The organism is Zhongshania marina, from assembly GCF_002915595.1.
GTDB lineage: Bacteria > Pseudomonadota > Gammaproteobacteria > Pseudomonadales > Spongiibacteraceae > Spongiibacter > Spongiibacter marinus_B.
Genome location: NZ_PQGG01000026.1, coordinates 57,672 through 115,342, shown reverse-complemented (window position 1 = coordinate 115,342; position 57,671 = coordinate 57,672). Strand labels below are relative to the sequence as shown.

46 protein-coding genes and 1 tRNA gene (2 of these 47 cut by a window edge) are annotated in these 57,671 nt (G+C 49.9%); 32 read left to right on the top strand and 15 right to left on the bottom strand.

Going from position 1 to position 57,671, the window contains the following annotated elements:
* Nucleotides 1-5,223, top strand: partial view of an Hpt domain-containing protein gene (locus tag C0068_RS10900; RefSeq protein ID WP_103684526.1) — the 3' portion only. Its footprint begins 51 nt before the window's first position; 5,223 of the gene's 5,274 nt are visible here — the last part of the coding sequence; its start codon lies off the left edge, out of view; its stop codon occupies nt 5,221-5,223.
* Nucleotides 5,220-5,681, top strand: a complete 462-nt coding sequence (locus tag C0068_RS10895) for a chemotaxis protein CheW (protein WP_103684525.1) — start codon at nt 5,220-5,222, stop codon at nt 5,679-5,681. The genes C0068_RS10900 and C0068_RS10895 overlap by 4 nt, the downstream gene beginning before the upstream one ends.
* Nucleotides 5,682-5,689: 8 nt before the next feature.
* Here C0068_RS10895 and C0068_RS10890 read toward each other — a convergent pair whose 3' ends face one another.
* Nucleotides 5,690-6,427: a 16S rRNA (uracil(1498)-N(3))-methyltransferase gene (locus tag C0068_RS10890; RefSeq protein ID WP_103684524.1), complete on the bottom strand. Its 738-nt coding sequence runs from the start codon at nt 6,425-6,427 to the stop codon at nt 5,690-5,692.
* Between the two features lies 1 nt (nt 6,428).
* On the bottom strand, nt 6,429-7,739 hold the full coding sequence (gene argA, locus C0068_RS10885) for an amino-acid N-acetyltransferase (protein WP_103684523.1): 1,311 nt from the start codon (nt 7,737-7,739) through the stop codon (nt 6,429-6,431).
* Nucleotides 7,740-7,855: 116 nt separating this feature from the next.
* On the opposite strand from argA, the gene C0068_RS10880 reads away from it, so the two are divergent.
* Both C0068_RS10880 and C0068_RS10875 read left to right on the top strand, forming a co-directional pair.
* The gene (locus tag C0068_RS10880) at nt 7,856-8,728 is read left to right on the top strand and encodes a hypothetical protein (RefSeq protein ID WP_146047877.1); all 873 of its coding nucleotides are present in this window, start codon (nt 7,856-7,858) and stop codon (nt 8,726-8,728) included.
* 81 nt (nt 8,729-8,809) lie between these two features.
* Nucleotides 8,810-9,466, top strand: coding sequence for a 2OG-Fe(II) oxygenase (locus C0068_RS10875; RefSeq protein WP_199176157.1), 657 nt, complete (start codon nt 8,810-8,812; stop codon nt 9,464-9,466).
* 99 nt (nt 9,467-9,565) lie between these two features.
* On the opposite strand, the gene C0068_RS10870 is transcribed toward C0068_RS10875, so the two are convergent.
* The gene (locus tag C0068_RS10870) at nt 9,566-10,183 is read right to left on the bottom strand and encodes a class I SAM-dependent methyltransferase (protein ID WP_103684520.1); all 618 of its coding nucleotides are present in this window, start codon (nt 10,181-10,183) and stop codon (nt 9,566-9,568) included.
* 337 nt (nt 10,184-10,520) lie between these two features.
* Between C0068_RS10870 and C0068_RS10865 the strand changes: the two genes are divergently transcribed.
* Nucleotides 10,521-11,180 (top strand): glutathione S-transferase family protein, encoded by a 660-nt coding sequence (locus C0068_RS10865; RefSeq protein WP_103684519.1) that lies wholly within the window; start codon nt 10,521-10,523, stop codon nt 11,178-11,180.
* 45 nt (nt 11,181-11,225) lie between these two features.
* On the opposite strand, the gene C0068_RS10860 is transcribed toward C0068_RS10865, so the two are convergent.
* Nucleotides 11,226-13,115, bottom strand: coding sequence for an ATP-binding cassette domain-containing protein (locus C0068_RS10860; RefSeq protein WP_103684518.1), 1,890 nt, complete (start codon nt 13,113-13,115; stop codon nt 11,226-11,228).
* 33 nt (nt 13,116-13,148) lie between these two features.
* Here C0068_RS10860 and C0068_RS10855 point away from each other — a divergent pair, with 33 nt between their 5' ends.
* The gene (locus C0068_RS10855; protein WP_103684517.1) at nt 13,149-13,646 is read left to right on the top strand and encodes a TIGR02444 family protein; all 498 of its coding nucleotides are present in this window, start codon (nt 13,149-13,151) and stop codon (nt 13,644-13,646) included.
* Here C0068_RS10855 and C0068_RS10850 read toward each other — a convergent pair.
* Complete coding sequence (locus C0068_RS10850; RefSeq protein ID WP_103684516.1) at nt 13,643-14,398, bottom strand: hypothetical protein; 756 nt, start codon at nt 14,396-14,398, stop codon at nt 13,643-13,645. The two genes, C0068_RS10855 and C0068_RS10850, sit on opposite strands and share 4 nt — an antisense overlap.
* Before the next feature lie 195 nt (nt 14,399-14,593).
* Between C0068_RS10850 and bamJ the strand changes: the two genes are divergently transcribed.
* Nucleotides 14,594-15,316, top strand: a complete 723-nt coding sequence (bamJ, locus tag C0068_RS10845; protein ID WP_103684515.1) for a BamJ family beta-barrel-assembly machinery protein — start codon at nt 14,594-14,596, stop codon at nt 15,314-15,316.
* Nucleotides 15,317-15,554: 238 nt separating this feature from the next.
* On the opposite strand, the gene C0068_RS10840 is transcribed toward bamJ, so the two are convergent.
* A complete protein-coding gene (locus C0068_RS10840; protein ID WP_103684514.1) occupies nt 15,555-16,949 on the bottom strand; it encodes an SDR family NAD(P)-dependent oxidoreductase in 1,395 nt (464 codons plus the stop codon).
* Nucleotides 16,950-17,549: 600 nt separating this feature from the next.
* On the opposite strand from C0068_RS10840, the gene C0068_RS10835 reads away from it, so the two are divergent.
* The 4 genes from C0068_RS10835 to C0068_RS10820 all read left to right on the top strand — a co-directional run bounded on the left by C0068_RS10835 (nt 17,550) and on the right by C0068_RS10820 (nt 22,624).
* Nucleotides 17,550-18,185 carry a TetR/AcrR family transcriptional regulator gene (locus tag C0068_RS10835; protein WP_233208798.1) on the top strand — a complete coding sequence of 212 codons (636 nt, stop codon included), beginning with the start codon at nt 17,550-17,552 and terminating at the stop codon, nt 18,183-18,185.
* A gap of 474 nt (nt 18,186-18,659) precedes the next feature.
* Nucleotides 18,660-20,126: an HAD-IB family hydrolase gene (locus C0068_RS10830; RefSeq protein ID WP_103684513.1), complete on the top strand. Its 1,467-nt coding sequence runs from the start codon at nt 18,660-18,662 to the stop codon at nt 20,124-20,126.
* A 78-nt stretch (nt 20,127-20,204) separates the two neighbouring features.
* Nucleotides 20,205-21,779 carry a wax ester/triacylglycerol synthase domain-containing protein gene (locus C0068_RS10825; RefSeq protein ID WP_103684512.1) on the top strand — a complete coding sequence of 525 codons (1,575 nt, stop codon included), beginning with the start codon at nt 20,205-20,207 and terminating at the stop codon, nt 21,777-21,779.
* Between the two features lie 8 nt (nt 21,780-21,787).
* A complete protein-coding gene (locus C0068_RS10820) occupies nt 21,788-22,624 on the top strand; it encodes an alpha/beta hydrolase (RefSeq protein ID WP_103684511.1) in 837 nt (278 codons plus the stop codon).
* Nucleotides 22,625-22,672: 48 nt separating this feature from the next.
* Here the strand turns inward: C0068_RS10820 and C0068_RS10815 are convergent, their stop codons facing one another.
* The 3 genes from C0068_RS10815 to C0068_RS10805 form a co-directional block, all read right to left on the bottom strand.
* Entirely contained in the window at nt 22,673-23,833 is a 1,161-nt protein-coding gene (locus tag C0068_RS10815; protein WP_103684510.1) for an epoxide hydrolase family protein, read from the bottom strand.
* A gap of 31 nt (nt 23,834-23,864) precedes the next feature.
* On the bottom strand, nt 23,865-25,316 hold the full coding sequence (locus tag C0068_RS10810) for a coniferyl aldehyde dehydrogenase (protein WP_103684509.1): 1,452 nt from the start codon (nt 25,314-25,316) through the stop codon (nt 23,865-23,867).
* Between the two features lie 247 nt (nt 25,317-25,563).
* Entirely contained in the window at nt 25,564-26,556 is a 993-nt protein-coding gene (locus tag C0068_RS10805) for an AraC family transcriptional regulator (RefSeq protein ID WP_158249976.1), read from the bottom strand.
* 191 nt (nt 26,557-26,747) lie between these two features.
* Here C0068_RS10805 and C0068_RS10800 point away from each other — a divergent pair, with 191 nt between their 5' ends.
* The 3 genes from C0068_RS10800 to C0068_RS10790 all read left to right on the top strand — a co-directional run bounded on the left by C0068_RS10800 (nt 26,748) and on the right by C0068_RS10790 (nt 31,890).
* Nucleotides 26,748-27,953 carry an acetyl-CoA C-acetyltransferase gene (locus tag C0068_RS10800; RefSeq protein ID WP_103684507.1) on the top strand — a complete coding sequence of 402 codons (1,206 nt, stop codon included), beginning with the start codon at nt 26,748-26,750 and terminating at the stop codon, nt 27,951-27,953.
* Between the two features lie 91 nt (nt 27,954-28,044).
* Nucleotides 28,045-30,192: a 3-hydroxyacyl-CoA dehydrogenase NAD-binding domain-containing protein gene (locus C0068_RS10795; RefSeq protein ID WP_103684506.1), complete on the top strand. Its 2,148-nt coding sequence runs from the start codon at nt 28,045-28,047 to the stop codon at nt 30,190-30,192.
* Nucleotides 30,193-30,258: 66 nt separating this feature from the next.
* Complete coding sequence (locus C0068_RS10790) at nt 30,259-31,890, top strand: AMP-binding protein (RefSeq protein WP_103684505.1); 1,632 nt, start codon at nt 30,259-30,261, stop codon at nt 31,888-31,890.
* A 78-nt stretch (nt 31,891-31,968) separates the two neighbouring features.
* On the opposite strand, the gene C0068_RS10785 is transcribed toward C0068_RS10790, so the two are convergent.
* From C0068_RS10785 to C0068_RS10770, 4 genes are read right to left on the bottom strand one after another with little or no spacing between them, the layout of a single operon-like run.
* Nucleotides 31,969-32,385 (bottom strand): GFA family protein, encoded by a 417-nt coding sequence (locus C0068_RS10785; RefSeq protein WP_103684504.1) that lies wholly within the window; start codon nt 32,383-32,385, stop codon nt 31,969-31,971.
* A 21-nt stretch (nt 32,386-32,406) separates the two neighbouring features.
* A complete protein-coding gene (locus tag C0068_RS10780; protein WP_103684503.1) occupies nt 32,407-33,090 on the bottom strand; it encodes a TetR/AcrR family transcriptional regulator in 684 nt (227 codons plus the stop codon).
* Between the two features lie 37 nt (nt 33,091-33,127).
* A complete protein-coding gene (locus C0068_RS10775) occupies nt 33,128-33,919 on the bottom strand; it encodes an enoyl-CoA hydratase/isomerase family protein (RefSeq protein WP_103684502.1) in 792 nt (263 codons plus the stop codon).
* Between the two features lie 10 nt (nt 33,920-33,929).
* Nucleotides 33,930-34,736 (bottom strand): SDR family oxidoreductase, encoded by an 807-nt coding sequence (locus tag C0068_RS10770; RefSeq protein WP_103684501.1) that lies wholly within the window; start codon nt 34,734-34,736, stop codon nt 33,930-33,932.
* 671 nt (nt 34,737-35,407) lie between these two features.
* Here C0068_RS10770 and C0068_RS10765 point away from each other — a divergent pair.
* From C0068_RS10765 to C0068_RS10745, 5 genes are read left to right on the top strand one after another with little or no spacing between them, the layout of a single operon-like run.
* The gene (locus tag C0068_RS10765) at nt 35,408-36,895 is read left to right on the top strand and encodes an acetyl-CoA carboxylase biotin carboxylase subunit (RefSeq protein ID WP_103684500.1); all 1,488 of its coding nucleotides are present in this window, start codon (nt 35,408-35,410) and stop codon (nt 36,893-36,895) included.
* 1 nt (nt 36,896) lies between these two features.
* A complete protein-coding gene (locus tag C0068_RS10760) occupies nt 36,897-37,388 on the top strand; it encodes an acyl-CoA carboxylase biotin carboxyl carrier protein subunit (protein ID WP_103684499.1) in 492 nt (163 codons plus the stop codon).
* A gap of 41 nt (nt 37,389-37,429) precedes the next feature.
* Nucleotides 37,430-39,037: an acyl-CoA carboxylase subunit beta gene (locus tag C0068_RS10755; protein WP_103684498.1), complete on the top strand. Its 1,608-nt coding sequence runs from the start codon at nt 37,430-37,432 to the stop codon at nt 39,035-39,037.
* Nucleotides 39,038-39,066: 29 nt separating this feature from the next.
* Nucleotides 39,067-40,236: an acyl-CoA dehydrogenase family protein gene (locus C0068_RS10750; protein ID WP_103684497.1), complete on the top strand. Its 1,170-nt coding sequence runs from the start codon at nt 39,067-39,069 to the stop codon at nt 40,234-40,236.
* Nucleotides 40,237-40,264: 28 nt separating this feature from the next.
* The gene (locus tag C0068_RS10745; protein ID WP_103684496.1) at nt 40,265-41,113 is read left to right on the top strand and encodes an SDR family oxidoreductase; all 849 of its coding nucleotides are present in this window, start codon (nt 40,265-40,267) and stop codon (nt 41,111-41,113) included.
* Nucleotides 41,114-41,183: 70 nt separating this feature from the next.
* Here the strand turns inward: C0068_RS10745 and C0068_RS10740 are convergent, their stop codons facing one another.
* On the bottom strand, nt 41,184-43,574 hold the full coding sequence (locus tag C0068_RS10740) for a TonB-dependent receptor (RefSeq protein ID WP_103684495.1): 2,391 nt from the start codon (nt 43,572-43,574) through the stop codon (nt 41,184-41,186).
* A gap of 303 nt (nt 43,575-43,877) precedes the next feature.
* On the opposite strand from C0068_RS10740, the gene C0068_RS10735 reads away from it, so the two are divergent.
* The 3 genes from C0068_RS10735 to C0068_RS10725 all read left to right on the top strand — a co-directional run bounded on the left by C0068_RS10735 (nt 43,878) and on the right by C0068_RS10725 (nt 47,480).
* A tRNA-Arg gene (locus tag C0068_RS10735) sits at nt 43,878-43,954 on the top strand.
* A gap of 717 nt (nt 43,955-44,671) precedes the next feature.
* A complete protein-coding gene (locus C0068_RS10730; protein ID WP_103684494.1) occupies nt 44,672-46,045 on the top strand; it encodes a hypothetical protein in 1,374 nt (457 codons plus the stop codon).
* A gap of 469 nt (nt 46,046-46,514) precedes the next feature.
* A complete protein-coding gene (locus C0068_RS10725) occupies nt 46,515-47,480 on the top strand; it encodes a ribonuclease Z (protein ID WP_103684493.1) in 966 nt (321 codons plus the stop codon).
* Nucleotides 47,481-47,532: 52 nt separating this feature from the next.
* Here the strand turns inward: C0068_RS10725 and ettA are convergent, their stop codons facing one another.
* Entirely contained in the window at nt 47,533-49,194 is a 1,662-nt protein-coding gene (gene ettA, locus C0068_RS10720; RefSeq protein WP_103684492.1) for an energy-dependent translational throttle protein EttA, read from the bottom strand.
* A 327-nt stretch (nt 49,195-49,521) separates the two neighbouring features.
* Between ettA and glyA the strand changes: the two genes are divergently transcribed.
* The 10 genes from glyA to purT all read left to right on the top strand — a co-directional run.
* Complete coding sequence (gene glyA, locus C0068_RS10715) at nt 49,522-50,784, top strand: serine hydroxymethyltransferase (protein WP_103684537.1); 1,263 nt, start codon at nt 49,522-49,524, stop codon at nt 50,782-50,784.
* A 136-nt stretch (nt 50,785-50,920) separates the two neighbouring features.
* The gene (nrdR, locus tag C0068_RS10710) at nt 50,921-51,394 is read left to right on the top strand and encodes a transcriptional regulator NrdR (protein WP_103684491.1); all 474 of its coding nucleotides are present in this window, start codon (nt 50,921-50,923) and stop codon (nt 51,392-51,394) included.
* 2 nt (nt 51,395-51,396) lie between these two features.
* On the top strand, nt 51,397-52,554 hold the full coding sequence (ribD, locus tag C0068_RS10705; protein ID WP_103684490.1) for a bifunctional diaminohydroxyphosphoribosylaminopyrimidine deaminase/5-amino-6-(5-phosphoribosylamino)uracil reductase RibD: 1,158 nt from the start codon (nt 51,397-51,399) through the stop codon (nt 52,552-52,554).
* On the top strand, nt 52,555-53,214 hold the full coding sequence (locus tag C0068_RS10700; protein WP_103684489.1) for a riboflavin synthase: 660 nt from the start codon (nt 52,555-52,557) through the stop codon (nt 53,212-53,214).
* A 22-nt stretch (nt 53,215-53,236) separates the two neighbouring features.
* The gene (ribBA, locus tag C0068_RS10695) at nt 53,237-54,373 is read left to right on the top strand and encodes a bifunctional 3,4-dihydroxy-2-butanone-4-phosphate synthase/GTP cyclohydrolase II (protein ID WP_103684488.1); all 1,137 of its coding nucleotides are present in this window, start codon (nt 53,237-53,239) and stop codon (nt 54,371-54,373) included.
* A gap of 49 nt (nt 54,374-54,422) precedes the next feature.
* Nucleotides 54,423-54,884 carry a 6,7-dimethyl-8-ribityllumazine synthase gene (ribH, locus tag C0068_RS10690; RefSeq protein WP_103684487.1) on the top strand — a complete coding sequence of 154 codons (462 nt, stop codon included), beginning with the start codon at nt 54,423-54,425 and terminating at the stop codon, nt 54,882-54,884.
* A 106-nt stretch (nt 54,885-54,990) separates the two neighbouring features.
* Nucleotides 54,991-55,497 carry a transcription antitermination factor NusB gene (nusB, locus tag C0068_RS10685; RefSeq protein ID WP_103684486.1) on the top strand — a complete coding sequence of 169 codons (507 nt, stop codon included), beginning with the start codon at nt 54,991-54,993 and terminating at the stop codon, nt 55,495-55,497.
* Between the two features lie 15 nt (nt 55,498-55,512).
* Nucleotides 55,513-56,481 carry a thiamine-phosphate kinase gene (gene thiL, locus C0068_RS10680; protein WP_103684485.1) on the top strand — a complete coding sequence of 323 codons (969 nt, stop codon included), beginning with the start codon at nt 55,513-55,515 and terminating at the stop codon, nt 56,479-56,481.
* An 18-nt stretch (nt 56,482-56,499) separates the two neighbouring features.
* Nucleotides 56,500-56,976 carry a phosphatidylglycerophosphatase A family protein gene (locus C0068_RS10675; RefSeq protein WP_103684484.1) on the top strand — a complete coding sequence of 159 codons (477 nt, stop codon included), beginning with the start codon at nt 56,500-56,502 and terminating at the stop codon, nt 56,974-56,976.
* Nucleotides 56,977-57,020: 44 nt separating this feature from the next.
* Nucleotides 57,021-57,671: the 5' portion of a formate-dependent phosphoribosylglycinamide formyltransferase gene (purT, locus tag C0068_RS10670; RefSeq protein WP_103684483.1), read on the top strand. Its footprint extends 546 nt past the window's final position; 651 of the gene's 1,197 nt are visible here — the first part of the coding sequence; the start codon lies at nt 57,021-57,023; its stop codon lies off the right edge, out of view.

Sequence of the window (57,671 nt, the reverse complement as noted above, 5' to 3'; positions counted from 1 at the left end):
TCCGACGCGCTAGGTCAGTGTGTGCCGCTCATTGATGATTTTCTGCAAAATGGCCACGACACGTCATTAAATCAAGTGACGACGTTGCTGCACCAAGTGCAGGGCAGCTTGCGGATGATTGAGTTTAGCGGCGCTGCGCTGCTGGTCGAAGAAATGGAACGCAGCGTACTGGCGGTTAGCGCAGCTTCCTATGCTGCGGATCGTCAGCGCGATGTGTTGAGTGCGGTGCAGAACAGCGCGGATGAGTTACCGGCGTATTTGCAAAGGCTTGGCGCTAGTAAGAGTGAACTGCCGGCCTCATTGATTATGATTTTTAATGACCTGCGCGCGGCAAATCGTCAGGCATTGCTATCCTCGTCAGTATTATTTAATCCCCCATTAAATTTAGAACCCGCAGCGCTAGCTGAGGCCTCAAATGTTTCGCCACAGTCATTCAATGACTTGGCCGGCAAGCTGCTGAAGATGTATCAAATAGCCTTGCAGGGCTATTTGCGTGGCGACGACGATAAGCAGAATTTGGTGTACCTAGGCAAAGTAGCTGGGCGTGCGGCCAAGCTCTGCAGTGAGCAGGCGCAGCAGGTCTTGTGGTCATCAGCGCTGGCGTTAATAGAAGGTTTATTAAACGAATCCATTGCTCATCATTTTGCCATTCGGGATTTGCTCAGCCGTTTGGGAATTGAGCTGCAAAAGCTGCTTAAGGGCGGCCAGCCCGCCGCACAGAATGCGGTGTCCCTACCTCTGTTAAAAGATATTTTATTTTATATTGCCAGCAGTTCGGCATCGTCGCGCTACATAAAAGAAGAGCGTGACAAACACGGCTTAGCGGCTTTATTTGATACAGCTGTTGCCAATAGCGGGGCCGGCCAAGATTTTGCTGAGTTGGCGCGGCCAGCGGTGATTGCAGAATTGCAATTGGCGGCGAGTGCGGTTGGCGACAATGATTTGCTTCTGCAGCGTTGCGAAGGGATTGCCGATGCTTTAGCGGTGTTAGCGTGGGTTGAATCGCTGTACTCATTAAAGGCGATAGTTGAACAGGTTCAGCAGGGCTTGGTGGGTCAGCAGATGCAGGCGGTTGCCAACTCACTGCAGCGCATAGCCGAGCGCCTTGAAGTGCCCTCGGCAACGGCGGTGGAAGCGCCGCAGATTGCAGCCCCAGAGGAAGCGCTTAGTCTGCGGGATGTTATCGCCCAGAGTCGCTCGGTGTTGTTTGATGCGCAAGAGGCGGTTATCGCCTATGTGTCAGAACAGTGGCAGAGCAAGCACCTACAAGATACACCCCAGCAATTGCAGGGCTTGGCGGAGCTGATGCGGCCCGCTGACTTTACTGCCCCAGCGGCGATTTTGGAGAGCTGCGCAAATTATATTTCGACGAATATTATTTCTCAGCAGTTAGTGCCGGACTGGCAGGCACTAGATGCCTTGGCCGACGCCTTAACCTCGGTGGATTATTATCTCGAGCGCAGCAGCAACGGTCGGCAATATGATGACGAATTCCTATTAAAAGGGGCGCAAGATTGCGTGGCCCGCTTGGGTTATCCCGTGGTGGGTTTGCCGGCGGCGGCGAATATATTGCAGTGGCCCAACAAGGCTGACGACATGGCTGCAGCGGAAAATGCCGGTGCAGTGTTGGAGTTAGATCCTGATATTCTTGAGGTCTTTCTCGAAGAGGCGCACGAGGTATTGGCGCTGCTAAATGAAACGCTAGCTATTTGGCAGGAGCGACTGGATTCCGACGATTATTTAGCGGTTGTTCGCCGCGCCTTTCATACCTTGAAGGGCAGCGGTCGTATGGCTGGGGCAACGCAACTAGGCGAATTGGCGTGGTCGGTTGAGGCGATGCTGAATAAAGTGGTGGATAGCCACTTTGTGATGGACGACGCGCGATTGCAGCTAGTCGAAAACGTCACTGCGCTGCTGCCCGATATGCTTGCCGCCCTTGCTGAGGGGCGTGAACTTCCCGCCTCGTCGGTTGATGGTCTAATGACCTTTGCGGGGGCCTTGGCACAGGAGCAAATTCCACAATCCAATCTTGGTTCCCGTGTTGATGAGGACGGCTTAACAGCTATTTTTATGGGAGAGGCAGATACGCATTTGCGTGTGCTTGAGGCCTATATTGAGAGTGTAGATAGCTATCCTGCGAAATTAACTGACGAAGTACAGCGCGCCTTGCACACCCTAAAAGGCTCGTCAAAAATGGCCGAAGTGTGGCCGGTGGCAAATATTATTACGCCCTTAGAGGGCTTGGTTAAAGAGCTGCGCTCTATGCGAGTGCCGGCTGGCGAAAGTTTGTTGGCGCTAATTTCCGATGTTGTGCGTCAAGTGCGCCTTATGGTTAAGCAGTTGGTGGACACGCCGGTGTCGGCATTGCATACACCTAAAACTCTTCTGTCTTCTATTAACTCCCTGTCTGTGCAGCTTATTCATGAAGCTGAGTTTGCCGTAGATCGCGGCGCTCGCGGGGAATTGTCCGCAGGCGCCTTAGATGCATTTTTAGCGAATCACAGCGACAGTGTTCAAGGTTTGCTCGACCTGCTTAGCGAGCAAAGAGAGGTTGCGGCACTTACCTTGGTTGAGTACGCGCCGACGATGGGTGTGTTTGCCCAGCGCGCAGAAGACATCAATTGTGAGGCAGTGGCTGAGCTTGCACAGGCCTTGCAGGTACTGTTGAGCCACGCCACCGATCCGCTGCCAAGTAAGTTTACCGGCTTGGTGTTTGAAGCCTTAGAACAGCTGATGGATTATTTAAATCAGTTAGCCGCTGAGCAGACTGTCGTTGAAAATAGTGACTTACTTGATCGGGTTCGCAACGTCGATTTAAGTGCGAGTGAGGCAATTCAATTTGCATCGACGCCAATTGTTGAGGATCAGCCTGAGCCAGCTCCTCTGGGCGACGGTATTGATATTGAAATACTAGAAATATTTTTAGAAGAAGCTGCAGATTTATTAGAGAGTATTGACGAGTCAATTCACCACTGGTCGGGCACCCGGGACCAGTGGGCACATCTCGATAATATTCAGCGCTATTTACACACCTTAAAAGGTGGGGCCAGACTGTCTGGGCTTAATGCAGTTGGCGATCTTAGTCATAATTTTGAAACGGCTATCGCCTCAGCGGTTGCACAGCGTAATACCCAAAGCGAAGACTTTTTTAAGCTGGTTCAGTCCTATCAAGATCAATTAGTGAATTGCGTTGCGGCGATAGATGATCCGACTTTAGCTAATAGTGCAGAGGAAGAGCTTCTTGCTGATACTGGTCAGGCTGCTAGCGATGATGAAGAAGTCCCTGTCGAGTTAGCTGCTAAACAAGAAATAAAGCCTGCTCATACCGATGTAAATGCGGACAGTGACGAAACGTCTTTGGCCTCGTCGATGGCGAAAGTTACGCCGCAAGAAATGATTAAAGTGCCGTCGCAGTTATTGGAACGTTTAATCAATTTGGCTGGTGAAACGTCTATTGCCCGGGGCCGTGTTGAAGAGCAGGTAAGTGAAATTCACTTCTCCTTGGAGGAGATGGAAATCACCGTTGAGCGTTTGCAGGAACAAGTGCGGCGTTTAGATATTGAAACGGAAGCACAAATTATTTTCCGTCAAGAACAGGTTGAAAGCGAAGGGGCTGACGGTTTTGATCCATTGGAATTTGACCGCTATTCACAGCTGCAACAGCTGTCCCGCTCTTTGCTTGAGTCAGCTTCCGATTTAACCGATTTGCGCGGTACCTTGGTAGAAAAAAGTCGCGACATGGAAACCTTGTTAGTTCAGCAGTCGCGGGTGAATACTGAGTTGCAAGAGGGCTTAATGCGTTCGCAGCTGGTTCATTTCTCGCGCATGGTACCCAGGTTGCGACGCGGGGTTCGCCAGATTGGTAGTGAGCTAAATAAGCCGGTTGAGTTTAATGTTTATAACGCCGAAGGCGAAATGGACCGCCGCGTCTTAGAGCGAATTGTGCCTGCGCTGGAGCATATGCTTCGCAACGCAATCGACCATGGTATTGAGTCGCCTGAGGTTCGTGAGGCGGCGGGGAAACCCGCGATTGGCGAAATTAGTATGCGCTTTGGTCGCCAAGGTGGCGATGTTGTTATCGTGATCAGTGACGACGGTGCAGGGATCGACTTACAAGCAGTGCGCCGGCGTGCAGAAGAGTTAGAGTTAATCACTGCCGACGATGAGCTTAGTGAACGTCAGTTGCTAGATTATATTTTCCATGCAGGCTTTAGTACGGCTAAAAACATCACCCAAATTTCTGGTCGTGGTGTGGGCATGGATGTTGTTAGAAGTGAGATAAAACAGCTCGGCGGCGCTATCGAAATTCAAACGGAAGCCGGTCGAGGCTCGCGTTTTGAAATTCGTCTGCCCTTTACGGTGTCTGTAAACCGCGCCTTGATGGTCAGCGTTGGCGGCGAAATTTTTGCGGTGCCCTTAAATAATATAGAAGGTATTGTGCGGGTAAATCCCTACGAGCTTGATGTGTATTATCAAGAGGGTGGCCCAGACTTTGAGTACGCGGGGCAGCAATATAAATTGCGCTATATGGGTAATTTATTAGATGCAGGTCGCGTTGCCCATTTAGAGGGGCAGCTCGAGTCGCGCCCTGTATTGCTAATTCGTAACGCCGAGCCGCCGACGGCGATACAGGTTGATTCGCTATTGGGCTCGCGCGAGGTGGTAGTGAAAACCTTGGGACCACAATTTGCTGCAGTACCTGGATTGTCTGGGGCAACGGTATTGGGTGATGGTAGCGTTGTTGTTATTTTAGATATGTTGGCGAGTATTCGTGCCGATATGGCGCGTCGCTTGGCGGGAAATCAAGCTCCGGCGCAAACTGCCATCGCCAGAAAGAGCAGTCGTTTGGTAATGGTCGTCGACGACTCCGTAACGGTAAGAAAGGTGACCTCGCGGCTATTGGCTCGGCAGCATATGGAGGTGTTACTGGCGCGTGATGGTGTAGACGCGGTGAGTCAATTGCAAGATAGCCAACGTCTACCCGATGTTATTTTGCTAGATATAGAAATGCCGCGCATGGATGGTTTCGAAGTGGCGAGCCGTGTGCGCAGCAATCCGCGGATGAAAGATATTCCGATTATTATGATTAGCTCTCGTACCGGTCAAAAGCATCGTCAGCGAGCCTTCGGCTTAGGCGTGCATAATTTCCTTGGTAAACCTTACCAAGAGATTCAGTTATTAAAGGCGATTGACGAAGTGACCTCTGGCTTGGTGGATGCATGAGTACAGTAGCAGAAGCGCCATCAACAGTGCTGGCAAATATTATTCTACCTTTGTCGAAAAGCGGCCTATTGCTGCCGAACTCGGCGGTGGCGGAGGTAATACTGGCTGGGCAGTTAAGCTCGGCGGTGTCGTCGCCATTTTTATTGGGCTATATGACCTGGCGCGAGCAGGAAATTCCCTTAATTAGCTTTGAAGGTTTGCTAAGCGGAAGTTTGCCCGACGATTTGCCGTTGCGGCAAATGGCCATTTTGCACGGCATTACGAATCGACAAAAAATGCCTTTCTTCGGATTGGTTTTAAGTGGTGTGCCGCGCATGCTTAGGCTGCGAGCAAGTGACATAACGCCGCTGGATGTAGAGGCAAACCCGCTGATTCACAGTCATGTTCGAGCGGGTGATATGGCGTTAATGATTCCCGATTGGGATGCTCTAGAGCAAGAAATTTTAGCCGCTTTGTGAGGCGCTAATTACCAGCCCATATCGCCCCAGCGATACTGCACAATACTGATAGCTGCAATGGGCGCGGTTTCGGTTCGTAATACCCTCGGGCCTAATTGCAGTGGCTGAAAGCCCTGCTTAAGGCTGTAAGCTATTTCTTCATCGCTGAGTCCGCCCTCAGGTCCAACCAACAAGCTTATATTTTCTGCTGCAATATTTTCTTTAAAGTTGTGATCGTTTAGGCTGGGGCAAAGTACCAGCTTTAAGTGTTTGCCTAAATTCGCACACCAGTCGTTTATATTGCAGGCATCGCTGATTTCGACTAAATCATTGCGGCCACTTTGCTCGCAGGCGCTAATCATGATTTGCTGCCAGTGACGCTGTTTTTTCTCCTGCCGCTCGCCGCTAAGTTTTACATCGACACGCTGGGTAAACAGCGGCGTAATTTTGCGTACACCTAACTCGGTCGCTTTTTGAATCACCCAGTCAAAGCGGTCACCTTTAGAAATGCCAATGGCAAGTTCAATATTCAGTGGTGAGGGTGGCGACGCCGGAAGGGTTTTGTCGCCGAGTTCGCAGACAACGGCCTTTTTGCCGGCTTCGCTAATGGTGGCGGGGTAGGCGCTACCGTCGCCATTAAACAAAATAAGTTCGCGACCGGCGCGCATACGAAGAACCTGCGCAACATAGTGTGCAGCGCGTTCGTCTAGCGTTAATTGTTGGCCGAGGCTTAGGCTTTGTTCAACATAAATTCGGGGTATACGCATATTAATTTAGCGTCTTAATAAATGCTTTGGATTTGCGTTGAAAATTGTATAGCTGCTTTTTAGCCGGTGGCAGGTCGTCAATTTGGCATTCCACATAGCCCTGTTCTTGGAACCAGTGGGCGGTTTGCGTGGTTAACACAAACACGGAATGTAGGCCTATTCTACGCGCTTCTTTTTCTAACAGTTCTAGTAGCCGTTCTGCGCGATCGGCACCGCGATAATCTGGGTGGGTTGCCACGCAGGCGATTTCGCCGCTGCTTTGTTCGGGGTAGGGATAGAGTGCTGCGCAAGCGACGACCATGCCGTCCCGAACTAGAATTTTAAAGTGTTCAATTTCGTTTTCTAATAATTCCCGCGAACGCTTTAACAAAACGCCCTTAGCCTCTAGGGGCTCGATAATGGCGAGCAGGCCGCCAACGTCATCGATATTCGCGGTTCTAAATTGCTCATAGTGTTCTTGGGTAATGAGCGTACCGGCGCCGTCGCGGCTAAAGAGCTCCTGCAGCAGGGCGCCGTCTTCTTGGAAAGAAATCATATGGCAGCGATTAATGCCTAAGTCTCCGGCGTCGACTACTGCCTGCACAATGCTGTCACTGTGCAGTGCTTTTTGCTGTTCTACTTCACGATCAACATCACGGTATTCGCATTGCCGTATTAATTCCCCATCGCTGTCGAGTAGGCCGGCGTCAGCGGTGAATAAAATTAATTTGTCGGCCTTAAGGGCGACGGCGGTGTGCACCGCGACATCCTCTGCGGTGAGATTAAAAATTTCACCAGTAGGTGAATAACCGAGCGGCGATAGCACCACAATATGTTGCTGATTAAGTTGTTGCTGCAATGCCTGCGCGTCAATTTTTCTAACTATTCCGGTGTGGCGTAGGTCGACGCCATCGACTACGCCAATGGGCCTAGCGGTAACATAATTACCCGAGCACACCCGAATGGATGCGCCGTGCATGGGGGAGTTCGCCACCCCCATCGATAGCAGTGCTTCAATGTGGGCGCGTAATGACCCTGCGGCGTCGGTGACGCAACGGAGTTCGACATCGTCAGTGACACGCAAGTCATTGTGGTAGCGACTTTCGATGCCGGCGTTTCTAACCCGATCTTCAATTTGTGGACGTGCGCCGTGAATCAGCACGAGTTTTACGCCAAGGCTGTTGAGAAGGGCGATATCATGCACAATATTGGCAAAGTTGGGATGCGCAACTGCCTCGCCGCCAAACATAATCACAAATGTTTTTCCGCGGTGAGCGTTAATATAGGGTGCAGAGTTGCGAAACCATTTTACGTAATCGGTATGTTCTGACATGGCAGCGGTATGTGTTATGAGTTTAAGCCTTCATTTTGTGTGTAATGTCATAGGCTTACAAGCCATTTTTGTAAGCTTTATATCGCTGGGCGAGCTGTGACTGGAAAATAAGTGATATGGGAATGAGTGATGCCGAGCTGCATTGGCAGGCCGGCTTGGAATCGGCAATAGCGGATCATTTTGCCGCGGCCCACGGGCGGGTTGATGAGGTGCATAAACGCTATTTCGAGACCTTTTCAGCGGTAGTGGCTAGGCATTGGCAGAATAAGGCGGATATCCCCGCTGATTTAATGAATATTCCCCGCGCTTTGTGGCGGCTGCTGCGCCGTGTGGGGCAGCGGGGTGCGCCGGCATACAGGCAGCTGACAGGCAAAGAGCAGGCGATAGCCACCATATTGTCTCAGCAGGTTTTAGACTTGGCTGGATTGCAGGAGCTTTTGTTCCAGCAGCTGCGTACTCATCCTGATTATCAGCAGGGCGACATTGAAAACTTACGTTTGGCGTTAGCGCCCTACGACAGTGAGCTAGCCGCTAAGCGGCTGCAAGCTGCGGTAGCGCAAATGGGCTTGCAGCAAGATAGCAGTAGGGATTTATTGTTATTTTTAGGTGTGGGCTTACTTGGGCGTGGCGTGAGCGACAAAATTGCCTTTGGCAGCGCCTCAATGATCGGCATGTCAGCGGCTAGCAGTTTATATCTTAGCCAGCAAAGCGCGTGGGCTGCTCTGTGGGCGGGATGGTTTGGTGTGCCTGGCTGGGTTGCACTTAGCGGTGTGTTAGCGGGTTTTGCGGCGATGGTCATTGCAACGCCGCTCGTAGCACCCCTTATCGAACTTGGCGTAAATCGTGTGCGGGGGCGGAGCCGACTGCACCGATTAATCGATCAGGTGGAGCGAGAATTACGTCCCTCTATTTCTACCCAGCTATGGCAGTACGGCAGCTATTTGCAGTTTATTCCGGATCTATTGGTCGCCCTTCGGCACTTAAAATAATGGCTCACTAATTAATAAAAATTAATTAGTGACAGCGACCCGGTTAAGGGTAAATATGCAGCTTTTTTCAGGGGCTGTCCGGTGGAAGCTGAATTACTATTATCTGATATAGATAGCGAGCGTATTTTCGATAGCATCGCTGACGCCCTGACGGAAACGGGTTATATAGTCCTGCCTGCCGCTTTACCTCTTGGCATTAGCGACGCATTGTTTACGCGTATCGCCAGCTTTGAAGATGATGTTTTTCGCCCAGCAGGCGTGGGGCGCGCCGCCGAATTCCAACTCAACCCCTTTGTGCGCAATGACGAAATTCGCTGGTTGAGTTCTGGTGATGAGGTCGAGGCACAGTATTTAGCGTGGATGGAAAAACTGCGGGTAGGCCTGAATCGGCGCCTATTTATGGGGCTATTCGACTACGAATGTCATTTCGCTCGCTATATGCCCGGTGCATTTTATAAAAAGCATGTAGATGCCTTTAAGGGGCGCACGAATCGCGTGTTGTCCACCGTATTCTATTTAAACCCCAATTGGGCCGTTGATGATGGCGGGCATTTGGTGATGTACGAAGACAGTGTCGAACCCATCGCCAAAATATCCCCCCTGATGGGCACCTTGGTGGTATTTCTGAGTGACCGCTTCCCCCACGAAGTCACAACGGCAAGTCGGCTGCGTTACAGCATAGCGGGTTGGTTTCGGGTAAATACCAATCTTGGTCCACATATCGATCCCCCGCAGTAGCTGATTCGCCCCGAGAAAATGCTGGTCTTATATTTTTTGTAAGGCCTAGCTAGCTGCGTAATCCATCTTTTTTACACTGCCCTAGATTATTGGCATCGCTTAAAGCCGGCGCAAAAGCCCTAGTGTATTCACCCTCGCGACGGGTTCAAATAATCCCGAAGCTAATGCCATTTTGTAAATGGCGTAGGGCGCTTGACCGCCCTCCTCTGGTGCGGGAAATAGGTCGTGAATGGCGAGTATGCCGCCGCTAATAATTTTTGTTGCCCAGCAGCGGTAGTCGCAAAGGGCGGCATCAAGACTGTGGCCGCCGTCGATGAAAACCATTGCGAGCGGCGTGTGCCAGTGTCTAGCGCTCACCTCTGAGGTGGCGACGATGGGGACGACGGTGTCGTCTAGGCCGGCGCGGCGAATATTACGGCGAAACTCTTTGAAGGTGTCGAAGCGGCCCTCACTTGCGTCGTAGAGTTCCGGGTCGTGAAACATTTCGCCGAGCTGATGTTCTTCTGAGCCGACATGGTGGTCTACCGCAAAAACCACGTTGTTTTTCTGCTGGCAGGCCAGTGCTAAATATATGGTTGATTTGCCACAATAACTTCCCACTTCTAAGACTGGGCCGCGCTCTGCCACGGACAATGCCTGCTCATATAATGCCTGTGCTTCGTCGTCGGCTAAAAAGCCTTTAATCTCAGTCATATCTATGGGGAGTGTAATATTCATTAATGTCTCAATGCTTAAAATTAAGTGCAGGAACAGTAGCCAACTTCAGTCTTGGCGGCAACTTACCATATTGTCAGCTTTGCTTTTGGTGTTGAAATATATCGTCTGGTGTTGCTAATTAAATGCTGCGTATACTACGCCTTCATACTATTGAGTGGCGATAACAATGACCTTGGTCTTGTGACGAAAAACGCTGCCTGTTGTTGTTCGTCATGTTTGGGGTGATCAAACGACAATTCCTAAATTGCCTCGCTTTTTATGGCGGCAGTGAGAATGCAAATAGTGTGATTAGGCCCTAGTGGGCGAACCACAATAAAAGTGAATAGGAAAATTAGCCATGCTCAAATTATACGGTTTTGCCGTTAGTAATTATTTCAATATGGTCAAACATGTCTTGCTGCACAAAGGCGTTGAGTTTGAAGAGGTATTGACCTTTCCGGGTATGGACCCTGCTTACAACGCTAAGAGCCCAATGGGTAAAGTGCCATGCATAGAGACCGAGCATGGTTTTTTGGCTGAGACCAGTGTCATTCTGAATTATATTGAAGCGGCTTATCCTGCTCGGCCATTGTTAGCTGGCGATGATTGGCAGCGGGCAAAAATGGCTGAATTAATGAAAATTGCAGAATTATATTTTGAGTTGCCCGCCCGTCGATTATTTCCGGAAGTCCTTGCCGGAAAGCCTGTGAGTGCCGAGATTAAAGCCGAAGTCCGTGAAACGATTACAAAGGGTTGTCAGGCATTGGCGCAGTTAGTTAAGCCAGCCCCGTATGTCTTCGGCGAAGTCATGACAATGGCAGATGTGGTGTTGCGCTACTCACTATTGACCTGCAAATTGGCAACCCAAGCGATTTACCAGTGGGATGTGCGAGGGGAGGTGCCAGGTCTTCGTGAGTGGGACGATATGATGGCGTCGGCGGAGATTTCTCAGCAATTAGATAAAGCGATGCAAGACGGGATGGCGGCATTCTTAGAGGCGGTGAAGGCTAAGGCTTAATAAATTAATAAGCGAACAGCTTCACCGGCTGTTCGCTTATTGGGTTTATATCTCGGTTTCTAGTGCCTCTAGCTCTTCTTGAATTGCTAGCCACTGCTCCTCGGTATCGTCGTTTTGTTCTCGCAGCGTAGCCTGCTCGCTCAGCAACTTTTTTAATTTTTCTTTATTGCTTTCTTCGTACAGGCTAGTGTCTGAAAGCTGCTCTTCTATACGCGCTAATTGCTCGCTAAACTTCTGCATGCTTTGCTCTAATTTTTTGAGCTTTGATGTAAGTGGTGCGAGTTGGGCGCGGCGGGCAGCGGCTTGTTGGCGAGCTTGCTTTTTGTCGACTAAGGGTGCGTCTGTAGTCGTGGGCTCGTTGCTATTTGGCGCGCTTTTGTCGCGATTGAGTAACCAGTGGCGATAGTCTTCTAGGCTGCCGTCGAAGGGCTGGGCCTGTCCTGCATCGACCAATAAAAACTCATCCACGGTATTCCGTAGCAAATGGCGATCATGGCTGACGAGGATAACCGCGCCCTCAAAATTCTGCAGGGCGCTTGTTAGCGCATGACACATCTCTAAGTCGAGGTGGTTGGTAGGCTCATCTAGCAGCAACATATTTGGGCGCTGCCAGACGATAATGGCAAGGGCGAGGCGGGCTTTTTCGCCGCCAGAAAAATTCTCGCAACTTTGCTCCGCGTGTTTGCCGTGAAAATTAAATCCGCCAATGAAATTGCGAATCTCCTGTTCGCGGGCGTCGGGACGCAGACGTTGTAACTGCAGGATGGGGCTGGCACTTAAATCCAAGGATTCCAATTGGTGCTGATGGAAGTAGCCCATGTGCAGGTGTTCACCCTGTTGGCGCTCGCCGCTAATGGGCTGTAGTGCGCCGGCCAAGGTTTTCATTAGCGTTGACTTACCGGCACCATTGGCGCCCAGTAACCCCAGCCTAGTACCGGGGTGAATGCTGATATTGATATTATTGAGAATGGGACTGTTATAGCCCAAAGTTGATTGCGATAGCGACAGCAGCGGGTCTGAGAACTGCTTGGGCTCATAAAAACGGAAATTAAAGGGCGAGTCGATATGTGCCGGTGCAATATCGGCCATCCGCTCTAGTGCTTTTAATCGGCTTTGGGCTTGCTTTGCCTTGGTCGCTTTGGCGCGGAAGCGGCGCACAAAATCTTCCATATGGGCGCGAACCACTTGCTGTTTTTCAAAAGCTTGTTGTTGCTGAGCTAGGCGCTCGCCGCGCTGGCGTTCGAAGGCGGTGTAGTTGCCGCGGTAGCGCGTTAGAGTTTGTCGTTCAAGGTGTACAACGTGATCGCAACAGGCATCGATAAAGTCGCGATCGTGGGAAATTAAAAATAAGGTGCCTTCATAGCGATGTAGCCACTGTTCTAGCCAAAGACTGGCGTCGAGGTCTAAGTGGTTGGTTGGCTCGTCTAGTAGCATGAGGTCAGAGGGGCACATGAGTGCTTGGGCTAAATTTAGGCGAATTCGCCAGCCCCCCGAAAAATCATTTACTGAGCGCTCTAATTCTGCAAGTTTAAACCCTAGGCCGGTGAGCAGGCGTTCGGCGTCGCTGCGTATTTGATAGGCGTTGATTAAGTCTAGCTCGCCGTGTAATTCGGCAAGGCGATGGTCGTCCTTGCAATTGGCTATCTGCGCTTCGATGTCGCGAAATTTGTGGTGGCCGTCAATAACGTATTCAATGGCGCAGCGGTCGCTGGCGTCTACCTCTTGGCGCATTTGGGCAATTTGCCATTGCGCGGGAATGTAGAGCTCGCCGCTATCGTGGACAAGCTTGCCGCACATTAGCTGGAATAGGCTGGATTTGCCGGTGCCGTTGGCGCCAACAAGGGCGATGTGTTCACCTGGGTTCACGCGCAGATCGGCCGATTCGAGCAATGCTTTGCCGCCGCGTTGTAAGCTAAGATTCTGGAGTTCAATCATGATGGGGCGCGATTATAGCGTGAGTACCAAGTAATGGATGAAAAAATTAATGCCGGTGAGAATTCACCTAGTAAGGTGCCAAACACCCTTTGGGAATTTGCGTTGGCGGCTTACGCGGAGCCCATAATACAACGGCATTGCCTGTATTTGCAGGACCATTACCAAATGGACGTAAATATCTTGCTGGCGGCGGGATTTTGCAGGGAAAAATGGACAAATGACCTCTGTCTAGAGTTGATTCGCGCGGCAGAACCCATTCGCGGTGCTTATATTCTTCCATTGCGCGCGCTGCGCCGTCAGGCTGAGCAGTGTGAGGGGCTATATGGCGCCTTAAAAACGGCAGAAATTGAAGCTGAGCGTATGGAGATTGATGTGTTGGCTAGCCATATACCGGCCATTCCAGAGGAAAAAGTAGATAGCGCCACCTGTCTGCATAATTTGTTAGTTTACGCAGCGGTACACAGTGGCGGCAGTCGTGAGGTTGAGAGTATTTTCGCTGAAATGACAGGTAATTTCGCAAAAATACGTTAAAAATCGTCAAACAAGCTAGCGAGTCTGTCGGCGGCTTTCTCTGGGTGACTGGGGATGTCGCTCATGCGTCTTACCCGTCGTTTCGGAGGCGCGTAGGGCTTTTCGATTACTTGAGGTTTTTCAGGCGCTGCCTGTTCTTTCGCGACCACGGGCGGAGGCGTAATCGGCTTGTTTTCTACTTCTTGCTTGATTTCTTGTGGCGTCGCTTCGACGTCGGTCTTTTTGGCGGCGTCTTCTTTTTTATTGGGGCTAGGGCTTGGCTTCTTGGTTTTGGGGGCTGCCGCCTTGGGTGCAGGTTTGGTGATCGAGCTCGGTGCTTTACTTGATTTTGCCGACGTTGGTGCTTTTTCTTTGGGTTTTAGCGTTTTTTCGGTGTCAATAATTGCTTTTAAAACCGCTTTTTCTTTACGGATATTTAGCTTTTGCTCAAATATTTTACCGCGCAGACTGGCGAGTTCAGTTTGATAGCTGTCGTAGTTGTTTTGATGCGTGTCGATACTTGCTTGGGTGCGGGATTGAATGCTGGGTTTGGCGTTTTGCTGGTCTTTTAAGCGCTGTTTGGCTTGGCTTAGCAGATCGCGGGTTTTGTCAATTCGGGCTTTTTGAGAAACTTCTTCTCTTTCAAGGACTAAGAGTTCACTTTCGAGTGCCGCAATGTGCTTTTCTCTAAGTGAATGTAGTTCAGATTGCAGGTTTTGCAGCTCTGCAAGCGGGGTTTTGGTCGATTTACTCTTGTTTTTATTACCAATCATGAGATTTAACCCTACGAATGTTCAAAAAAACATCAATCTGCATTATACAAACTTGCCGCAGAGAATCTATCTCCTCAATCAATAGGATTTATACCTTGGGACACTGTGTCTGCAGGAACGCTTGTGGCAGACTACGGTCTGAGTATGCATGCCGAATACGCGGCAGTAATTTTTATCCATAAATAAGGTAGTTACATGAATAAGACACTGGTTTGTGCGGTGGTAATGAGTGGTCTGCTTACGGCTTGTAATAGTGAAACTGCGTCTAAGCCCGATTTGAAGACAGAAATTTCTAAAGTCAGCTATGGTATTGGCGTAAATATTGGGGCGCGATTCGGTGACGATCTTCCTCTTGATGTTGATGCATTTAGTGCCGGTGTGCGTGATGCGCTAGCGGGCGGTGATTTGCAGATGAGTGAAGAGGAGATTATGAGCACGCTGCAGGAGTATCAGCAAAAGCAGCTAGCCGCTCGTCAGGAAGAAGCACAGGAAGCCGGTGCTAAGAACAAAGAAGAGGCCGCGGCCTTTTTTGCAAAAAACGGCAGTGTTGAGGGCGTGAAAACGACTGAAAGCGGTCTGCAGTATCAGGTTTTAACAGAAGGTGATGGTGCCAAGCCCAGCGTAGATGACACCGTTGAAGTGCATTATCACGGTACTTTGCTAGATGGTACGGTGTTCGATAGCTCCTATCAGCGCGGTGAAACAGTCAGCTTCCCTGTTGGCGGTGTTATTCCTGGTTGGACTGAGGCTTTGCAGATGATGCCGGTAGGGTCTAAGTGGAAATTGTTTATTCCGCCTGAGTTGGCTTATGGCCCAGGTGGCGCAGGTCAGATGATTGGCCCGAATTCGGCGCTAATTTTCGATGTTGAGCTAATCAGCATTGCTGGCGGCGAGAAGAAAGAAGAAGCGAAAAAGTAATATTGTCACTTAGACGCAAAAAGGCCCCAAGCGGGGCCTTTTTTGTTCTGCATTGTGGTGGTGCAGTACATCCTTGTTGCACCGTCGTCATCCTTGACCTCGCGTAGTTTAGGTTTTTCCCTGCGAGGGTGAATCAGCATTTGTCCTGTTTATGTGTGAGATATTTCTCATAATTTACCGCTAAATCTCATGTTTCTAGTTTGTGCTATTGGTGCATTTCAAATGCGGCCGCGCAGCTTTAAAGAAACTGTTTGAGAGTGGCCTCTGTCCACATTTTTAGTTGTTGAATTTCATTTGGTTTAGATTTTGTACTGGGCAACACGTCGAAGGCGTGTGGGCGGCGATCAAACCAAAGTTGGGGCGTTTTATATGCTTGAAGCTCGGGGGCGCTGGCCAGCCAAATTATCGTGTCGGCGCCCATGCGGCCGTCGCGCATAAAATTTTGAAGCCGTTTATTAAAGGCTGGCAATGATTTGGCGACCCCCGGTGTGGCGGCCCAGCCTGGGTGCATAGTGAAGTAGCTGGTCTTGCTTGTGCTTTCATTGCTCATATATAGCAGGGCTCGCTTTGCGCGGGCGTAAGCCTTGCTGCCGTCATAAGGTTCATTGCGAAATTGTAGGTCTTCTAATTTGAGCCCTTGGAAGTATAAGCCGCCGGATACGACGTTGATGACGCGGCTATTGTCATTAAAGTGTGGGCTGAGTAGTTTGCTTAGTAGTACTGGAGCAAGAAAGTTCACCGCGAGGGCGCGTTCAAATCCTTCATGTGTTTCTTCTCTGCTGGCGAACAGGGCGCCGGCGTTGTTAATAAGAACGTCGATGCGTGCTAGTGAGTCTTTGATCTGATTCGCCGCGGCTGCGGTGGCGCTTAGTGAGCTCAGGTCGGCTTCTATCAGGTGTATGGCTTTATTGTTGCAGCCGCTAAAGTCTTGGATTTGCATAGCGGCATTGCGTAGTTTCTGTTCGTCCCTGCCAATGAGAATTAGGCGTGCGCCTAATCTGGCTAATTCGCAGGCGGCTTCTAAGCCAATACCCGCAGTGGGGCCGGTGATTGCCACGACTTTGCCGTCCATCCTGCTGCTATGTGATTTGCGTGGCAGTGAAAGATAGCCTCGTTTGCCAAAGGAAAGCGCCGCAGGTGCAATGAGCTTGTCGAGGATATTGTCCCTTAATCGTCTGTTCGGGGCTGCCTGGGGGATGGTGAGTGCTCGCTGCAGGCCATTGATAGCCTTTTTTCCAATGCGATTTAATATCGGCTTTGTTATTGGTGTGAGGGGTGATGGTAGCCATAGTAATTCCAGTTCGGCGCGATAATCGATTTCAGTGTAATCGTCGTTGATCGCTTTAAAGCTGAGGGTGTCAATGGCGCTAAAGTTCTCGCCTTCACCTTGAAGAATCAGTTGTGACGTCTCAATGATGGCGACTTGGCGGTAGCGCATAGCGGCTTGCTTACCAGCGGGAAGCTTTAATAGGACTTCGTATTCCGTGCCGACTTCAACGGAACCGGGTGTTAATTTGCGTGAGCGATAGACCCCAGGGTCCCATTGCTCAATGCTTGAGAAGTCTTTTAGATACGCAAAGCACGCTTCTATGGGGCGCTTTACGACAATTTTTTCGTGTAGGGTGTGCTTCATCGGGCTATCTCGGTGTAGGCGTTGCTGGCATTTAGTCAGCGGACAGGTATAAATCCAGCCTTAGGTCTTGATGGTCTTGTATTGCTAGCTGTTACGAGCTGGCGAGATTTCTAGATCAGTGATGTGGTTTTGCGGTGGAGATTAGGGGCGGGGAAGGGCGTACTTGGCGGCGCTCATTATTGTAATTTTGCCGCGGGTTTGAGCGTAATTAATTGATATTAGGTATAAAAAGTGTGAGTACCAGCATGGCGCCTATCAATATTGCCATGTGTGTCGCGAAGGTGTTATTTGGTATTACGTCACCATTACTATTTGCCATAATCGCCTCTCCTATCTAAGCGTCTTGTGTATTATCCTGAAGTTAACGCAGAGTAGGCTAGCGATTTACTTGGTATTAGTTCGTCAGGATTTCGGTCTTTTGCTATTGATATAGCGAGACCGTATAAGAGCAAACGGCGCGTCAAAAAAACGGTATAATATGTGCTTCACAAATGGGCGCACGTTTATATTGGTCTATATTTGCTGTAGATATGGGCAACATAGATGTGCGTCGCAACGTTGATTTTTTGGTGATTTAGATCTGTAGTCTGGGGAAAAGGGTTGAAAAAACAAGGCGTTAAATTAGAAAAGACCACTGAGCCTAAAACGCGAGCGCGGCGTATGTCTCCAGAGCTTAGGCATCAACAGATTCTGCAGTGTGGCATTCATATGTTCGCAGAGCGCGGTTTGGCCAATGCGAACCATGCCGATATTTCTGCGGAATTAGGCGTGTCTGTTCCCACGGTTTTTCACTACTTCCCTACCATCGACTTGCTGCAGCAATCTGTATTAACAGAGATTCACCGTTATTTTATTGATCAAATGATTGTGCCTGGCTTGGTGAAGTCATCGCCAGCTTATGAGCGCATCGAAGATATTCTGCTTGCCTTCCAGACCTTAATTGATGAAAACAGTCATTACGTTCGAATCTGGTTGGAGTGGTCTGGTTTTACGCGGGGCTTTATCTGGGATATGTACCTCGACTTTTATAAAGAGGCGGTATCTGGCCTGCGTAAATTACTTTTGCAGGGGCGACAAGATAATTCCATATCATCAGAGATAAACGCTAGTGACGCGTCGCGGGTTATTATGGGGATGGCCCACACCGTTGCACACATGCGTTATTCTGGTAATTCTAAGCGCACGGTACAGCACACGGTTCACTCCTTAGTAATGAGTTATCTCGCGCCAGATTGAGAGTGAATCTGGCTTCATGTCTTCCCAGCATTTTTTATTCGTTAATCTAGCAAATAGCCGGCAGATTTCTGTGCGCGGCTAAAGCGCTATCTTGCTGCTTACTTTATTGACTTACTTATCAGTAGTTGATATCAAGGCTTTTGTAGCTTGGATACAGTAGTGATGACGCAATGCCCCCTTTGGCTCATATCTCCAATGAGCTGTAAAGCGCAGTATTACTTTCTTGAATGCCATGTAACATTTTTGCGTCCAAGCTATGCCCAATCTTGTTGTTGCTAGATATTTTCAGTCTGTAGCTGCGGTGTCTTCGTCACAATAAAAAGTATGGGTTGTTTGTAATTAATATCAGCTTCAATAGTGGCTAGTGTTTATGGCTTTGCAGCTAGTGCAAAACTTTAATATAGGCTGGCAATAAATAGGTATCGGGTGTGGGCTGATGTGGCTTTGCCTTAGATTAGTACAGCGGAGTTTTAAATGAAGGAATTAGAAATAGCTATTTCGCGTATTCAGGCTGGGCCGCAGGGGCCGTCGGTGGGTGCATTCTTTGACTTTGATGGAACATTAATTGATGGTTATTCGGCTGCAGAATATTTTAAAGAGCGACTCCGCACTCGTAAAATAAGTTTGAAAGAAATTGTTACCGGTGTGGGCGCATCCTTCAAAGATATTGTCGACGAAGCTGAATTTGCGGAGCTTTTCAAGGAGCTGATTTCAGAATGGGCAGGCAATAGCGAAGAAGAAGTGCGTGAGCTGTGGGCGCGCCTATTTATTGAGCGAATTGCCAAGCGCATGTTTCACGAAGGTTATAGCCTAGTTCAGGCTCATATTCGTGCAGGTCACACCGTCGCTATTGCGTCTTCTGCTACCCGTTACCAAATTGAATCTTTGGCAGCGGAATATGATATAGAGCATATTCTGGCGACAGAGCTTGAAGTTAAGCGCGGCATCGTAAACGGCAAACTCATTGGCGAACCTTTGTGGGGGAAGAATAAAGCGGAGGCCGTTCGCCAATTTTGTAAGCAGAAGAAAATATCGCTTACAAAAAGTTATGGCTACGCCAATGGCGATGAGGATATCGATTTTCTGTGTGCGGTAGGCTTGCCAACTGCGGTTAACCCTCAGCAGAAGTTGTTGGTGAAGGCAGAGAACACCGAGTGGCCGGTTTTAAATTTCGATCCTCGCAAGCGTGCGCCGCTAAAGGCGGTGGCAGGTACGATCGGCGCGTATTCGGCCATGACGGCAACGATGCTGGCGGGTATGGCATACAACCGGTTTTACAATGAACCCCGGCGTGCGGCAGATATGATCGGCACGATTGGCAGCGAGCTAGGTCTGGCGCTGGCTGGTATTAAAGTTAATATTATTAATGAACATAATTTGTGGAAGCTTAGGCCTGCCGTTTTTATTCTGAATCATCAAAGTAAGTTAGATTTTTTTATTTTCTACAATATTATCCGTAGAGAGTTAACCGGCGTTGTAAAAAAAGAAGCTGAAAATGTACCTATCATTGGCCCCTTTTTGCGCATGGCAGAAATGTCATTTTTAGACCGCAGTAATTCTAAAAAGGCAATTGAGGCATTGCAGCCAGCGGTGGATCGATTGAATCGCGGTTTGTCGGTTGCGATTGCACCGGAGGGGACGCGTTCTTACACACCTAAGGTTGGTCGTTTTAAAAAGGGCGCATTTCATATAGCTCGTCAAGCTGGTGTGCCGGTTATTCCTGTAGTTATCCGCAATGCTGGTGAGCTTATGTGGCGTGAAGATTCAGCTATGCGGGCAGGTACGGTAGACATTTGTGTGCTCGATCCGATAGATGTGTCTGCGTGGGCGGCGGATGAACTCGACGACAAAATTGCCGAGGTGCGGCAGTTATTTGTTGATACCATTGATGACTGGCCATCGACTCCGGCAGTGAGCAAAAACATCAATACGGCGGTGTGATTTTTTAAAGGCCGACCTAGCTTTATACAAGTGATTATATTTAGGGCGTCTTGACAGGCGCTTACTCAGGAGCAGTACATGCCGCAGAGTGTAAATCCAGATTTGACTCATATGAGTTCAACGACCGTTGTAAGAAATGATGAGAAGTCGAGCGATGTTATAGCTAGCCAGTCTAGTGCTGCTGAGAAAAAGTCGCTTAAAAAAACCTCGGTTAAAAAAGTGCCAGCTGTTCAGGAGAAATCTACGGTCAGTGCTGAACGCTTGGCGAAGCTTAGAGCGTGGGGTGGCGGGAAGATAATGTCAGCCTCAGAAGCCATAATGTGGCGTATGGAGGTGTTGCCTAAAACACGCTCTACAGGAACGTCTCTGCATATTTTAGAAGGCACACCCGATTGGTCGCGATTCATGGCGACGATGGAGTGGATGGTTGCTGTAGTGCCGCGCCTTCGTCAGAAAGTATTTGAAACGGGGGTTATTGGCCAGCTACCAAGCTGGGTAGACGACGAGAGCTTTAGTCTGCACTACCACGTTCGGCGTGTGTCTTTGCCTGGAGAGGGGGCGCATTCAGAGTTAATGAGTTTTCTTGAGTCATTTTCTACAACACCCTGTGATCGCAGTCGTTCACCATGGGAAATTGTGCTTATAGAAGGCTTGGAAAATAAGCGCAGCGCCTTCGCAATGAAAATTCACCACAGCATGACCGACGGTGCGGGTCTGATCCAATTGTTCGATGCCTTGCTAGCGCGAACAGCAGATGAACAACTGAGTCCGGTCGCTAAGTGGGAAGCGAAAAAGCCATTGTGGCGTCGTCAAGTTGGTGGTCGCCTACTAACGGACTTTCGGCAGTTTTCCACCTTAGCGTCGAGCGCTGGGCGGCAAGCATATAAATGGATTAGTGATCGGGAAACAGAATTTTCAAGAATGGCATTAGATTATAGCCGTTCAATAATGGCCTTAACTCAAGCGCAAAGTGGTGGCGGCTCTCCGCTGTTTAGAAAACGTAGCTTAGCGACGCGAATAGAAATATTTGAATTGCCATTCCCAGCCTTAAAAGCCGCGGCAAAAAATGCTGGGGCATCCTTTAATGATGTTTATCTCGCTGGGATTATTGGCGGTTTTCGCCGTTACCACGAAGCCTATGACATAAGTTTAGATGCTGTGCCTTTGTCTTTTCCGGTAAGCGTTCGTAAGCCTGGCGATCCAGAGGGTGGCAATCGTTTTAGCGGCGTAAGTTATCGCGCGCCGGTATATTCAGACTTGAACACACAGTTAAAAAAGGTGGGTGACTTTGTTAGTCAAGTTAGGCAGGAGCCCGCGATAGACTTTTTTAATCAGTTAATGCCAGGCATGCTCGCCATGCCGAATTCAGTGATAGCTGCCTTGATGTCATTGGTGACAAGTAGAATGGACGCGCAGGCGAGTAATATTCCTGGTATGCGCGAGACGGTTTACCTGTCGGGCTGTAAGGTATTGGCGCATTACGCGATACCGCCCCGCCCCGGTTGCGCTGTAATGTACGCAATGATTACCCATGATGACAAAGCGTGTATTGCATTGAATATAGATCCAGCTGCAATTGTAGAGCCACAGCTGTTGATAGATAGCGTTACTGCGGAATTTAATGAAATTATTAATCAGTTTTCGAATAAATAGGATTATCTATGGTGCAAACAAATGGAAAGCTTTTGGGCTGCGATGGCGTAAAAATATTTTGGCAGTCCTGGCGGGCGGACAATCCGGTTGCTGTTGTAGTCATTTCCCACGGACTAGGTGAGCACGGCGGGCGTTATGCAGAATTAGCTAAGGCTTTGGTTGCGCAGAATTATACGGTTTACGCCATAGATCACAGGGGCCACGGTCAGTCTTACGGTCATCGCGGTGCGATTAATCGCTACCAGTATTGTATCGACGACTTAAATCAATTGATTGATAAGATCGCAGAAGAGCATGAATTGCCAATTGCCTTGCTTGGCCACAGTATGGGTGGGGCTATCGCGGTTGGGTTTGCCTTGCAGCATCAAGAAAAATTGTCTGCGTTATTATTGTCTGGTGCGGCCTTGTCGGTCGATGCGATCAATACACCTATACAATTATTCTGCGGCATAGTGAGCACCTTTGTGCCGAACCTGCCGTCGTTTAATGTGGCTCCTGAGTTAGTAAGTCGAGACTCTAGTGTGGTTAAGGATTACTCGGAAGATCCCTTGAATCTTACGTCACGGGTACCCTTAAAGACCATCTCGGAGCTGGTTAACAAAGTTACTAAATTGCCAGCGCAATTCCCTGCTCTCACTTTGCCGATGTTTATCATGCACGGCAGCGACGACAAGTTGGTGCCGGCAGCATCAAGCGAAATATTGTTTGAAAAAGTGAGTTCCGAGGATAAAGAACTAAAAATTTATCCAGGCTTCTATCACGAGATATTGAATGAGTTGCCAACTGATAGGGCGCAGGTAGTAAGTGATATTTGTGGATGGATGCTTGCTCGTTTTCCTAGCTAAATATGAGATTGGGCACTGTACAAAACGTCAGCGCCCACTGCTTGGTGATTAGCGCAAGCTAGCAAAGAACTGCTGAATATCTTTAAGCAGAGCTTCAGGTTCTTCCATTGCGGCGAAATGGCCGCCGCTACTCATTTCTGATAGATGTTTTACATTGTAGTAATGCTCAATCCACGCTTTGGGCTGGGCTAGTACTTCCTCAGGGAAGATCGCGATACCACAGGGCGCTTCTACAAGTGGTTTGCGGTCATGGGATGGAGCCCATGGCTGATGCGCAGCTTCATAGTAGAACCGAGCAGACGTGCCAAAGCTATCCGTGAGCCAATACAACATGACAGTGGTGATGAGGTCGTCTTTTGAGAAACGACTTTCTACGTCGCCACCGCAGTCACTCCAGTCGCGCCGTTTTTCTAAAATCCACGAGCATAGCCCGACGGGGGAGTCGCATAGGGCATTGGCTAGGGTCTGTGGTCGCGTCGATTGCAGGGCAAAGTAGCCGCCGCCATCAGCAAAGAACGTCATGTTCTTTTCTGCAATACCCATTTCGCTGGCATCAAAAAATGACTCATCAACGGTGCCGCCGGTAAATGTGTCTAGCGGTAGCATGGTGGTAAAATGGGCGCCGATTAATTTGTCAGCATGTTTATGACCGAGTTGCGCGGTAATAATGGCACCCCAGTCGTGACCGTGGGCAGCGAATTTTTTATATCCCAAGCCATCCATTAGTTTCACAAAAATATCGGCGGTGCTAACAAAGTTAATGCCGGTGCTAGTGAGCGGTGTAGAAAATCCATAGCCGGGCAACGACGGGATGACAACATCAAAGGCGTCGGCTTCGTCACCACCATAAGCAGCGGGATCAGTCAGCGGGTTTATGAGCTTTTGGTAGTCCCAAAATGTCCACGGCCATCCGTGACTAAGTAATAATGGCGTGGGTGATGGCCCTTTGCCTTTTTTATACAGAAAATGAATAGGAAGGCCGTCTATCTCAGTCTTGAAATGTTCAAACTGATTCATTTCTTTTTCGTGCTTGCGCCAGTCGTAATCCTTGCGCCAGTATTCGACTAACTCACTTAAATAATTGGTGTTAGTACCGTATTCCCAATTGCTATTGCCAAAGTCGGGGATGACGCGCGCGGAATTTAGGCGTGTGGCTAGCTCATCTAATCGGGATTGTTCTATGTCGATAACAAATCGTTCAATATTCATTTTTTAATCTCAATACCGGTAACAATTTTTATTAGCCCATCATTTTTTCAAGCAGCGACAGCATCTTGTCTGTGTGCGGTGCTTTAAAGAATGGAGTTAGACTTAGGAGCCCTTGTTTGTAATAGCCTTTGCCGTGGCTAAGTTGACGGAAGCCATCAAAGCCGTGGTAAGAGCCCATGCCACTATGGCCAACACCACCTAGCGGCATAGTGTCTTGCAGCACGTGGGCAGCAATATCATTGACAACCATTCCACCAGAGGTGGTGTTATGTTTAAGCATATTAATTTCAGATTTTGATTTACCAAAATAATACAGCGCCAAGGGGCGCTCGCCGCGATTAATATGCGCCGCGACATCGTTGATATTGGTATAGGTTTTGATCGGCATAGCGGGGCCAAAAATCTCATCGCTCATAATTTTGCAATCGTTTGAGGGATCGATGACAAGGGTTGGTGCTAGTTTGTGATTATGCGCGAGCTTGTCTAATCCAATATCATCACTCAGCGGAATAGTTTGGTAGCCCTTGCTCATTGCCTCTTGGATATAGCCAGCAATTCTTGCGCGGTGGCGTTCGTTAATGATGGAACCGTAATCGTCATTGTCGGCAAGAGTACCAAAATTCTCGGCGACGAAATTTTTAGCGCACTCGATGAATTGCGGCAGCACCTCGGCTTGAACGAAGGTGTAGTCCGGTGCTAGGCAGATTTGTCCGGCATTCATGGTTTTAAAAGTGAATATACGTTCAACCGCAGATTTTATATCTGCACCTTCGCCAATAATAACTGGACATTTTCCACCGAGCTCAAGCGTAAGCGGAACCAAATTTTCAGCGGCGGCACGCATAACGTGTTTAGCAACCGATGGCGCGCCAGTAAATACCAAATGGTCAAAAGCCTGCGCCGTAAATGCCGCAGCAACATCAGGCCCGCCATTCACAACGCTAATTTCTTCTGGGCTAAAATCGGCTTTGAAGAGCTCTTCCAATAAGGCTGATGTTTCTGGTGTGAGCTCAGAGGGTTTGATAATGGCGCGGTTGCCAGCAGAAATCGCATTGCCTAATGGTGAGAAGGTAAGCTGAATCGGAAAATTCCACGGTGCAACAATACCGACTACGCCCATAGGCTGATAGAAGACATGGGCATCTGCCCCCAAAAGATTAAGAGGGAATTTAGCGCCGCGCTTTTCTGGCTTCATCCATTTGGCGGTGTTTTTGCGGCAGTACTTCAGGCTTTCTATGGGTACTAAAATATCAAAAACGACGCTGTCGAAATGAGACCGTGCGCTGTAATCACTTTTTAATGTAGCGGCAAGCTTTTGCTTATTGCTGCGCAGCATGGCAATAAGCCGATCTAAGCGATCTATGCGAGTTTTGGCGCTCGGGTAGCCGTCGCTAATAAAGCTATTGCGTTGAAGCTCAACGATTTTCTGAATTTCTTGGAAGTCGTTGTTGTGTGCGGTGTCAGCTGCTAAGGCGCTTTTCATATTCCTTTTCCTCGGGTGTTGAGGTGGATGTTAATAATAAAAAAGAATGGTTTTGTGCTATTAAAAATTGGGTAGAAAAAGCTAATGAGTCGGGGCTAAAACGGCGATTTGGAGCGTGTTTATCCGATTTATTGTTAATGAAAAAGTCGGTGATCGCGTGAAGTTGCCTAGCCCAATGGGCTTGGATGTTGGCATTTAATGATATTCAAGTCAATAAATCTGGAGGCGCTAAATAGTAAGCTAGCTTTTAATATTCTAGCTGCTTTCTAAATTTTAGCGGGGTGTATCCGGTCCAGTTTTTGAAAGCGCGAATAAAGGCGCCTGGCTCTGTATACCCTGTTTTGTAGGCAATATTTTCGATGGTTTCGCTGCTCGAGGCCAAGTAATGGATGGCCAGTTCGCGGCGAATATTGGCGCGAATGGTTTGAAAGTTTGTGCCCTCGCGTTTTAATCGTCTACGCAAGGTGTCGCTGCTAATACCAAGCGCTTTGCTGGTGTCGCTAAGTGCGGTATTTGAGCTTAGTGAGTTGGGGAGATCGCTAAGAATTTTTCTGACTTGCAGAGACAGCTGTCCACTTTCATCCAAGGGTAGGTACAGCTTTGCGGGGGCATTTTGCAAATAGCTTTCAAGGTGGACTTCATTTTGTACGATTGGCCGCTCTAGGTATCCTGCGTCGAACTCGATGGCGGCATAATCTTGATTGTTCAAGACCGGCGCACCGTAAAACAGATAATTGTACTCATGAAACGGCGGGCTGGGATAGTCGATATACACGCCCTGCAGTGTGATTCTTTCGTTAATTAGCCAGCTGCTAAAACGGTGCGCAATCATTAATGCAGATTCTACTGCGAAGTTATTATGCACCTTCATGCGAGGGCGGCGACGAATAATAAATTCCGCTCGGCGGGCCTTAGCTTTAAGTTGAAATTCAAAGCTGTTTTCAAACAGATTACTAAATTCTGCATAGCGGTTCAGGGCGTCACCGAGGTTTTTAGCGTGAACAACGTTAATGGCAATGGCGCGATAGGTGCCCAAACGTTGGGGCTTTTCCAATAAGCCGTATTGTTCGTCGTTGAGGCGGCCACTGCTATAGCGGCACAGTTTAATAAACTGGCGAACGGGGATGCGCGCCTGCGGAGAGTTCAGCAGACGTGGGTCGATGCCGCATTTGCGGAGCAAAGCTAAGACGTTTATTCCCTGCTGTGCAGCACCGCTTAGGCTGCTGCTGACAGTCGTCATGGCAATGCTTAGAGAGTCAAAATTACCCATAGAAAACGATTATACATTGAAATTTGCATTTTAATGGTAATTTTGGCGCCATTTTCTGATCATTGTATCAATATCGGCTATCTCGCAAACTGCTGCACCGGGCCGTATTCGTCATTTATTAGGCCTATTTGACTCACAGCAAGGCAAACGCGAGGTATGTCGTGACCAAAGCCGCATATATTTATGAAGCCATCCGTACTCCACGCAGCAAAGGCAAAGCGGGCGGTTCTTTGAACGAGGTGAAACCTGTTGCATTGGTAGCGGGTTTGCTTAAAGAAATTCAGCAACGTCACAAGCTTGATACTAGCCGTGTAGATGACGTGCTCCTAGGGTGTGTTACGCCTGTTGCCCAACAGGGTAGCAATATTGCTAAAGCAGCTGCGCAATTTGCGGGCTGGAACGAGGCGGTTGCGGGGCTACAGTTAGATCGCTTCTGCGCATCTGGTTTGGAGGCAGTGAATACTGCTGCGCAGAAAGTTGCCTCGGGTTGGGATGACTTAATTGTTGCTGGCGGTGTTGAGTGTATGTCGCGGGTGCAAATGGGTAGCAATGGCGGTGTTATGTTTTCTGATCCGGAATTTATTATGGGTCAAAAGGCGGTACCGCAAGGTGTTGGTGCGGACTTGATTGCCACCATTGAAGGTTGGGATCGCCGCGCTGTGGACGAGTACGCAGTGTTGTCACAAAAGCGCGCAAGCTTTGCTCGTGACAATGGCTACTTTAAATCTGTTGTCCGTGTGGTGGACGCGAGCGGCGCCGTTATTCTGGCGCAGGACGATTTCATCAAACCTGATAGCAGCGTGGAATCTTTGGCCGGCTTGCGCCCTTCATTTGAGGCCCTTGGGAAGGCGGGTATGGATGACATGGCGCTGTCTAAGTACACCGCTGTTGAACAAATAAACCATGTGCATACCGCCGCAAACTCCTCCGGAATTGTAGATGGCGCGAGTGCGGTTTTAATTGGCAGCGAAGAGATCGGCAAAGAACTAGGCCTAAAGCCCCGCGCTCGAATTGTGGCGACCGCTGTTACCTCCACTGATCCTGTCATTATGCTGACTGGCCCCGGCCCAGCGGCCTTGAAATGCCTAAAGAAAGCTGGTCTAGGCGTTGCTGATATAGATTTGTGGGAAATTAATGAAGCCTTTGCCTCGGTTGCGCTGCGCTTTATGAAAGACCTCGGTATTGACGACAGTATTACCAATGTTAACGGCGGTGCGATTGCTATGGGTCATCCCCTAGGCGCTACCGGCGGTATGTTGATTGGCACAATTCTCGACGAATTAGAGCGTCGCCAATTAAAGCGCGGCCTAGTTGCCCTGTGTGTGGGTGGCGGCATGGGTATAGCAACGATTATTGAACGGGTTTAATTCACGACTTGATTCGTGAGCGCCGATAGATTCGGCCTAAGCCTAGCCAGCTCCTACCGTAGCAGGCCTTCAACAGACAGGAAGAATTCGTATGACAGACTCTTTTAAGTATGAAAAAGATGCTAGCAATATTGTTACCGTCACTATGGATATGCGCGGCAGTGTTAATGCCATAAACGATGAATTTATTGAGGCGATGCGCAGTACCCTCAACAAATTACAAGCTGAAGAAAATTTGGCTGGCGTGGTTATTACATCGGCGAAGAAAACATTTATTGCCGGCGGTGACCTGAATGATTTAGTGGCAGCGCAACCTGGAGAAGAGCAGGGTGTGTTTGTGCGCACAGAAGGAATTAAAGCGCTGCTACGGCAAATCGAAAAATTACCGGTGCCGGTTGTAGCCGCCATAAATGGCGCAGCACTGGGCGGTGGTTTAGAGGTGTGTCTGTGCTGTAATCATCGTATTGCGGTAGATTCTCGCGCGGTGCTGCTGGGACTCCCCGAGGTTGGTTTAGGCTTGCTGCCGGGCGGGGGTGGCGTAGTGCGTTTAACGTCATTGCTGGGTTTTGAAAAAGCATTTCCATTTTTAATTGAAGGTAAAAAGTTAGGGCCGGCGCCCGCCCTTGCCGCTGGATTAATTCATGAAACGGTGGCGACACAGGACGAACTTCTGCCCCGCTCCAAGGCGTGGATATTAGACAATCCCGACAGCGCAGTGCAGGCATGGGATGTTAAGGGATTTAAAATTCCGGGCGGTGGTGAAGAAAACCCAGCGATTCGTCAAGGTATTGTGTTTGCCGCTGCGGGCTTGCAAAAAAAGACTCGCGGTCTTTTGCCGGCACCAGAAATGATCCTCGACATTATGGTCGAAACCTTGCGAGTGGATTTGGATACCGCTCTACGCATTGAAAGCCGTCAGTTTGCGCAGCTGGTCACCACGCCGGAAGCGAAGAATATGATCAATGCATTTTTCTTCCAAATGAACCAAGTTGCAGGTGGCCAAAGCCGGCCAAAAGGCTTTGAGCCAAATACCGTATCCCGCTTAGGTATTCTTGGTGGCGGCATGATGGGGCAGGGTATCGCCATGTCTGCGGCAATGGTTGGTATAAATGTTGTTATTAAAGATGTGACGATGGAGTCTGCTGAAAAAGCCAAGGCTTACTCTGAAAAAGGTTTGGCGAAGCTGGTTCAAAAAGGTCGTATGAAGGAAGCGGCTGCGGCAGAGGTACTTGCGCGTATTAAGCCTAGCGTTAGCGACAGCGATTTGCAGGGTTGCGACTTTATTATTGAGGCGGTTTTCGAGAATGTCGAGCTGAAGCATTCGCTGACAAAATCTACCGAGTCCTGTCTGGCTGAAGGCGGTGTGTGGGCATCTAACACCTCAACATTACCGATTACCGCGCTGTCTACCGCCAGTAGTAAACCGGCCAACTTTATTGGTATGCACTTTTTCTCGCCGGTAGACAGAATGCCTTTGGTGGAAATTATTTGCGGTGCAGAAACCAGCGAAGAGACGCTCGCCAAGGCCTTTGATTTGACCCGTCAGTTAAAGAAAACCCCGATTGTGGTGAATGACTCACCGGGCTTTTACACGTCGCGCACTATCAGCACGCCAATACAAGAAGCCGCTCAGCTAATGGCTGAAGGGGTTAATGCGGTGCGTGTTGAATCCGTTGGAAAATCAGTTGGTTGGCCGGTTGGGCCCTTGGCCTTGCAAGATGAGGTGAGCCAAAAGTTGTCTTTGGATATTATTGATGCTCAAATCAGTATGGGCTTGCGCAAAGCAGAGGATGATCCGACCCCGCAGGGCACTGCTCTGATGCGTTGTTTGTTAAATGAGCACAAGCGCGGTGGACGTGTCCACGGTGGCGGCTATTATGAATACAGTGAGACCGGCAAACAGATTTGGCCGGGATTGCGTGATTTGTACTTTAAGGAAGACGTTGATAGAGCGGTAAGCGATCAAGATATTCGCGATCGCCTGCTGTTTAGGCCGGTTATTGAAAGCCTTGTGTGTTTGGAGACCGGTGTTTTGCGTACCGTGGCCGATGGCAATATCGGTTCGATAATGGGTATTGGCGCGCCGACGTGGACGGGCGGCTATATTCAATTTGTGAACACCTACGGTCTGGTGCGCTTTGTTGAGCGTTGCCGCGAGCTCGAAAGTAAATACGGTAAGCGCTTTGCGCCACCGCAAATAGCTATTGATAAGGCGCGTCTTGGCGAGCTATTTCAGTAATAGCGGAAATACGCCAAACATGTAGTTTGGCGTACACAAAATAATGATCTGCTGGAGTGACAAGTGATGAGTACTACGATTAAAACCCCTCTGGAAATGATGTATCACTGGGAATCTGTTGCGGCAGATCAGGTATTCCTGCGCCAGCCTAAAGACTTGCAGTGGACGGAATTTACCTGGGCTCAGGTGTCAGATCGGGCCCGCAGGCTGGCAAATTATATTTCTGCACAGGGTTACGAGCCCGGCAGCCGAATTGCGGTATTTGCGAAAAACTGCGCAGATTGGGTCATTGTTGATTTTGCAATTATGCTTAGCGGCCACGTTAGTGTGCCTTTATATCCTGGTCAGGACGCGCCGTCGTCGCGGTATATTTTAGAGCACAGTGAAAGTCAGCTTATTTTTCTAGGTCAGTTTGATATTGCTGCCCAAGCTGATGAGGTGTTGCCGGCGGGTATTAAACGAGTCGCAATTCAAGGTTGTGCCTGCGAAGCAGAAACCGATATCGAGGCTATTATCGCCAGTCATGAGCCGATGACGGATTCACCCGTACCCGACAGCGAAGCCTTAATGACAATTCTTTACACCTCGGGCACGACCGGCAATCCCAAGGGCGTGATGCACGTTCACGGCACGCCTGGGCGCATTTTGCCGCGCATGCAAAAGGATTGGAAAATAGGCGGTGGTCCAGAGCGTGAGCGCTTGATTTCTTATTTGCCACTGTCGCATGCGGCGGAGCGTTGCATTGTTGAAATGAACGGTTTGTACTGCAATGGCATTATTTCTTTCTCTGAAGGTTTAGAAACTTTTGCGGCAGAGCTGCGTGAAGTAGAGCCGACCTTCTTCTTTTCTGTGCCGCGTCTGTGGGTGAAGTTTAAAGCGGCAGTCGACGCCAAAATACCACCAGAGGTTCAAGCTGGTTTTGGTGAAGAGCAGAAAGAGCAGGTGAGAAAACAGCTTGGCTTAAATCAGGCACGTATGGTGTTGACGGGCTCTGCGCCCTGTCCTCGGGATGTGCAGAACTGGTTTATAAATATGGGTGTGGTGCTACGTGAAGGCTACTCCATGACTGAAAATTTCTGCGACGGTACTTTTTGGTTGTCGGACGAGCGCCCGCAAGCGGGCTGTGTTGGCGTACCGCTAAACGGTGTGCAAATTAAAATTACCGACGACGAGGAAGTGTGTTTTAAAAGCGATGGTCTGATGATTGGCTATTATAAAAATCCCGAAAAAACCGCAGAAGCACTGATTGACGGTTGGTACCACACTGGTGATACGGGCAAGCTTGATGAAGAGGGAAATCTTTGGATTACCGGTCGTATCAGCGAGGTATTTAAAACTACCAAAGGTAAATTTATTCAGCCGATCAAGCTCGAAGATGATTTTGGTTCGCTTATTGAATTAGAACAAGTCTGTGTTTGTGGGCATGGCCTAGATCAGCCGCTATTGCTGGCGACATTGTCGGAGTTGGGTAAAGCGTTGCCGTCAGCAGACTTGCTTGCAAGTTTAGAGGCTTCTTTGGAACGTATTAATTCTAAATTGGCAGCTTACGAGCGTGTGAAACACATTGTTATTACGCCGGAGTGGACGATCATGAACGGCTTGTTAACACCGACAATGAAGTTGAAGCGTAAAAGCATCATTGCGCATTTTAGTGCGCAAATAGAAGCCAAGCATGAGAGCACAGTTGTCTTTATGTAGATTTTCCGTGTAATCAATAAGCCATAAAAAAACCGCCAATTGGCGGTTTTTTTATGGCTATAAAACAGAGGAAAATAATTATAGCGGCGGGTTGCCTGGTAATTGTATCAAGCCGTCGTCTAGTTTTAACCACGGCAATTTAGAGGCACACCACATATGTCCTTGCAGCTTAACTGAGTCGGGCTGATCCAGAGAGCCTACTTTGATGAAAAGCATTTCTGGCATCTCTGCCAATACCGAATAAAGCGGCGTACCACAGTTTCCACAGAAGTGGCGATTAACGGTCATGCCGGCATCACCCTTCACGGTGTATACCTTACTCGATCCAGACAGTTCGCAGCTCACTGCAGGAAAGAAGGCCACCGTGGCAAAGGCGCTGCCGGAAGCGTATTGGCAGTCACGGCAATGGCATGCCATCACGCTGGCAGGTTCGCCTGCGCAGGTGTAGGTGAAGTCGCCACATGCGCATTGACCTTTGTGAGTAATGTCGCTCATAAATTTCTCCTGATATAAGTGTTATTCGTCGATCAGTTTATTGAGTTTGGTAATGAGATAATTAATTTCATTTCGCGAACTTTCAGTGTTGCTAACAATGCCATTGAAAATAAGATGCGTTAATTGGTCGGCAATAACTTCAGCTTCTTCGCGCTTGGTTCCCGCAACGATATCCCATAAATAATGTTCTATCGCGCCAAAAACAACATTGCGGATAAGGGTTGGGGACGCTGATTCTGCGATTTCACCGGCTTGCTTGCCTTCGCGCACAACGTTAATGACGACATTGCTGTAACGGCGGTTAAAATTGTGAACCTTATCTAGCAGCTCGGTTTGCGAGCCACGGGATTCATTCAGAATGACGGTGCAAAGATCGCTATTATTGTGTAAGAAAGACATATGGGTGTGGATAATATAGCGAAGCTTATTTTGCGCGCCGGAAATTGCGCTGACGCCACTTTCCATGGTGTCGGTAATATCTTGGTAGAATTCTTCAATCACCTTAACCATCAGCGCGCGCTTACTTTTAAAGTAATGCAGCACCGTGCCTTCTACGACGCCGACTGAGTCGGCGATTTCAGCAATGGTGGCGTTCTCATAACCGCGATGTATAAAAACTATGCGAGCCGCTGTGATGATTTCTTTTTCGCGATGTTCCCGTGACAAGCGTGTGCGGGTGCCGGGCTTTTTAGTTTTAGTTACCACGTGTATTTATCTCTTGGCTGCGTTATTGCAAAGGGGATTAGTCATCCCCGTGTGCAATAAAATCCGCTTCGCGTCGTTCTTTAAATGAACGCAGGCCTTCTTGGAAGGCATTTCCGCCGAAGCTGACAGTTTGTAGTTGTTGCTCTAATTTTAACTGTGAGGCGAAATTGCTTTCACAGGCGGATCGTAGAGCTTGTTTTGTTCTGCGTATCGCCGCAGGAGATAGCTTGGCTAAGTTGGCGGCGAGAGTCGAAGCTTCGGCCATTAGGTCGCTGTCGTCAACACACTTCCATATCATTCCAGAGCGCGCTGCGTCTTCGGCGGCGAGGGCCTCGCCAGTTAAAAATAGCGCTAGGGCCTGATTATAATTCAAGCCGCGGGTCACGAGCCACGAGCAACCCATATCGGGTACGACGCCAAGTTTTGGCACAAATGGTAGCGAGAAATAAGCTGATTTTGACGCGAGTACGATGTCTGCGTTTAAGCCAAGGCCAACGCCGGCACCAATGGCGGGGCCGTTGATGGCAGATACCACGGGGATTGGCATAGCCATCATATATTCAGCTAATGGGTTGTAGGTGTTTTCTATGGCTTGGTTGACATAGTCGTCAAGTGGCCCTTCTTGAGCCATGAAGTTTTTAAGATTTCCACCCGCGCAGAAAAATTTGCCATTGCCGGTAAGCAATACGGCGCGAATCTGTGGATCTGCCACGGCGGCGCGCAATGCGTCTAATAATGCATTAGCGGATTCTTCGGTAATACTGTTAAAAGACGCTGGGTCGTTCAGGGCAATTGTGCGGACGTGGCCGTTATCGCTAACTTCAATCATATCTAAGTCCTTAGGCCTTTTTGCTCGAGCTCAGGCAGTCTATGGTGGCGTCGCCTATTTGATAGCCGCCATCTACATCTAGAATGGTGCCGGTTACATATTTGCCTAGCTCGCTACTTAGATAAACGGCGGCAGCGCCGATGTCGTCGACAGAGCCGAGGTATCGTAACGGTAGTGCGTCAAGCAATTTTTTGCCCGCTGCAGGTTCGGTTGCAAACAGACGTTTAAGGCCTTCTGTTTCTGCGGTAAGACCGGGCGCAATGCCATTCACACAGATGCCAGCTGGCCCCCATTCCATTGCCAATGTTTTAAGCAGGGCGTTCACCCCGGCTTTAGCTGCGCAGACGTGGGCTTGCAGCGGAGTTGGGTTTACTGCTTGCGGTGCGGTAATGGCAATAAAGCGCGCGCCGGGCTTTGTGCAATGGTCGAATGCGGCGCGGAAGACGTGGTAGCTGCCAATGAGGTCGATATCAATAATTGTTTTGAAACCGTTAGGGCTGATATCAACGGCTGGGGCAAAAAAGTTACCTGCAGCACCGGCGACTACGATATCGAGTGGGCCAAATTTTTCTACCGTGGCGACGATGGCCTCGTTTACTGCGGCGTAATCGCGAACATCTGCGCTAAATGCCAGTGCTTCGTGACTGCCTACAGCGCTAATTTCTGCTGCTGCATTGTTGGCTTTTTCTAGGTCGCGGCCGATTACGCTGACTTTTGCGCCGAGTTTCGCCATCGATTTGGCGATGCCTAAATTAATGCCGCTGGTGCCGCCGGAGATGAAGGCTACTTTGCCTTCTAAGGTATTTTCTTTAAACACAGTAATTTCCTTACGCAGGGTTTGGTTGTAATTTAGCCTATAATTGAGTAAAGCTCAATATTGCGGGTTGGCTGGCTGGCGGTATCGGTGGTGAAGACGTCTTAACTGCTGTGAAGTAGAGTTTTGGCTTGCTGGAGTAAGTCTATGAAAACTAAAATATTATCCATGGTTTTTGCGTGGTAAGGCTTGTGTCTTGCGTATTTATGAGTGCTTGTATTATAGGTGGTGGCGAAGCCTTTTATTGACGTAGGGGTCATTAATTACTATATTAACTTCTACTCAATAGTGCTTTGCTTAAGTGCGCTATTGAGTCAATATTTTTCACGTCGCGGGTGGTGTGCGGCGTGATCCGAGGCAAGTGCCCTTCCAGGTGCGATTCTTTCCCGCTGTTACAGGCGGGGTTTTTTATTCTGGGCGGGGTCGCAGGCTGCGCGAGTGTGATGGCGCTAGAGGCTGCGGCTTTGCTGGTTTTAGTCTAGAAGACGGGTCTTATTGAGCGAATTAAAATAGTGTGCCTTTTGTGGTTGCTCTATATTAGCGGTCTTTTCTAGGTATTTTTAGCAGTATAACCATATTTGATTTTCGGTTTGGATTGATTTAAGGTTTTTATTGAGTGTTACTCAATTGTGTTGTATAAATATTGTCGTCAACTAAGCGCACTGGAAAATTCAATGTCAGCTGTACGAAGTTTTAAAAAAGTACTTGTCGCTAACCGCGGCGAAATCGCGATGCGGATATTGCGTACGCTCAAAGAGCTTGGGCTACCATCCGCTGTTCTTTATCACCGCCAAGAGGTCGAGAGTCCGGCACTTACCCTGGCTGACGAAGCCTACGAAGTGTTTGGTGATACGCCGGTAAGCTCTTACCTCGATATTCCGCAGATTGTTGAGCTGTGTAAAAAGCACGGCGTAGATGCGGTGCATCCGGGTTACGGCTTTTTAGCTGAGAACGCGAATTTCGTTCGAGCTCTGGATGAGGCAGGTGTGTGTTTTATAGGCCCACGCCCTGAAGTAATGAATCTTATGGGCGACAAAATAGGCTCAAGGGATTTTGTTGCTGAACATGGTTTCCCTATCGCGCCCTCTGTGATTGATGATGGCGACGAAGACAAATTGATTGCCAGCATTATTGAGATCGGCTTCCCCGTCTTGATTAAAGCCTCTGCAGGCGGTGGCGGCAAAGGTATGCAGATTGTGCGCGAGGCCGAAGGCTTGCGCGATATCGTTGCGACCGCAAAAGTCGAAGCCCAGCGTTATTTTGGTGATCCACGGGTATACGCAGAACGTTATATTGAAAGTCCCCGCCATATTGAAGTACAGGTCTTGGGTGACGAGCATGGCAATTGCGTACACTTATGGGAGCGTGAATGTTCGATTCAACGCCGTTTCCAAAAGGTTATAGAAGAAACCCCGTCTCCGGCATTAAGCCCAGAGTTACGCAAGGATATTTGCGAGTCTGCGGTAGGCATCGCAAAGGCGACCAATTACACGGGTGCGGGCACTATTGAATTTATCTTTTCGCCAAATGGCGAATATTACTTCCTTGAGATGAATACCCGTATTCAGGTTGAACACCCTATCACTGAAATGGTAACGGGTGTCGACTTGGTGGCTGAGCAAGTGCGTATCGCAATGGGTGAGCCGCTAAGCTTTAAGCAAGAAGATATTAAGCAGATTGGCCACGCGATTGAGTGCCGTATCTGTGCTGAAATTCCCGATGACGACTTTGCCCCCTCTGCAGGTAAGGTGCTGATGTTGCGCCCGCCCGTCGGTGAGGGTATGCGTTTTGACAGCGGTAGTTATGAAGGCCAAAAAGTTGGTACGGCTTTCGATTCGATGATTGCTAAATTGATTGTTCACGCGGAAGACCGCGATGCAGCAATTGCTAAAGCTGGCGAGGCGCTGAATGAATTTGTGTTGTTGGGTGTAGAGACCAATGCAGATTATTTGGGGCGTTTGCTTCGTCATCCCGCGTTTATTGCTGGTGAAACCAATACTGGTTTTATTAAAGAGCACGCAGCGGATTTGGGGCCAGACAATATTGGCGACGATTTGCATACCGCATTATTGGCAACCGCAGCGCTGAGTGATCGCCAGTTTGTGGCGATGATGGATGAAGTACCTTATCCATACCGCCTCATGAAAGAATGGAGAAACTGAGTTGAGATACGCATTCAAAATTGGCGATGAGCTGGTAAAAGTTGCACCGCGTAGTTTGGCTGACGAACTTGTGCTGAATATTGGCGATAAAGATTGCCGCGTGGTGTTTGAGCACGGCAAAGAAGGTCGCTGCACGCTTAGCTTAGACGGCAAAAATTACGAGTCTTGGGTGGCCAGAGATGGCGACGATATTTATATCAAAATGTCTGGTCGCTATTTCAAAGTCACTGCCTTTGACCCACGGGCAGCTGCAGCTGGCGCAAGTGTTGCGGCGGGCGCAATTAGCGCGCCGATGCCCGGTGTAGTGGTGGAAGTATTGGTTGCTGAAGGCGACGAAGTTGTCGAGGGCGCTAAACTGCTGACGATTGAGAGCATGAAGTTGCAATCGACAGTGAGAGCGGCCTGCGACGGTGTTGTTGGGCGTATACATGTAAGTGCGGGTTCTGAGTTTAACAAGGACGATGTTCTTGTTGAGATCGAAAGCAACGATTAAACCCCTTACTGTCATTCATTGAAATCGGCTGGACTATCGGCATGCGTAGAATTCAATCGCGAGTTAATGTTAATTCGCCAGAGTATCAAGAAAACCTTAAAGCCAACGAAGCGCGTTTGGGCGAGTTTCATCGTCGTCAACACGCCGCTCGCTATGAGCGTCCGCAGCGGGATTTAGACCGTTTAGAGCGCCAAGGCAAAATGCTTCCGCGCGAGCGTTTGGAGATGCTGCTCGACCCAGGTACGCCATTTCTAGAGCTATCTACTTTGGCGGCGGGTGAGCATTACGATGGCGACTCGCCATCAGCTAGCTGCATTACAGGTATCGGTATCGTTTGCGGTCGTGAAGTATTGATTCACGCCAACGACAGCACGGTAAAAGGCGGCGCTTGGTATCCAATGACAATCAAAAAGATTGTTCGCGCTATGGATATCGCGATTGAAAACCATCTGCCGGTTATTCATTTGTGTGACAGCGCCGGCGGTTTCTTGCCGCTGCAATCTGAATTGTTTGGCGACAAATATTATGCGGGCCGCATTTTCCGCAACCAAGCAATTCTCAGCAAAATGGGCTGCAAGCAGTTGTCCTTGGTATTTGGTCACTGTACGGCTGGCGGTGCTTATGTGCCGGCCTTAAGTGACTACAGTGTTATTGTGCGTGGCACCGGTGCGGTATTCCTCGGTGGACCACCGCTGGTAAAAGCGGCTACCGGTGAAGAGGTAACGGTTGAAGAATTAGGCGGTGCAGACATGCACACTTCAGTCAGCGGCACCTGTGACTACCCAGCAGAAACCGAAGAAGAAGCCATTGCCATTGGTCGCGAAATTGTTGCCCAGTGGAGCAAGAAGAAAAAGTGGGATGCCCAGCAACAAGCGCCAGAAGCACCCTATTACGACCCGAAAGAGTTGTACGGCATTATTCCTGCAAACATCAAAACGCAGTTCGATATGATGGAAGTAATAGCCCGCATCGTTGATGGCAGTCGCTTTCATGAGTATCAACCGGCCTACGGTAAAACCTTAATCTGCGGCTTTGCGCATATCTGGGGTTATAAAGTTGGCATCATTGGCAATAACGGTATTTTGTTTAACGACAGCTCTAAAAAAGCGGCGCACTTTATTCAATTGTGTAATCAAAATAAAACGCCGCTGGTGTTCTTGCAGAATATTACGGGCTACATGGTTGGCCGTGAATACGAGCGTGAAGGTATAACTAAAGACGGCGCCAAAATGATTATGGTGCAGGCTGGCAGTGAAGTGCCTAAGTTCACCATTATGACCAATGGCTCTTACGGTGCTGGTAACTACGGTATGTGTGGTCGCGCCTTTGATAGTCGCTTCCTGTTTAGCTGGCCTAATAGCGAAATTTCTGTAATGGGTGGCGAGCAGGCAGCAAAAACTTTAGCGACCATTAAAACAACGCAACTTGAGCGCGAAGGCAAAACCCTGAGCGAGGAAGAGCGCGCTAAAATTTACAGTGATGTGACCGACGACTACGAGCATCAAAGCAGCGCTTACTACACTTCATCGCTAATTTGGGATGACGGCATTATCGATCCCGCCGACACTCGTAATGCATTGGGTATGGCGATAGCCACGGCAATGAACGCACCGATTGAAGATCCGCGTTACGGCGTACTTCGCGTTTAAACAGCATTGAAAGAATTGAGGAAAAAATCATGAGCAATATGTTTGAGCTTAGTGAAGAGCATCAAGGTTTACTTGATCACGCTGACCGCATTGCACGGGATATGTTGTACCCCTTGTCTGAGCGCATGGATAACGAAGAGTGGTGGCCCTCTGAGTTGTTCCCCAAATTAGGTGAGCTCGGTTTGCTGGGCGTGACTGTTGACCCTGAGTACGGTGGTGCGGGCATGGACTTTTTGTCCTGCGGTGTTATTGCTCAGGCCTTCTCGCGCTGGAACCACGCCTTGGGTTTAAGCTGGGTGGTTCATGACAATTTGTTTGCCAATAATATTTACGCAAACGCGAGTGAGTTTCTTAAAAAGAAATACCTGCCAGAAGTGTGTGCGGGTACTAAGATTGGCGCGCTAGGTTTGACTGAGCCCGGTGCAGGTTCTGACGCCTTGGGTTCAATGCGCACCACTGCACGTAAAGACGGCGATCACTATGTTTTAAATGGCAGCAAAATTTATATCACTAATGGTCCCGTTGCCGATGTGCTATTGGTTTATGCGAAAACAGAAAAAGACGCGGGTTCAAAAGGTATTACTGCCTTTTTGGTTGAGAAAGATTTCCCTGGTTTTAAAGTGGCGCAGAAACTAACTAAGATGGGTTTCCGTGGCAGTCAAACAGCGGAACTGGTTTTCGAAGAGTGTCGCGTACCTGCAGAAAATATCGTTGGTGAATTAGGTCAGGGGCATCGCGTTGTCATGAGTGGCCTAGATCTTGAGCGCGCCATGATTAACCCAATTTGTGTTGGCATTGCCGAGCGCGCTTTGGAATTGTCGGTGGAGTACGCTAAAACTCGTCAGCAATTTGGTAAGCCAATCGCGTCATTCCAAATGGTACAAAGCCGTTTGGCAGATATGTACGCCAATGTTGAAACCATGAAACTGATGACCTACCGTGCATTGTCTGCCTGCCAGGCTGTGGGTCACGGGGAGGCCGGTCGCGGTGAAATTCATCAGTTAACTGCAGCCGCAATTATGTTTGTTGCTAATACTTTGAATAAAGTTCTAGACGACGGCGTGCAAGTACATGGCGGCAGCGGTTATATTTGGGAATCTGAAATGAATCGCTTGTTCCGCGCTACCAAGTTATTAGAAATTGGTGCAGGTACAACTGAAGTTCGTAAATTAATTATTGCCGGTGAACTGCTTCGCTAAGCAGGTGTGCATTGGCTGAGTAAAAATAATGACAAAGCCGATGACAATTCCAAATGATGCTGACTTTGCAAACTCCCCGCTGCCATTTAGCGGGGACTGTTTTAAAGGGCAGCTTGTTTTAGTTAGCGGTGGTGGTAGTGGTATCGGCAAGGCTACGGCGTGGTGTTTTGCCCGTCTTGGCGCCCATATCATTATTACCGGCCGCACCGAGCAAAAGTTAATTGATACTGTTGCTGCGCTCACCTCCGCTGGATTGTCCGCCAGCTATAAAATCCAAGATATTCGAGACTATGACGGCATTGCTGCAATGTATGCAGATATTTTTGCCGAGTTTGGCCGTCTAGATATTTTGATAAATAACGCCGGTGGTCAGTTTCCGCAATCCGCTATCGATTTTTCGAAAAACGGCTGGGACGCGGTGGTGAGTAATAACCTCAACGGCAGCTGGTATATGATGCAGCATGCGGCTCGGCAGTGGCGTGATCGCAAGCAGCAGGGCAGCATTGTAAATATTGTTGCGGTGGTTCCTCGGGGCATGAACGGTGGTGCCCATACCTGCGCTGCGCGCGCTGGTGTTATTCATCTTTCTAAAACGGTGGCGGTAGAGTGGGCAGAGTATAATATTCGTGTTAACTGTGTGGCTCCTGGCGTTATTTTTAGTGAGGGGATGCGGGCTTATAGTCCTGAAGCACTAAGCGAATTTGATAAATCCAACCCTATGAAGCGTTTTGGCACACCCTGGGATATTGCTCAGGCCTGTGTGTATCTTGGCGGCCCAAGTGGCAGTTTCATTACCGGCGAAGTGCTTACCTTAGACGGTGGTGGTCAGCTATGGGGTGATTTGTGGATGCATGGTAGACCAGATTATTTCCGTTAAAATAAATACTTTTTATCTGGGTTCAGCAAAGCTGAACCCAGAGTATTAAGAATAATTTCTTCTCTTTTTATTAAAATCCAATTCTAAAATCTAATTGGTAGGTTGTTTGGTCTGGGTGTGGTGTCTTGGTGTAGTTGCCAGGAATTAGCGGTTGATCAAGAATAAGTACGGCATCTTGTTCTTGAGTCACATTACGGGCCTGGAAGTTTACCGACCAATCACTGGATTCAGAGCGCAAACCTAGACCTATGTCGGTGCGAGTCACGGCATCTTGTAGGGTATTGGGGTCAATATCTGAGTCTAGGTAGCGTTCGTCGGTGTAGGAAATATTCATGCGCACACTACCCAGAAGATCCGCGCTGCCAAACAGTGGGAATTCCCAGCGGGGTGACAAAGAGCCAGACCAGCGCGGCGCATAAGGGAGTGGCTTGCCGCTCAAATCTTGGGTTTGATTTTGCTCAGAGGTAAAAAGTGGCGGCCCCTCAGTAAAGCTGTCGTACTTGGCGTCAAGGTAGGCGAGGCTGCCCGCAAGACTTACCCCATCAATGGGCGGTAGCCAGAAGAAGTCCATTTCTGCGCCTTGGCTTGAGGACTCTGGTGCATTGAAGGTGGTTAAGGTAACGCCGGAGAATGTGCGAATTTGCAGGTTTTTCACGTCGCTGTCGAACACCGCCATGTTCAAGGTCAAAGAACCGCCTAGTAAACGGGATTTAATACCGGCTTCATAGGTTAGGGTTTCTTCGCCTTTATAGGTCAGGTTGTTGTCGTTCAGCGGTGCGGGGTCAAAGCCGCCGGCTTTAAAGCCCTTGGCGGCGTTCACGTACACGTTCACGTCTGGAATTATTTCGTAATTAAAGGCTAGCTTTGGCGACACATTGGTTTCTTTGTTTTTCAAGTTTGGTGCGCTGAAGTCGCTTTGATTGAGTGAGCCACCGGAAATGCTGGCGCCGGCCGCGACGCGAGAGTAAGACGAACCCTCAGACTCATCTTCGCCGTAGCGTATACCTGCGGTTGCTGTTAGGCGGTCAGTCAGAATCCAATTAAATTGCGAGAAAATAGCAAAGGATTGGGTTGTAGATTGAGTGGCAGAAATATAGCGCTCCCTTTCAATAATGCCGGGAATTAGATCTGGCAGTGAGATTGGCAGGTCAATTAACAGTGGATCAAACGGCAGTTGAATGTTTTGAACAATCGCACCTGCGCGGGCAAATGCGATTAAACCGTTCAGACTCACGTCGATATCTTGGAAGACATCATTGGTGGACTCTTGCGCAAACACACCCACAACAAAGTCCATCCCTTCACCCCAGTCAAACGGCGCGTCTAAGCCGCCGGCTAAGCGAACTTCTATTGCTTCGGCGGTGTAAGGGTTGCCTTTGGGTGGTTCATTAAATGCCACCAAGGGCACTGGCGAGTAATCCACGTCTAGCGAATAGGGTGTAATCACTTCAGACCAAGACGCGATGGTGGTCAGTTCGGGGGCGGTAATGCCCATGAGTTCGTCGGGGCGCCAAATTAAACTTAAAGACGCTGCTTTTACCTCGCGGTCTGAGCGGGTTGGGGCATCAGTCGAGGTGTTTTGGTCGTAGGCGTCGGCCTCGGTTTGAGGGTCGTATTCGCGGAAAACCCTCATGCTACGGTCACTGGCAATAAATAATGACTGGGTATAACCCTTGGTGAGCGATTCAGCATACAGGCCCGTGAAATTGGCGGTTAAGGTGTCGCTTAAAAACCAGCTGAGTTTTAAGCGAACGGCCTTGTCTTCCTGGGTTTGCTGCTCGTCGCGGGTGCTGTTGTATTCAAGTGTGTCGGCGTCGTTGTAGCGAAATGCTAATCGACCGAGAAAGTTATCGCCGAAAATAGGGCCAGAAATTGCCCCTTCGACATTGTTGCTTTCAATATTCTCACCGTGACCAAATTTAATGAAGCCCTCTGGCTCGGAAGTCGGGTCCATTGTGTGGAAATTAAGTACGCCGCCTAAGGTATTTTTGCCAAATAGCGTGCCCTGGGGGCCGCGTAAGACCTCTAGGCGGTCGATATCAAATACGGCATCCTGTGCAAACGTAGAGCGCCCATAGGGCACATCGTCAATTACCAAGCCAATCGAGGGCTCAAAGCCGACGCCGAGTGGCGGCGTACCAAATCCGCGTATGGTAATGCTGGTATACAGGGCCAAAGAGGAGTCGAAACTCACGTTGGGGATGTAGCGTGTAATCTCCCCAACATCGGACAGGCCGGACTCTTGAATAAAATCCGCCCCGACAACAGAAATAGACAAGGGCACATCCTGCGCACTTTCGGCTTTTTTGTTGGCCGTAACAATCACCTCCTCGATAATACGTGGCGCTGCATGTAGCGCGCTGCTAAGCAAACCGCTGCCCGCGACGATAAGGGCCGATGTGCTAAAAAACCGAATGGCACTACGGAGCGGGTGACGATTGGGGGTGAATTGCTGGCGCATTGTGGACCTTCTATCGTTATTATAGTGGGCTTACTTTGCTGGGTGGTTACAGACTAGTAGCTTTACTAGTAGTGAAGGTAGCACTACTTAGTAGTATTTGCATGTTCGCTGGCGCGTAATTATGACCTTTGACGACAGTAAGCATGGCGTATGAGGACAGTGCGGAAGCGTATTTGTCGGGTGAGTTCGGCGCTTGAATTGGTTAATTTAGAATCGTAGCTAAGTTTTCCTGGCTGGCCCGAATCATATTGAGGCGTTAGACCCCCTCTGTTATAGTGTCGCGCTTCGTGAAGTACCCATTTTCCGCCCGTAGCTCAGCTGGATAGAGCGTTGCCCTCCGGAGGCAAAGGTCAGAGGTTCGAATCCTCTCGGGCGGGCCAAATTAAAAAGCCACCCGGTGGGTGGCTTTTTAATTTGGTTCTCCTGATCGGTGAGAACCTCTCCAGGTTCGACAAATTGCGGCAGCAATTTAGACCGCCAACAGGCGCCCCGTAGGGGGCAAAACAGCCTCAAGCTGTTTTGAGTCAATCCTCTCTCAAATCCCGCACAATTAAAGCCCCTCCCCGTGTAGCGGGTGGCTTTTTAATTTGGTTCTCCTGATCGGTGAGAACCTCTCTAGGTTCGACAAATTGCGGCAGCAATTTAGACCGCCGACAGGCGCCCCGTAGGGGGCAAAACAGCCTCAAGCTGTTTTGGGCTCTACAACATTAACGGGGGATGGCACTCATCTTGTGCCGGTTTTTTGGTTTTGGTTTGTTTGGTCAGTCAGCGCCCTCTCCTACGGGTAGGTGTGCCACGGTGGTGTGGAGCCTGTAGGAGCCCGCGCCGAGGGCGATAAATTACTCTGGCGCTATCGTGTGATTTCTCGTCAGCGCTAATGATCAATAGCAGAGTATTTTCAATTGACCCAGAGCGATCACTTCGCTAACTTTCCCGCAGGTATCAAGGAATGATGCGCGCTGACAAGGAGCGTTAGAGCAATCCCTATCGCGCAAAATCCATCTTGTCTTCACGGTTATTCCTCTACCTGGATTTCTATTTACGCTGCTTCCGCACTGGCAGCATCGATTGATAACCATTAGAAGAGGTTACCGCCTGTGAGACATCACTTTTCCAATTATTTCCCAGTCATTTTATTTTCGTCACTGCTTGCAGCATGTGGCGGTGGCAGTGGAGGTGGTGACGGAGACTCGCCCAACATCAGTCTTCCTGATGCACAGGCCGCTTCTGGCGTATTTCTTGATTCGCCGGTTCAAGGCCTGGCTTACCAAACACCGACCTATAGCGGTGTCACTGACGGAGATGGTCGCTTTCAGTATAGCGAAGGCGAGGATGTCACTTTCACCCTGTTTGGAAATACCCTCGGACCCGTTCCGGCCGCGCAGGCCATTACACCCTTTGACTTTATCGAAAATGCCCAATTTGCCGACATCGCCTTAAACCTGGTGCGGCTGCTTATTTCCGTTGACGTCGATGGTGATTTATCCACCATCAACCTGCCTGCTAGTGGCACCTCAACCATCAACTTTGATCAACCCGGCGAGAGCTTTGAGCAGGATCAAAGCGTATTGAATTTTGTCGCCAACAACTCAAATACCACGCTGGCCAGTGAATCTAACGCTCAGCAACACATTAGCGATACGCTTGAAGAATATGGCGCCAATGTTGAGGTGGATTTAAGAAATACCGTCGTTCATGCGGAGCTGATCGACGACCGCTGTCCCAATCCAGATGAGCGGGCCATCATCACTTATGAATTTACGGATACTGACGTCACCATCAGCGGCAACTACCGCTACGATGAATTTTGCAACGCCATCGACTATGGCAGCGATTTTGTCGAGCCCACACCAAACGATATACAGCCCCTGCCCAATCCGATTGCCATCGCGGATTTCATGAGCGGCGACCTAGCCAACATCTTTTACTGCGGCGATGCCATATGCTCGCTGCAGGAACTGAACCGCGTCAATGAAGACTTGGCCACAGCCCACTCAGCCGGGAGCAAACACTTCCGCGCCACCATCACCAATCGCGGTTCGATTCAACGCTACTATGTTGCACTTGAGGGCTACACCGTGAACTTCGCCGGCAGAACAGGTAGTAGTGTAATCACCACCAGCAATTGCCCCGAGTCTACCAAAGGCGGTTATGACTATGTGTTCGGCACATCGGAGTTCAGCCGCGTTGGCAGTGATGGATTTGAATCCCGCAATAACAATACCTGTGTTGTTGAGGGTGGCAGCACTAGTGTACGAAGCTATTCAGAAAACGACCCCAGTGGCGACTCGATTTTCCCTTGTGTGAATTTTCCAGTCTGTACTTACAGCGAACTCAATAGATACGATGAAGGGGTGGATGATGACAATAGAAACTTCCGCAAGGATCGTACGCACCTGGCTGGTACCAAGCAATTCTCCAGCATTTCCCAAAAAGGCGTCATTTATTACACGACTTTGACGCTGGATTGAGTCGATAGCGGCCCTCGGCGTGGACTCCTACAGGGGGCTGCGCCGTTGGGGCGCATCCCTACGCGTAGGAGCGGGCGCTGACCACGAGAACCACCAACCCAAGGTCGGCCATAGACAAGCCGCAATACTCTCAATGAGTGTTTATTTCCCTGATTTTCTCGATTAGTTTGCTGAATTCTCTGTCTAACGACCTAGCTAGTCTGTTCAACTTGCTGAGCAATGATTCCCCCGCCCCTGCTATTTCCTTGAGCGCCCAGATCAAACAAGAGCTGAGGCGGTGAGCGAGACCCGAAAAGGTATCAGGCCAAGAAAGGCAATGAATGGTAGTTGGTATGAATATGTATATCGGTCTGGATGACCAGAGCGGTTTGCTAAATGCGTCTCTTTTATTCCAAGACGAAATTAGCCTTCTCCCCACAAAATAGCCCACAATAGAGTTACAACTAACTCAGTTACTTATGTTTGGCTTATGCGTTTTACATTTTTGGGTACTAGTGCCGGTACGCCGACGGCAAGTCGCAATGTTACCGCGCTCGCTTTGGCTGTTGAGGGCAAGCGCGATTGGTATTTATTCGACTGCGGCGAGGGGACTCAGCACCGCCTATTGAAGTCGCGTTATTCCTCCGCTCGGCTTAAGGCGATTTTTATTACCCATGTCCATGGTGATCATTGCTATGGGCTGCCGGGTTTAATTGCCAGTGCAAATATGAGCGGACGAAAGGAGCCGCTGACTATTTGTGCTCCTGACGGTATTGAGCGGTATGTGCGTAACACTTTCGCGTTTACTGATGTGCATAATTTGCGCTTTCCACTATATTTTGTTCGCACTGATGACGAGGGTTTTCAGTATGACGATGGCCAGATTTCGGTGCAGGCAATTGCCATGTCGCACAGGGTCCCGTGTTTTGCATTTCAGGTAAAGGAGCATCCGGTATATCACTTGGATGAGAGTGCATTGGACGCACTAGAGGTGCCAAGAGGCCCGCTTTGGGGATTGCTGCAACAGGGCGAAAGTGTTGCTCTTGATGATGGGCGGCTTGTTCATGCCGAGCAGGTTAGATCTGCGGCGTGGGCGCCGCGCAGTGCAATTATAGGTGGCGACAATGACAAGCCAGACTTGCTTTTAAACGCGCTGCAAGAGAGTGATTTGCTCGTTCACGAGGCGACCTTTACTGAGGATGTGCTTGCCCGTGTCGGGCCGCAGTATATGCATAGCACCGCCGCGATGGTGGCAAAAACAGCAGAAAATGCCAAGCTAAAACATTTGCTTCTTACCCATTTTAGTCAGCGCTACCGATCGGGTAGTGGCGCGAAAGAGTATAGCGTTAATGATCTGTATAAAGAGGCTAAGTTATATTACCAAGGCAATTTGCAGTTGGCAGAAGACCTGCAAAGTTATCAGTTAGAAAAGGACAAAACTTTGACCCAACTTTGAGTCGGAGAGGTGTGTGCGGGAGGTGAATAGCACCTCCCGACGAGTTTTAAGCTTATTTTAGTTTTTTGTATTTGACCCGTTTTGGTCCGGCGTTTTTACCTTTCCTAGCCACAAAGTCTGCGTGGTATTCCGTGTAGTTGCCTTCAAAGAAAACGATGTCGCTGTCGCCTTCGTAGGCCAGAATGTGCGTGGCAATACGGTCGAGGAACCAGCGATCATGCGATATCACCATCGCGCAGCCGGGGAAGTCCAGCAGAGCGTCTTCGAGTGCGCGCAGAGTTTCAACGTCCAAATCGTTTGAGGGTTCGTCGAGAAGTAAAACATTGCCGCCTTCTTTTAAGGTACAAGCTAAATGCAAGCGACCGCGCTCACCACCAGACAATTCGCCAACGCGTTTTTGCTGGTCACTGCCTTTAAAGTTGAAGCGACCAATATAAGCCCGCGACGGCACCTCATAGCTGCCAATGCGCAAAATATCTTGGCCTTCCGACACGGCTTCCCATACGGTCTTTTTGTCGTCTAGGTTGTCGCGCATTTGCTCCACCGAAACCAGCTTGACAGTTTCGCCGATATCAATGGTGCCGCTGTCTGGCGCTTCTTTGCCTGTCAGCATCCGCAACAAGGTCGATTTACCCGCACCATTACCGCCGATAATGCCGACAATGGCGCCCTTGGGAATCGACATGCTCAGGTCGTTAATGAGTAGGCGGTCGCCGTAGCTTTTGCTTATGCCATTAACTTCAATAACCTTGTCGCCCAAGCGCGGTCCTGGTGGAATATAAATTTCGTTGGTTTCGCTGCGGCTTTGGAACTCCTGTGAGTTCATTTCTTCAAAGCGGGCTAAACGCGCCTTGCTTTTACTTTGGCGACCCTTGGCGTTGCTGCGCACCCACTCCAGTTCGGTGGCGATGGTCTTTTTGCGAGATGCGTCTGCTTTGGCCTCTTGCGCCAGGCGGGCGTCTTTGGCTTCTAGCCAGTCGGAGTAATTGCCCTCATAAGGAATGCCGCGACCGCGGTCTAATTCCAAAATCCAGCCGGCGGCATTGTCGAGGAAGTAGCGGTCATGGGTGATGGCCACCACGGTGCCGGGGAAGTCGCATAAAAAGCGCTCCAGCCAATGTACTGACTCTGCGTCCAAGTGGTTGGTGGGTTCGTCTAGCAACAGCATGTCGGGGTTGGATAGCAGCAGGCGACATAGCGCTACGCGGCGGCGCTCACCACCTGAAAGCGTAGTGACGTCGGCATCCCAAGGCGGCAGGCGCAGAGCGTCGGCGGCAACTTCCAATTTGTGATCTAAATTGTGGGCATCGGTGGCTTGAATAATGTCCTCAAGCTGCGCTTGGCGTTTGGCCAAGGCGTCAAAATCGGCATCGGGCTCCGCATACGCGGCATACACCTGATCTAATTCGGTGAGTGCGTTTTTGGCTTCTGCAACGCCGTCTTCCACATTGCCGCGCACATCTTTGGCGGGATCAAGCGCTGGTTCTTGCGACAAATAGCCTATTTTGGTGCCGGGCTGGGGGCGAGCTTCACCGTTAAATTCGGTGTCTACGCCGGCCATAATTCTGAGTAAGGTGGACTTACCCGAGCCGTTTAAGCCAAGTACACCGATTTTGGCACCGGGGAAAAACGACAATGAAATGTCGTGCAGAATTTCTCGCTTGGGCGGTACAACCTTGCTTACGCGGTTCATGGTAAAGACGAATTGCGCCATGCTGACTCCTGACAAAGCACTAAGCCGCCGAGATTCGGCGACAATGAAATAGGCGGAAAAGGTACCGAAAGCGGCGTGCTTCCGCAATGCTTTGTGGATGCTTGTTCTATCAATAGTGGTGTGAGGTCAGCGCAGAAAAGCTCGGCTGCGTTCCTCAGGTATGCATTGGCGTGGCAGCAGCCCTGTGGCGAGTAGTTGGGCTAGTGGTATCGGTTTGCGAATAATTGCTTTGCAAGCTGGCTTTGATGGTATTAATCGGTGCCGATAACGCACATTTATTGTACAATGCGCGGCTTTTCAAAGCCTGTGTATGCCTCGGGGGTAGTGATGTTTAGCAAAGAGATGACAATTGCCGGTTTCGACGACGAAATCTGGTCTGCGATTCAGGAAGAAGAAGTGCGTCAAGAAGAGCATATCGAGCTGATCGCTTCTGAAAACTACACCAGCCCAGCAGTAATGCAGGCGCAGGGTACGGTTCTGACTAATAAGTACGCCGAAGGTTATCCTGGCAAGCGTTACTATGGCGGTTGTGAATACGTCGACAAGGCCGAAAATCTGGCTATTGAGCGCGCAAAAGCGTTATTCGGTGCAGATTACGCCAATGTTCAGCCCCACTCAGGTTCACAGGCCAATGGCGCGGTATACCAAGCGCTGGTATCACCAGGCGACACCGTGTTGGGCATGAGCTTAGATGCTGGTGGTCACTTAACTCACGGTGCCAAGCCTAACTTCTCAGGCAAGACTTATAACGCGGTTCAGTACGGTTTGAATAATGAGACCGGCGAGATCGACTACGCTCAGGTTGAGGCGCTTGCTCTTGAGCACAAGCCAAAAATGATCGTGGCGGGTTTCTCTGCTTACTCAGGTATTGTTGATTGGGCAAAATTCCGTGAAATCGCCGATATGGTCGGTGCCTACCTGATGGTAGACATGGCCCACGTTGCCGGTTTGGTGGCGGCGGGGATTTACCCCAACCCAATGAAATACGCAGACGTGGTTACCACCACAACCCATAAAACCCTGCGCGGTCCACGCGGTGGTTTGATTCTGGCCAAAGCCAACGAAGAGATCGAAAAGAAACTGAACTCAGCGGTATTCCCCGGTGGTCAGGGCGGTCCTTTAATGCACGTAATCGCAGCAAAAGCGGTTAGCTTTAAAGAAGCGATGGCGCCTGAGTACGTGGCCTATCAAAAGCAGGTTGTCGCTAACGCAAAAGCAATGGCAAAAACCTTTATCGAGCGCGGCATTAACATCGTGTCTGGCGGTACCGAAAACCACCTGATGCTAGTTGATCTAATCGGTAAGTCATACACCGGTAAAGACGCTGATGCAGCGCTGGGTGCGGCAAATATCACCGTGAACAAAAACGCGGTGCCAAACGACCCGCGTTCACCGTTCATCACCAGCGGCCTGCGCGTTGGTACACCTGCAGTAACGACCCGCGGTTTTAAAGAAGCGGAGTGTATCGAATTGGCAAACTGGATGTGCGACGTGCTAGAAGCACTGGAAGCCGGCGACGCCACCGCTAAAATCGAAGAAGTGAAAGCGAAGGTGCTGGAAATCTGTAAACGCTTCCCGGTTTACGCATAACGCTGGACGGGAGACGGGAGGCGCAAGGGCCAGCGCGGCGTAGCCGCGTAATTCTTGGCGTCTCCCGTCTCCCGTCAAGCATCTCCCGCTCCTGTGCTAAACTTTCGGTCAATCATTACCGCCTCGAGGCACTCTCATGCGCTGTCCGTTTTGCAATTTTGACGATACCAAAGTAATCGACTCCCGCTTAGTTGCCGAGGGTGGTCAGGTTCGTCGTCGTCGCGAGTGTTTGTCTTGTTCTGAGCGGTTTACGACCTACGAAAGCGCCGAGTTATTGATGCCTAAAATCATCAAAACCGATGGTTCGCGGGAGCCCTTCGACGAGGCAAAGTTGCGGTCTGGGGTGTTAAAGGCACTCGAAAAACGGCCGGTCAGTGTTGAGCATATCGAAGCTGAAATCAGTGGGATTAAGCGTCGCTTGCAGGCCACCGGTGAGCGCGAGATAGACAGCCGCGATGTGGGTGAGCAGGTGATGGAGGCTTTAAAGGCCTTAGACCATGTTGCCTATGTTCGTTTTGCCTCGGTCTATCGCAGCTTCCAAGATTTAGATGAATTCCGCGCAGAAATTGATCGCCTGTCTGCGGAGCCCCGTTCTGGGCTCATTGATTAATCATGAGTTTTACTGATTTTGACCGGCAGATGATGGCGGAGGCCCTGCGCTTGGCAGAGCACGGCCGCTATTCTACCAGTCCAAATCCCCGTGTTGGCTGCGTCATTTGCAGGGATGATCAGATCGTGTCGCGGGGCTGGCATCAACGCGCTGGCGAGGGCCATGCCGAGGTGAAAGCCCTTGAGCAGCTTAGTGATGCGCGGGCGGCCACGGCCTATGTCACTCTTGAGCCCTGTAGTCATCAGGGGCGAACTCCGCCCTGTGCCGACACCTTAATTAATGCCGGCGTGAGTCGCGTAGTTGTTGCAGTAGAAGACCCCAATCCGCTGGTGGCGGGGCGCGGCATTATGCGTCTGCGCGAAGCGGGTATTCAGGTCGATGTGGGCTTAATGGCCGCTCAGGCCGAAGCATTAAATATTGGTTTTATGCGCCGTATGCGCGGCGGTTTGCCGTGGTTGCGCTTAAAGTCAGCCAGCAGTATTGATGGCAGAACGGCGATGGCGTCTGGCGAAAGTCAGTGGATCACCGGCCCAGCAGCACGGGCTGATGTGCAAAAATTGCGCGCCCAAAGCTGCGCAATACTAAGTGGCGTAGAAACCATTTTGCACGACGACGCCGCGCTGACTGTTAGAGGCGAGAGCTTTTCGGCGGACGATCCTTCGGCGTCAGTACTTGAAGGTCAGTGGCGTCAACCGTTACGGCTTATTGTTGATTCTGCATTGCGCACGCCGGTAGATGCGAGCTTATTTAAAGCCGGTGGTGAGGTGGTCATCGCCACGCGGGTGGCAAATAGCAAACGCCACCAAGCGCTGATAGCCGCTGGCGCAACGGTTGTCGTGCTGGAAGATGACGGTCACGGCAAGGTATCGCTACCTGCCGTGATGCAGTATCTGGCTGATCGCAGTTGCAACGAAGTTCTCCTAGAAGCGGGCGCGATATTGGCCGGTGCCGTGCTGCGGGCGGGCTTGGTCGATGAGTGGTTTGTGTATATGGCCCCATGTTTAATGGGTAGCAGCGGCAGACCCTTAATTGACTGGCCGATGGCGGCGATGTCAGAGCAACAGGCTGTTGATATTATCGACATTCGCGCGGTGGGCAAAGATTGGCGAATACAGTGCCGCGTGCCCAAGCGTGATGGCAGTGTTGTGGAGCAGTCATAAATGTTCACCGGCATTATTGAAGCGCTAGGTAACATTGCCGCTATTGAAAAACGCGGCGGCGATATGCGCTTGCAGGTTAACAGCGCGACGCTGCCAATGGCCGAGGTAAAGCTCGGTGATAGCATCGCCACTAATGGCGTATGTTTGACGGTTGTTTCACTATTGAACAATGGCTTTTGGGCAGATGTCTCAAATGAAACCTTGTCCCTAAGTAGCTTCGCGAGTGCCAAGGTGGGGCAGGTGGTAAATCTAGAGCGGGCGATGCTGGCGAGCAGCCGCTTAGATGGTCATATAGTCAGCGGTCACGTAGATGGACTTGGGCAGATTGTAAATTGCGCTAGTGATGCGCGATCAATTCGCCTCACTATCGAAGCGCCGGCTAATTTGGCGCACTATATTGCCACCAAGGGATCAATTTGTGTCGATGGGGTGAGCCTCACCGTTAACCGCGTAGAAGGCAGCGTGTTTGAATTAAATATTGTGCCCCACACTGCGGCGCAAACGATTATTCAGCACTACCGCGCTGGCACAGCGGTAAATTTGGAAGTAGACCTGCTTGCGCGTTATCTTGAGCGACTATTGCAGGCAAAGCAGCCGGTGAGAAATGGGATTTCTATGGCCACCTTGGCCGACAATGGATTTTTGAGAGCGCGCAAATAAGCGTGGCTAAAAAGGCATAACTATGGCGATAAGCAAAATAGAAGACCTGATTCAGGATATCCGTCTGGGTAAGATGGTGATATTGATGGACGACGAGGACCGCGAAAACGAAGGCGATCTTGTCATGGCCGCTGAGTGCGTGCGTCCGCAAGACATCAATTTCATGGCCAAATACGGTCGCGGTTTAATTTGTATGCCGATGACCCGCGAGCGCTGCAAACAGCTAAATCTGCCGTTAATGGTAGACCGTAACGCATCCGGTTTTGGCACCAAATTTACCCTGTCGATTGAAGCCACCAAGGGTGTAACCACGGGGATTTCTGCGGCGGATCGTGCGCACACTGTTCGCACTGCGGCGGCGCGTAACGCCGTTGCTGCGGATATCGTTCAGCCGGGCCATATCTTCCCGCTGATGTCTGAGCCGGGCGGTGTACTCAGTCGCGCCGGTCACACCGAGGCCGCCTGCGACTTGTCGCGTTTGGCAGGTTTTGAAGCCACCGGCGTTATCTGCGAAATCATGAACGAAGACGGCACAATGGCCCGTCGCGAAGACCTAGAAATCTTCGCCGCCGAGCACGACTTAAAAATGGGCACCATCGCCGACCTGATTCACTACCAAGTCCTGCACGAACAAACCATTGAAAAAATTAGCAGCGGGACTATCACCACCGATTTTGGCGACTTTACCCTGAATGCGTATAAAGATTCCGTCGCAGGGGAAATTCATTTCGCTGTTTTGAAAGGTGAGATTAGCGCCAACACGCCAACCTTGGCACGGGTGCACTTGGGTTCCTCGGTGCGCGACTTATTGCAAACCCAGCCGCCAGGTCTGACCACTGGCTGGAATATGCACCGCAGCCTAGAAACCATTGCCGCCCACGGTGGTGTGGTGGTCCTGCTGGCAAACCGCGAAACCCCAGAGTCAATTTTAACCGAGCTGGGTATTGCCCAAGGAACCCAACCGCCATTGCAGGGCGACAGCGTGCAGTATCAAACCACGTATTTTAATGTGGGTTTGGGCTCGCAAATATTGCGTGACGTTGGCGTTGGTAAAATTCGTTTAATGGGCGCGCCGGTTAAATACAATGCAATTTCTGGTTTCGATTTAGAAGTGGTCGAGTTTGTCAGCCCCGATAATATTGCAGCGGCGGCAGAATAAAAAAGACGCAGGCAGATGCCGCGTTTGTAAATATTGAAAGGAAAAGAACATGAAAACTATCGAAGGTAATTTTGTCGCGGCGGCAGGAAAATACGCAATCGTTGTTGGCCGCTGGAACAGCTTTGTGGTTGAAAGTTTGTTAGAAGGGGCGTTAGATGCGCTGCGTCGTCACGGCGTGAGCGAAGACAATGTCACGATTATACGTGCCCCAGGTGCCTTTGAAATTCCATTGGTATGTCAAAAAGTTGCCGACAGCAAAAACTACGACGCCATTATTGCCCTAGGCGCAGTAATTCGCGGCGGCACCCCACACTTTGAATACGTTGCGGGTGAATGCGTAAAAGGTTTGGCGCAGGTTTCTATGCAATACAGTGTGCCGGTGGCATTTGGTGTGCTGACGGTCGACACTATTGAGCAAGCCATCGAGCGTGCCGGCACTAAGGCTGGCAACAAAGGCGAAGAGGCGGCGATGTCAGCTATCGAGATGGTCAGTCTTCTCAAGCAGCTATAATTTGCTTTGAAAAGCTGGGCAGTAGCCCAGCATTGTTTCGTGCGGCCCCCACGCGGTAGCACGGTTTTTTAATTGTGGTTTTACCCACTGAACATGAGAATATTTTGTGGCTAATCGTCTTCAGAATCCATCCCGCAATCAGCTAGCGGCAGACCGACGCAAGGCGCGTCACTATGCAATGCAGGCTTTATATCAATGGCATATGGCCGGCCAAGCATTGAACGAAATCGAAGCGCAGTTTCACACTGACTACGATATGAGCCATGTCGACAAAGAATTTTTTCACGACCTTGTGCACAATATTCCCGCGCAACTAACCGCCCTACATGGTTTGTTTGAAAAACATCTGGATCGAAAATTAAGCGATCTCGACCCTATTGAGTTGTGCTTATTGCGTATGGGTTCTTATGAATTGCTGCGCCGTATCGATGTGCCGTATAAGGTCGCTATCAATGAAACCATAAACCTCGGTAAGCGCTTTGGTGCTACTGACGGCTACCGTTATTTAAACGGCGTGCTTGATCGGGTGGCCGTTGAGTGCCGCGCCGTCGAAGTGGCTGCAGAAAAAGGCAGGGCGTCAGCACCTGTTAAGCCAGACACCGACCAAGAATAGTTTGCATTAGCTATTATGCCGGCAACTGAATTCGACATAATCCAACGTTATTTTCGCGAGGGCGCCGGCAAAGTTTCCGACACCCATGCGAAGACGGTTCGCTGCGGAATAGGTGATGATTGCGCGGTATTGGCAATTCCCGCCGGCGAAGAATTGCTGCTGTCGGTAGATACCTTAGTTGAATCTGTTCACTTCCCTAAAGCATATTCCCCCGCCCTGTTGGCGCGGCGTGCTTTAGCCGTGTGCGTGAGTGATTTGGCGGCAAGCGGCGCATCGCCACTGGCTTTTACTCTGGCGCTTACATTGCCGGTGGTAGATGAAAACTGGTTATGCGAATTTTCTGCGGCACTTGCACAGGCGGCGAGCGAGTTTGGTGTGGTGCTGGTTGGTGGCGACACCACACGCGGGCCTCTGTGTATGAGCCTGCAGGTGATGGGTTCTGCGCCTGCCGGACAGGCTTTATTGCGCAGCGGTGCGCAAATTGGTGATCTTATTTATGTGTCTGGCAGCGTGGGTGATGCCCATGCGGCACTGGCTTGTCTCGGTCAAGCTCCGCAAAACTTAAATGACGATCAGCGCTATTTATTGGCGCGCTACCACGCGCCGACGCCGCGTTTGGCGCTGGGTTTCAAGCTGCGCAATTTGGCGACGGCGGCTATTGATATTTCCGATGGCCTCGCCGCAGATTTAACGCATATAGTAAATGCCAGTGGCGTAGCAGCTGTTTTGAATTTGCAAAATTTACCAATATCACCGGCATTGCAGCGCACGGGCGATGCGGTAGATTCGGCGCTAAGTGGCGGCGACGACTACGAGCTGTGTTTTACGGTTCCTGCCTCACGTCGCGCCGACATCGCGGTGCTGAGTGAAAGTTTGAATTTGGCGCTCACCGAAGTCGGGTATATAGAAGCGGGCAGTGGCTTGCGCTGCTACGACGCGCAACAAAATTTGTACTCACCTCGCGGTGGTTACCAACACTTTTAAAACTGGGCTACTTTATTTATGGCAACAAAAATTCCAGTTTCATTGTTAAAGAATCCGGTGCATTTGCTTTCCGTCGGTTTGGGTAGCGGCTTGGCAACAAAAGCCCCTGGCACCTTTGGTACACTTGCGGCGCTACCATTTTGGTTTTTGCTGCAATACCTGTCGCCTGCAAATTACATTATCGCGCTGCTTATCGCCTTTGCAGCGGGGGTGTATTTCTGTGGAGAAACCGCAAAAGCCCTAGGCGTGCATGACCACGGTGGCATTGTGTGGGATGAGTTTGTCGGTCTTTGGATCGCCCTATTTTTAGTGCCGCCAAATATCTTCTGGGTCGCGCTGGGTTTTGGCCTGTTTCGACTTTTTGATATCTGGAAGCCTTGGCCGATTCGTGTGCTAGACGCAAAAGTGCACGGCGGTCTAGGCATTATGATCGACGATGTATTGGCCGGCGTGTATGCCTTTTTAGTGCTGCAGCTGTGCTTTGTATTAAGTTAATAACCAATTTGGCTATTGGCGAATTAGAACATTAAGAGGGAATCATGGTTACCTTAGGCACCCCCTTCAGTGACACCGCATGTAAAGTTTTGCTCTGCGGCGCTGGCGAACTTGGTAAAGAAGTCGCAATTGAATTGCAGCGTTTGGGCGTAGAAGTGATTGCCTGCGACCGCTACGAAAATGCGCCGGCTATGCAAGTGGCAGATCGCAGCTATACCTTCTCGATGTTAGACGGTGCGGAATTGCGACGGGTCATTGAGCTTGAAAAGCCCGATTACATCGTGCCAGAGATTGAGGCTATCGCGACTGACACCCTCGTTGAATTAGAACGCGAAGGTTTTAACGTTGTGCCAACGGCGCGGGCTGCCCAGCTCACTATGAATCGCGAAGGCATTCGTCGTTTGGTAGCGGAGAAATTAGCGCTGCCAACCTCTAGTTACCGCTTTGCCGACAGTAAAGAAGAGTTCGACGCCGCAATTGCAGAAATTGGCTTGCCTTGTGTCGTCAAGCCAATAATGAGCTCGTCAGGCAAGGGGCAGAGCTTAGTAAAACGCTTGACCGATGTAGACGCCGCATGGAACTACGCACAAGAAGGCGGTCGCGCCGGCGCGGGTCGGGTTATTGTAGAGGGCTTTGTCGATTTCGATTATGAAATAACCTTGCTCACAATTCGTCATCGCGGCAACAACGAAGAC

Excerpts from the sequence above, each read along its gene's own strand:
- C0068_RS10745 (WP_103684496.1), top strand. The coding sequence starts at position 40,265 with ATGACAAAGCCGATGACAATTCCAAATGATGCTGACTTTGCAAACTCC.
- ribH (WP_103684487.1), top strand. The coding sequence starts at position 54,423 with ATGAAAACTATCGAAGGTAATTTTGTCGCGGCGGCAGGAAAATACGCA.
- C0068_RS10810 (WP_103684509.1), bottom strand. The coding sequence starts at position 25,316 with ATGAAAAGCGCCTTAGCAGCTGACACCGCACACAACAACGACTTCCAA.
- bamJ (WP_103684515.1), top strand. The coding sequence starts at position 14,594 with ATGAATAAGACACTGGTTTGTGCGGTGGTAATGAGTGGTCTGCTTACG.
- C0068_RS10755 (WP_103684498.1), top strand. The coding sequence starts at position 37,430 with ATGCGTAGAATTCAATCGCGAGTTAATGTTAATTCGCCAGAGTATCAA.
- C0068_RS10880 (WP_146047877.1), top strand. The coding sequence starts at position 7,856 with ATGGGAATGAGTGATGCCGAGCTGCATTGGCAGGCCGGCTTGGAATCG.
- C0068_RS10700 (WP_103684489.1), top strand. The coding sequence starts at position 52,555 with ATGTTCACCGGCATTATTGAAGCGCTAGGTAACATTGCCGCTATTGAA.
- C0068_RS10860 (WP_103684518.1), bottom strand. The coding sequence starts at position 13,115 with ATGATTGAACTCCAGAATCTTAGCTTACAACGCGGCGGCAAAGCATTG.
- C0068_RS10790 (WP_103684505.1), top strand. The coding sequence starts at position 30,259 with ATGAGTACTACGATTAAAACCCCTCTGGAAATGATGTATCACTGGGAA.
- C0068_RS10865 (WP_103684519.1), top strand. The coding sequence starts at position 10,521 with ATGCTCAAATTATACGGTTTTGCCGTTAGTAATTATTTCAATATGGTC.
- C0068_RS10895 (WP_103684525.1), top strand. The coding sequence starts at position 5,220 with ATGAGTACAGTAGCAGAAGCGCCATCAACAGTGCTGGCAAATATTATT.
- C0068_RS10795 (WP_103684506.1), top strand. The coding sequence starts at position 28,045 with ATGACAGACTCTTTTAAGTATGAAAAAGATGCTAGCAATATTGTTACC.
- C0068_RS10805 (WP_158249976.1), bottom strand. The coding sequence starts at position 26,556 with ATGACGACTGTCAGCAGCAGCCTAAGCGGTGCTGCACAGCAGGGAATA.
- glyA (WP_103684537.1), top strand. The coding sequence starts at position 49,522 with ATGTTTAGCAAAGAGATGACAATTGCCGGTTTCGACGACGAAATCTGG.
- C0068_RS10825 (WP_103684512.1), top strand. The coding sequence starts at position 20,205 with ATGCCGCAGAGTGTAAATCCAGATTTGACTCATATGAGTTCAACGACC.
- C0068_RS10775 (WP_103684502.1), bottom strand. The coding sequence starts at position 33,919 with ATGATTGAAGTTAGCGATAACGGCCACGTCCGCACAATTGCCCTGAAC.
- C0068_RS10785 (WP_103684504.1), bottom strand. The coding sequence starts at position 32,385 with ATGAGCGACATTACTCACAAAGGTCAATGCGCATGTGGCGACTTCACC.
- C0068_RS10855 (WP_103684517.1), top strand. The coding sequence starts at position 13,149 with ATGGATGAAAAAATTAATGCCGGTGAGAATTCACCTAGTAAGGTGCCA.
- C0068_RS10675 (WP_103684484.1), top strand. The coding sequence starts at position 56,500 with ATGGCAACAAAAATTCCAGTTTCATTGTTAAAGAATCCGGTGCATTTG.
- C0068_RS10870 (WP_103684520.1), bottom strand. The coding sequence starts at position 10,183 with ATGAATATTACACTCCCCATAGATATGACTGAGATTAAAGGCTTTTTA.
- C0068_RS10820 (WP_103684511.1), top strand. The coding sequence starts at position 21,788 with ATGGTGCAAACAAATGGAAAGCTTTTGGGCTGCGATGGCGTAAAAATA.
- thiL (WP_103684485.1), top strand. The coding sequence starts at position 55,513 with ATGCCGGCAACTGAATTCGACATAATCCAACGTTATTTTCGCGAGGGC.
- C0068_RS10830 (WP_103684513.1), top strand. The coding sequence starts at position 18,660 with ATGAAGGAATTAGAAATAGCTATTTCGCGTATTCAGGCTGGGCCGCAG.
- nrdR (WP_103684491.1), top strand. The coding sequence starts at position 50,921 with ATGCGCTGTCCGTTTTGCAATTTTGACGATACCAAAGTAATCGACTCC.
- C0068_RS10815 (WP_103684510.1), bottom strand. The coding sequence starts at position 23,833 with ATGAATATTGAACGATTTGTTATCGACATAGAACAATCCCGATTAGAT.
- C0068_RS10890 (WP_103684524.1), bottom strand. The coding sequence starts at position 6,427 with ATGCGTATACCCCGAATTTATGTTGAACAAAGCCTAAGCCTCGGCCAA.
- ribD (WP_103684490.1), top strand. The coding sequence starts at position 51,397 with ATGAGTTTTACTGATTTTGACCGGCAGATGATGGCGGAGGCCCTGCGC.
- C0068_RS10765 (WP_103684500.1), top strand. The coding sequence starts at position 35,408 with ATGTCAGCTGTACGAAGTTTTAAAAAAGTACTTGTCGCTAACCGCGGC.
- C0068_RS10725 (WP_103684493.1), top strand. The coding sequence starts at position 46,515 with ATGCGTTTTACATTTTTGGGTACTAGTGCCGGTACGCCGACGGCAAGT.
- C0068_RS10850 (WP_103684516.1), bottom strand. The coding sequence starts at position 14,398 with ATGATTGGTAATAAAAACAAGAGTAAATCGACCAAAACCCCGCTTGCA.
- ribBA (WP_103684488.1), top strand. The coding sequence starts at position 53,237 with ATGGCGATAAGCAAAATAGAAGACCTGATTCAGGATATCCGTCTGGGT.
- ettA (WP_103684492.1), bottom strand. The coding sequence starts at position 49,194 with ATGGCGCAATTCGTCTTTACCATGAACCGCGTAAGCAAGGTTGTACCG.
- C0068_RS10750 (WP_103684497.1), top strand. The coding sequence starts at position 39,067 with ATGAGCAATATGTTTGAGCTTAGTGAAGAGCATCAAGGTTTACTTGAT.
- C0068_RS10740 (WP_103684495.1), bottom strand. The coding sequence starts at position 43,574 with ATGCGCCAGCAATTCACCCCCAATCGTCACCCGCTCCGTAGTGCCATT.
- C0068_RS10840 (WP_103684514.1), bottom strand. The coding sequence starts at position 16,949 with ATGAAGCACACCCTACACGAAAAAATTGTCGTAAAGCGCCCCATAGAA.
- argA (WP_103684523.1), bottom strand. The coding sequence starts at position 7,739 with ATGTCAGAACATACCGATTACGTAAAATGGTTTCGCAACTCTGCACCC.